The organism is Clostridium aciditolerans, assembly GCF_016316925.1.
GTDB lineage: Bacteria > Bacillota > Clostridia > Clostridiales > Clostridiaceae > Clostridium_AM > Clostridium_AM aciditolerans.
This window is the reverse complement of sequence record NZ_JAEEGB010000026.1, coordinates 57,672-115,342: the sequence shown is the minus strand read 5'-3', so window position 1 is coordinate 115,342 and position 57,671 is coordinate 57,672. Positions and strand designations below refer to the sequence as shown.

Annotated in this window: 62 protein-coding genes (2 of these 62 cut by a window edge); 50 read left to right on the top strand and 12 right to left on the bottom strand. The window is 32.2% G+C overall.

Annotated elements, in window-relative coordinates; genetic code table 11:
- Positions 1 to 473, bottom strand: partial view of an acyltransferase family protein gene (locus I6U51_RS17235; RefSeq protein ID WP_211143800.1) — the 5' portion only. It extends 565 nt beyond the left edge of the window; the window shows 473 of its 1,038 coding nt (coding positions 1-473); its start codon is at positions 471 to 473; the stop codon falls past the left edge of the window.
- A 202-nt stretch (positions 474 to 675) separates the two neighbouring features.
- Between I6U51_RS17235 and I6U51_RS17230 the strand changes: the two genes are divergently transcribed.
- The 5 genes from I6U51_RS17230 to I6U51_RS17210 all read left to right on the top strand — a co-directional run bounded on the left by I6U51_RS17230 (position 676) and on the right by I6U51_RS17210 (position 4,713).
- Positions 676 to 1,482: a GNAT family N-acetyltransferase gene (locus I6U51_RS17230; protein WP_211143799.1), complete on the top strand. Its 807-nt coding sequence runs from the start codon at positions 676 to 678 to the stop codon at positions 1,480 to 1,482.
- 255 nt (positions 1,483 to 1,737) lie between these two features.
- Positions 1,738 to 2,289 carry a helix-turn-helix domain-containing protein gene (locus I6U51_RS17225; RefSeq protein WP_211143798.1) on the top strand — a complete coding sequence of 184 codons (552 nt, stop codon included), beginning with the start codon at positions 1,738 to 1,740 and terminating at the stop codon, positions 2,287 to 2,289.
- An 18-nt stretch (positions 2,290 to 2,307) separates the two neighbouring features.
- Complete coding sequence (locus I6U51_RS17220; protein WP_211143797.1) at positions 2,308 to 3,201, top strand: DMT family transporter; 894 nt, start codon at positions 2,308 to 2,310, stop codon at positions 3,199 to 3,201.
- Positions 3,202 to 3,314: 113 nt separating this feature from the next.
- Positions 3,315 to 4,031, top strand: a complete 717-nt coding sequence (locus I6U51_RS17215; RefSeq protein WP_211143796.1) for an alanyl-tRNA editing protein — start codon at positions 3,315 to 3,317, stop codon at positions 4,029 to 4,031.
- Positions 4,032 to 4,173: 142 nt separating this feature from the next.
- A complete protein-coding gene (locus I6U51_RS17210) occupies positions 4,174 to 4,713 on the top strand; it encodes a GNAT family N-acetyltransferase (protein ID WP_211143974.1) in 540 nt (179 codons plus the stop codon).
- Between the two features lie 76 nt (positions 4,714 to 4,789).
- Here I6U51_RS17210 and I6U51_RS17205 read toward each other — a convergent pair whose 3' ends face one another.
- The gene (locus I6U51_RS17205; protein ID WP_246517414.1) at positions 4,790 to 5,602 is read right to left on the bottom strand and encodes a polysaccharide deacetylase family protein; all 813 of its coding nucleotides are present in this window, start codon (positions 5,600 to 5,602) and stop codon (positions 4,790 to 4,792) included.
- Positions 5,603 to 6,001: 399 nt separating this feature from the next.
- Between I6U51_RS17205 and I6U51_RS17200 the strand changes: the two genes are divergently transcribed.
- The 13 genes from I6U51_RS17200 to I6U51_RS17140 all read left to right on the top strand — a co-directional run bounded on the left by I6U51_RS17200 (position 6,002) and on the right by I6U51_RS17140 (position 16,754).
- A complete protein-coding gene (locus I6U51_RS17200; RefSeq protein ID WP_211143795.1) occupies positions 6,002 to 6,613 on the top strand; it encodes a TetR/AcrR family transcriptional regulator in 612 nt (203 codons plus the stop codon).
- Positions 6,614 to 6,673: 60 nt separating this feature from the next.
- Entirely contained in the window at positions 6,674 to 7,570 is an 897-nt protein-coding gene (locus I6U51_RS17195) for an FMN-binding protein (protein WP_211143794.1), read from the top strand.
- A gap of 180 nt (positions 7,571 to 7,750) precedes the next feature.
- Positions 7,751 to 8,620, top strand: coding sequence for a PhzF family phenazine biosynthesis protein (locus tag I6U51_RS17190; protein WP_211143793.1), 870 nt, complete (start codon positions 7,751 to 7,753; stop codon positions 8,618 to 8,620).
- A gap of 256 nt (positions 8,621 to 8,876) precedes the next feature.
- Complete coding sequence (locus tag I6U51_RS17185) at positions 8,877 to 9,515, top strand: alanyl-tRNA editing protein (protein ID WP_211143792.1); 639 nt, start codon at positions 8,877 to 8,879, stop codon at positions 9,513 to 9,515.
- 487 nt (positions 9,516 to 10,002) lie between these two features.
- Entirely contained in the window at positions 10,003 to 10,656 is a 654-nt protein-coding gene (locus I6U51_RS17180) for an aspartate/glutamate racemase family protein (RefSeq protein ID WP_211143791.1), read from the top strand.
- Between the two features lie 247 nt (positions 10,657 to 10,903).
- A complete protein-coding gene (locus I6U51_RS17175; protein ID WP_211143790.1) occupies positions 10,904 to 11,320 on the top strand; it encodes a YhfM domain-containing protein in 417 nt (138 codons plus the stop codon).
- A gap of 77 nt (positions 11,321 to 11,397) precedes the next feature.
- Positions 11,398 to 11,667, top strand: a complete 270-nt coding sequence (locus tag I6U51_RS17170) for an alpha/beta fold hydrolase (protein ID WP_211143789.1) — start codon at positions 11,398 to 11,400, stop codon at positions 11,665 to 11,667.
- 138 nt (positions 11,668 to 11,805) lie between these two features.
- Complete coding sequence (locus tag I6U51_RS17165; protein ID WP_211143788.1) at positions 11,806 to 12,750, top strand: SDR family oxidoreductase; 945 nt, start codon at positions 11,806 to 11,808, stop codon at positions 12,748 to 12,750.
- A gap of 124 nt (positions 12,751 to 12,874) precedes the next feature.
- Positions 12,875 to 13,441, top strand: a complete 567-nt coding sequence (locus I6U51_RS17160; protein WP_211143787.1) for an HD domain-containing protein — start codon at positions 12,875 to 12,877, stop codon at positions 13,439 to 13,441.
- Between the two features lie 18 nt (positions 13,442 to 13,459).
- Positions 13,460 to 14,386 carry an AEC family transporter gene (locus I6U51_RS17155; RefSeq protein WP_211143786.1) on the top strand — a complete coding sequence of 309 codons (927 nt, stop codon included), beginning with the start codon at positions 13,460 to 13,462 and terminating at the stop codon, positions 14,384 to 14,386.
- A gap of 288 nt (positions 14,387 to 14,674) precedes the next feature.
- The gene (hsp18, locus tag I6U51_RS17150) at positions 14,675 to 15,115 is read left to right on the top strand and encodes a heat shock protein Hsp18 (RefSeq protein WP_211143785.1); all 441 of its coding nucleotides are present in this window, start codon (positions 14,675 to 14,677) and stop codon (positions 15,113 to 15,115) included.
- Between the two features lie 418 nt (positions 15,116 to 15,533).
- Positions 15,534 to 15,818, top strand: a complete 285-nt coding sequence (locus I6U51_RS25345; RefSeq protein ID WP_343069702.1) for a Spo0E family sporulation regulatory protein-aspartic acid phosphatase — start codon at positions 15,534 to 15,536, stop codon at positions 15,816 to 15,818.
- 375 nt (positions 15,819 to 16,193) lie between these two features.
- Positions 16,194 to 16,754: a DUF1697 domain-containing protein gene (locus tag I6U51_RS17140; RefSeq protein ID WP_211143971.1), complete on the top strand. Its 561-nt coding sequence runs from the start codon at positions 16,194 to 16,196 to the stop codon at positions 16,752 to 16,754.
- A 204-nt stretch (positions 16,755 to 16,958) separates the two neighbouring features.
- Here I6U51_RS17140 and I6U51_RS17135 read toward each other — a convergent pair whose 3' ends face one another.
- Positions 16,959 to 17,753: an amidohydrolase family protein gene (locus I6U51_RS17135; RefSeq protein ID WP_211143784.1), complete on the bottom strand. Its 795-nt coding sequence runs from the start codon at positions 17,751 to 17,753 to the stop codon at positions 16,959 to 16,961.
- Between the two features lie 152 nt (positions 17,754 to 17,905).
- Here I6U51_RS17135 and I6U51_RS17130 point away from each other — a divergent pair, with 152 nt between their 5' ends.
- The 9 genes from I6U51_RS17130 (at position 17,906) to I6U51_RS17090 (ending at position 22,406) form a co-directional block, all read left to right on the top strand.
- Positions 17,906 to 18,247 carry a winged helix-turn-helix transcriptional regulator gene (locus I6U51_RS17130; RefSeq protein WP_211143783.1) on the top strand — a complete coding sequence of 114 codons (342 nt, stop codon included), beginning with the start codon at positions 17,906 to 17,908 and terminating at the stop codon, positions 18,245 to 18,247.
- 8 nt (positions 18,248 to 18,255) lie between these two features.
- A complete protein-coding gene (locus tag I6U51_RS17125; protein WP_211143782.1) occupies positions 18,256 to 18,396 on the top strand; it encodes a hypothetical protein in 141 nt (46 codons plus the stop codon).
- Between the two features lie 123 nt (positions 18,397 to 18,519).
- Positions 18,520 to 18,843, top strand: coding sequence for a carboxymuconolactone decarboxylase family protein (locus I6U51_RS17120; protein WP_246517410.1), 324 nt, complete (start codon positions 18,520 to 18,522; stop codon positions 18,841 to 18,843).
- A gap of 36 nt (positions 18,844 to 18,879) precedes the next feature.
- On the top strand, positions 18,880 to 19,614 hold the full coding sequence (locus I6U51_RS17115; protein ID WP_211143780.1) for an MBL fold metallo-hydrolase: 735 nt from the start codon (positions 18,880 to 18,882) through the stop codon (positions 19,612 to 19,614).
- A 24-nt stretch (positions 19,615 to 19,638) separates the two neighbouring features.
- On the top strand, positions 19,639 to 20,232 hold the full coding sequence (plsY, locus tag I6U51_RS17110; RefSeq protein ID WP_211143779.1) for a glycerol-3-phosphate 1-O-acyltransferase PlsY: 594 nt from the start codon (positions 19,639 to 19,641) through the stop codon (positions 20,230 to 20,232).
- 67 nt (positions 20,233 to 20,299) lie between these two features.
- Entirely contained in the window at positions 20,300 to 20,470 is a 171-nt protein-coding gene (locus I6U51_RS17105) for a hypothetical protein (protein WP_211143778.1), read from the top strand.
- Between the two features lie 29 nt (positions 20,471 to 20,499).
- A complete protein-coding gene (locus I6U51_RS17100) occupies positions 20,500 to 21,216 on the top strand; it encodes a polysaccharide deacetylase family protein (RefSeq protein WP_343069700.1) in 717 nt (238 codons plus the stop codon).
- Between the two features lie 56 nt (positions 21,217 to 21,272).
- Complete coding sequence (locus tag I6U51_RS17095; RefSeq protein ID WP_211143777.1) at positions 21,273 to 21,752, top strand: GyrI-like domain-containing protein; 480 nt, start codon at positions 21,273 to 21,275, stop codon at positions 21,750 to 21,752.
- 312 nt (positions 21,753 to 22,064) lie between these two features.
- The gene (locus I6U51_RS17090; protein WP_211143776.1) at positions 22,065 to 22,406 is read left to right on the top strand and encodes a zinc ribbon domain-containing protein YjdM; all 342 of its coding nucleotides are present in this window, start codon (positions 22,065 to 22,067) and stop codon (positions 22,404 to 22,406) included.
- Positions 22,407 to 22,556: 150 nt separating this feature from the next.
- Here I6U51_RS17090 and arsS read toward each other — a convergent pair whose 3' ends face one another.
- Together arsS and I6U51_RS17080 are read right to left on the bottom strand one after the other, a co-directional pair.
- The gene (gene arsS / locus I6U51_RS17085) at positions 22,557 to 23,537 is read right to left on the bottom strand and encodes an arsenosugar biosynthesis radical SAM (seleno)protein ArsS (protein ID WP_211143969.1); all 981 of its coding nucleotides are present in this window, start codon (positions 23,535 to 23,537) and stop codon (positions 22,557 to 22,559) included.
- Between the two features lie 12 nt (positions 23,538 to 23,549).
- The gene (locus I6U51_RS17080) at positions 23,550 to 23,882 is read right to left on the bottom strand and encodes an arsenosugar biosynthesis-associated peroxidase-like protein (protein WP_211143775.1); all 333 of its coding nucleotides are present in this window, start codon (positions 23,880 to 23,882) and stop codon (positions 23,550 to 23,552) included.
- 313 nt (positions 23,883 to 24,195) lie between these two features.
- Here I6U51_RS17080 and I6U51_RS17075 point away from each other — a divergent pair, with 313 nt between their 5' ends.
- Together I6U51_RS17075 and I6U51_RS17070 are read left to right on the top strand one after the other, a co-directional pair.
- Positions 24,196 to 24,624 carry a C-GCAxxG-C-C family protein gene (locus tag I6U51_RS17075; RefSeq protein WP_211143774.1) on the top strand — a complete coding sequence of 143 codons (429 nt, stop codon included), beginning with the start codon at positions 24,196 to 24,198 and terminating at the stop codon, positions 24,622 to 24,624.
- A gap of 54 nt (positions 24,625 to 24,678) precedes the next feature.
- A complete protein-coding gene (locus I6U51_RS17070; RefSeq protein ID WP_211143773.1) occupies positions 24,679 to 26,682 on the top strand; it encodes a molybdopterin-dependent oxidoreductase in 2,004 nt (667 codons plus the stop codon).
- A gap of 123 nt (positions 26,683 to 26,805) precedes the next feature.
- Here the strand turns inward: I6U51_RS17070 and I6U51_RS17065 are convergent, their stop codons facing one another.
- Together I6U51_RS17065 and I6U51_RS17060 are read right to left on the bottom strand one after the other, a co-directional pair.
- Entirely contained in the window at positions 26,806 to 27,567 is a 762-nt protein-coding gene (locus I6U51_RS17065) for a response regulator transcription factor (protein ID WP_211143772.1), read from the bottom strand.
- Between the two features lie 25 nt (positions 27,568 to 27,592).
- Positions 27,593 to 28,804, bottom strand: a complete 1,212-nt coding sequence (locus I6U51_RS17060; RefSeq protein ID WP_211143771.1) for a sensor histidine kinase — start codon at positions 28,802 to 28,804, stop codon at positions 27,593 to 27,595.
- Between the two features lie 271 nt (positions 28,805 to 29,075).
- Here I6U51_RS17060 and eutM point away from each other — a divergent pair, with 271 nt between their 5' ends.
- The 17 genes from eutM (at position 29,076) to I6U51_RS16975 (ending at position 45,409) form a co-directional block, all read left to right on the top strand.
- Positions 29,076 to 29,357 (top strand): ethanolamine utilization microcompartment protein EutM, encoded by a 282-nt coding sequence (gene eutM, locus I6U51_RS17055; protein WP_178909435.1) that lies wholly within the window; start codon positions 29,076 to 29,078, stop codon positions 29,355 to 29,357.
- A gap of 99 nt (positions 29,358 to 29,456) precedes the next feature.
- Entirely contained in the window at positions 29,457 to 30,260 is an 804-nt protein-coding gene (gene pduB, locus I6U51_RS17050; RefSeq protein ID WP_211143968.1) for a propanediol utilization microcompartment protein PduB, read from the top strand.
- A 17-nt stretch (positions 30,261 to 30,277) separates the two neighbouring features.
- Entirely contained in the window at positions 30,278 to 31,945 is a 1,668-nt protein-coding gene (locus I6U51_RS17045; protein ID WP_211143770.1) for a propanediol/glycerol family dehydratase large subunit, read from the top strand.
- Positions 31,946 to 31,960: 15 nt separating this feature from the next.
- A complete protein-coding gene (locus I6U51_RS17040) occupies positions 31,961 to 32,629 on the top strand; it encodes a propanediol/glycerol family dehydratase medium subunit (protein ID WP_211143769.1) in 669 nt (222 codons plus the stop codon).
- A gap of 28 nt (positions 32,630 to 32,657) precedes the next feature.
- Positions 32,658 to 33,173, top strand: coding sequence for a diol dehydratase small subunit (locus tag I6U51_RS17035; protein WP_211143967.1), 516 nt, complete (start codon positions 32,658 to 32,660; stop codon positions 33,171 to 33,173).
- Between the two features lie 13 nt (positions 33,174 to 33,186).
- Positions 33,187 to 35,007, top strand: coding sequence for a diol dehydratase reactivase subunit alpha (locus I6U51_RS17030; protein ID WP_211143768.1), 1,821 nt, complete (start codon positions 33,187 to 33,189; stop codon positions 35,005 to 35,007).
- Between the two features lie 2 nt (positions 35,008 to 35,009).
- Positions 35,010 to 35,438, top strand: a complete 429-nt coding sequence (locus tag I6U51_RS17025) for a glycerol dehydratase reactivase beta/small subunit family protein (protein ID WP_211143767.1) — start codon at positions 35,010 to 35,012, stop codon at positions 35,436 to 35,438.
- 46 nt (positions 35,439 to 35,484) lie between these two features.
- Complete coding sequence (locus I6U51_RS17020) at positions 35,485 to 36,087, top strand: BMC domain-containing protein (RefSeq protein ID WP_211143766.1); 603 nt, start codon at positions 35,485 to 35,487, stop codon at positions 36,085 to 36,087.
- A 5-nt stretch (positions 36,088 to 36,092) separates the two neighbouring features.
- Complete coding sequence (locus I6U51_RS17015; RefSeq protein WP_211143765.1) at positions 36,093 to 36,746, top strand: phosphate propanoyltransferase; 654 nt, start codon at positions 36,093 to 36,095, stop codon at positions 36,744 to 36,746.
- A 41-nt stretch (positions 36,747 to 36,787) separates the two neighbouring features.
- Complete coding sequence (locus tag I6U51_RS17010) at positions 36,788 to 37,579, top strand: flavoprotein (protein WP_211143764.1); 792 nt, start codon at positions 36,788 to 36,790, stop codon at positions 37,577 to 37,579.
- Positions 37,580 to 37,597: 18 nt separating this feature from the next.
- Complete coding sequence (locus I6U51_RS17005) at positions 37,598 to 37,876, top strand: EutN/CcmL family microcompartment protein (protein WP_178909444.1); 279 nt, start codon at positions 37,598 to 37,600, stop codon at positions 37,874 to 37,876.
- An 11-nt stretch (positions 37,877 to 37,887) separates the two neighbouring features.
- On the top strand, positions 37,888 to 38,904 hold the full coding sequence (locus I6U51_RS17000; protein ID WP_211143763.1) for a cob(I)yrinic acid a,c-diamide adenosyltransferase: 1,017 nt from the start codon (positions 37,888 to 37,890) through the stop codon (positions 38,902 to 38,904).
- Positions 38,888 to 40,297, top strand: a complete 1,410-nt coding sequence (locus I6U51_RS16995; protein ID WP_211143762.1) for an aldehyde dehydrogenase family protein — start codon at positions 38,888 to 38,890, stop codon at positions 40,295 to 40,297. Before I6U51_RS17000 ends, I6U51_RS16995 begins: the two co-directional genes overlap by 17 nt.
- Before the next feature lie 439 nt (positions 40,298 to 40,736).
- On the top strand, positions 40,737 to 42,065 hold the full coding sequence (locus tag I6U51_RS16990; RefSeq protein WP_211143761.1) for a 4Fe-4S dicluster domain-containing protein: 1,329 nt from the start codon (positions 40,737 to 40,739) through the stop codon (positions 42,063 to 42,065).
- Between the two features lie 18 nt (positions 42,066 to 42,083).
- Positions 42,084 to 42,632, top strand: coding sequence for a BMC domain-containing protein (locus I6U51_RS16985; protein WP_211143760.1), 549 nt, complete (start codon positions 42,084 to 42,086; stop codon positions 42,630 to 42,632).
- Between the two features lie 226 nt (positions 42,633 to 42,858).
- Positions 42,859 to 43,965: a glycerol dehydrogenase gene (locus I6U51_RS16980; protein WP_211143759.1), complete on the top strand. Its 1,107-nt coding sequence runs from the start codon at positions 42,859 to 42,861 to the stop codon at positions 43,963 to 43,965.
- A 259-nt stretch (positions 43,966 to 44,224) separates the two neighbouring features.
- Entirely contained in the window at positions 44,225 to 45,409 is a 1,185-nt protein-coding gene (locus I6U51_RS16975; RefSeq protein ID WP_211143758.1) for a cation diffusion facilitator family transporter, read from the top strand.
- Between the two features lie 196 nt (positions 45,410 to 45,605).
- On the opposite strand, the gene I6U51_RS16970 is transcribed toward I6U51_RS16975, so the two are convergent.
- Together I6U51_RS16970 and I6U51_RS16965 are read right to left on the bottom strand one after the other, a co-directional pair.
- On the bottom strand, positions 45,606 to 46,013 hold the full coding sequence (locus tag I6U51_RS16970; RefSeq protein WP_211143757.1) for a GyrI-like domain-containing protein: 408 nt from the start codon (positions 46,011 to 46,013) through the stop codon (positions 45,606 to 45,608).
- 90 nt (positions 46,014 to 46,103) lie between these two features.
- Positions 46,104 to 46,433, bottom strand: a complete 330-nt coding sequence (locus tag I6U51_RS16965; protein ID WP_211143756.1) for a MerR family transcriptional regulator — start codon at positions 46,431 to 46,433, stop codon at positions 46,104 to 46,106.
- 86 nt (positions 46,434 to 46,519) lie between these two features.
- Here I6U51_RS16965 and I6U51_RS16960 point away from each other — a divergent pair, with 86 nt between their 5' ends.
- From I6U51_RS16960 to I6U51_RS16950, 3 genes are read left to right on the top strand one after another with little or no spacing between them, the layout of a single operon-like run.
- Positions 46,520 to 48,238 (top strand): ABC transporter ATP-binding protein, encoded by a 1,719-nt coding sequence (locus I6U51_RS16960; protein ID WP_211143755.1) that lies wholly within the window; start codon positions 46,520 to 46,522, stop codon positions 48,236 to 48,238.
- Positions 48,239 to 48,264: 26 nt separating this feature from the next.
- Positions 48,265 to 50,121: an ABC transporter ATP-binding protein gene (locus tag I6U51_RS16955; protein WP_211143754.1), complete on the top strand. Its 1,857-nt coding sequence runs from the start codon at positions 48,265 to 48,267 to the stop codon at positions 50,119 to 50,121.
- 38 nt (positions 50,122 to 50,159) lie between these two features.
- A complete protein-coding gene (locus I6U51_RS16950) occupies positions 50,160 to 50,609 on the top strand; it encodes a GNAT family N-acetyltransferase (RefSeq protein ID WP_211143753.1) in 450 nt (149 codons plus the stop codon).
- A 539-nt stretch (positions 50,610 to 51,148) separates the two neighbouring features.
- Here the strand turns inward: I6U51_RS16950 and I6U51_RS16945 are convergent.
- The 3 genes from I6U51_RS16945 to I6U51_RS16935 form a co-directional block, all read right to left on the bottom strand.
- The gene (locus I6U51_RS16945; protein ID WP_211143752.1) at positions 51,149 to 53,416 is read right to left on the bottom strand and encodes a bifunctional dihydroorotate dehydrogenase B NAD binding subunit/NADPH-dependent glutamate synthase; all 2,268 of its coding nucleotides are present in this window, start codon (positions 53,414 to 53,416) and stop codon (positions 51,149 to 51,151) included.
- A gap of 162 nt (positions 53,417 to 53,578) precedes the next feature.
- On the bottom strand, positions 53,579 to 54,745 hold the full coding sequence (locus I6U51_RS16940; protein WP_211143751.1) for an iron-containing alcohol dehydrogenase: 1,167 nt from the start codon (positions 54,743 to 54,745) through the stop codon (positions 53,579 to 53,581).
- 178 nt (positions 54,746 to 54,923) lie between these two features.
- Complete coding sequence (locus I6U51_RS16935; RefSeq protein ID WP_343069696.1) at positions 54,924 to 56,888, bottom strand: sigma-54-dependent Fis family transcriptional regulator; 1,965 nt, start codon at positions 56,886 to 56,888, stop codon at positions 54,924 to 54,926.
- A gap of 453 nt (positions 56,889 to 57,341) precedes the next feature.
- Here I6U51_RS16935 and I6U51_RS16930 point away from each other — a divergent pair, with 453 nt between their 5' ends.
- Positions 57,342 to 57,671 carry the start of a methyl-accepting chemotaxis protein gene (locus I6U51_RS16930; protein ID WP_211143750.1) on the top strand. Its footprint extends 1,665 nt past the window's final position, so the window shows 330 of its 1,995 coding nt (coding positions 1-330); the start codon lies at positions 57,342 to 57,344; its stop codon lies beyond the right edge, outside the window.

Here is a 57,671-nt window from a genome sequence, read left to right as displayed (position 1 = left end):
ATGATTAGGATTACTGTTGGCAGTATATATAAGTTATCGGCATATTTTTTAAAAGCAGAGAAAAATATAAGTGATAATCCTGCTAATTGAAAAATATCTACTAAAAATAATAGAGATATAGGACCTTGTCCAGGATTATAAGAACCTCCAGCTAAAAGTAAAGGAAAGGTAAACCTTATTAAATTGAGGACATACCCAAAGGCAAATAATTTACAACCACGTATTATATTTTCTTTTATACTCTTTTTTGATTGCATAAAGAAAATACCCATAATAAGAATGAACACGGGTGCAGCAGGTGCTGTCCCTAAGCAAATAAAGATATTACCTAAAAGAGTATTACCCTCTCCAGCTGTTCGTTCATGCATGATCATAGCATGCTGCATAATCATAAAAAAGACAGCTAGTCCTCTAGCAAAATCTAGATAAAAAATACGTTTTGAATTTGAATAGTTAACAGAATTATTCTCCATAAAAACCTCCCGAAATTATATTAATTTCTAATGAAACTTATTATAAATACAATATACACCTTAGGTCAGACCTAAGGTCAACAGAGATTTTGATTATTTTCAAAAAGGTATAAATCCCAACAATTTACTTAAGTTTAGGTAGTACATCTCATTGAGGTTTACACACTTTTATTATTTATAACTTTTAAAGGAGGTATTAAAGTTGCAAGAATTAAAAAAATCCGAACTCTTAGCTGCGTTACCAATATTAAAAGAAAAAAGAAATGATCTCACTTTCTCTTATTCGGTTATTCATCAAATTATACCTGGTAGAGTTTTTGTTGATAACAATATATGTCCAAAAACCGCACTCATTTCTACAGATTCAGGTTTATATCGGATAGTCGGTAATGAGTATAATGACTATTTTAACAAGAAGTTAAGTCAATTTCTCTTTAAAAAGTTAGCTCAAAGTGAAAATAGATTTACTTTATTTTCTTCTTCTGATACATGGGAAAGAATCATTGATACATTATTAGGTGATAGATTGACTAAATTGAGAAGAATCTCTTTTGAGTTTAACATAGATAAAAGCATCTGTGGAATAAGGTGGAGAGAAAAGATTCCTGCAGGGTTTACTATTGAAGGTATTAATAAAGATTTAATTAGACGATGTGAAAAATTTGATGATGAATATTATAAAGAATATTGGAGCAGTGTTGATAAATTCATTAATAATGGATTTGGCTATTGTGTACTATACAATGGTAAAATAGTAAGCATTTGTACATCTATTTATGTAGGTGGAGGATATGCTGAAATTGATATATTTACACACCCTGATTTCAGAGGAAAAGGATTAGGCATTTTAGCTGCCGCTGCTTTTATAGAGCATTGTATTAAAAATGGTATAAAACCAAGTTGGGATTGTGCTATTGACAATTTGCAATCATGTAAACTAGCAAGTAGATTAGGGTTTATAAGTAATGAACAATATTCTATATATATTCGGAACAAGACTCATAATTAAAATGTTTTGACAAAAGAATAAATTAATGTCCATTGATTATGAAAGAAAATATATAGTTTTCAATTATGAATAAGTTATTTAAGGCTATCTATTTAACGTGTTTTATATATTAAACATGTTAAGTAAATAGCTACTTTATTTTATCATAATAATACTTGTAATTATAATTATGTTTGTGTATAATATGTTTAACAATCGTAAGATATAATTTACGAATGCATTTTAACATTTATCTACTAACAGGAGGTTTTACATATGAATCTGAATCCAGTGATTGCAGAAAATCTTAAGCGATTGAGATTAGAAAGAAATTTAAGCTTAGGACAATTGGCTGAACTGTCTGAGGTAAGTAAAGTAATGCTTTCTCAGATTGAAAAAGGCGATACAAATCCTACAATCAATACCATTTGGAAAATTGCGAAAGGCTTAAATGTTCCATATACCGTATTAATTGATAAGCATGAAAATGACACTTTTGTAATTAAAAAGTCAGAAGCTAAAGAACAAACTAGTGAAGATGGAACATATCGCGTTTATTGCTACTATGGAAATACACCACATAGAAATTTTGAATTGTTTTTACTTGAATTGGATTCAGGTGCAACTTATACTTCTGTTGGTCATTCCGAAAAGTCACAGGAGTACATCACTGTTCTTGAAGGGGAACTTGTATTAACAACAAACAACCAGGACTATTTATTGAAAAGAGAAGATTCTATTTGCTTTTTGTCAGCAACTTCTCATATCTATAAAAGTTGCGGAAAGACTACTCTTAAGGCAATGGTTGTAAACTTTTATCCAATTTAGCAGAAAAGGAGATATGTAATGAAAAATGCGAAAGTAAGACTTGTAGCTGGAATGCTTATATTTGGAAGCCTTGGACTATTTGTTAGAAATATAGATTTGCCTTCCAGTATGATTGCATTGGCAAGAGGAATAATAGGAAGCATATTTTTATTGGTAGCAAGTTATATAACAAGACAAAAGATATCTTGGAAAGCGATTAAAGCCAATTTGTTTCTGTTAATAGTGTCTGGGGCTGCCATGGGTATCAATTGGATTTTTTTATTTCAAGCATACAAATATACTACAATATCGAAAGCTACTTTATGTTATTACTTTGCTCCTGTACTTATCATGCTTTTATCTCCATTTATCTTAAAAGAAAAACTAAATGCAATAAAGATTATGTGCATCATAGGTGCTATGACAGGTATGTTCTTAATAGTGGGATTTGAAAGTGGTACAGCAGAAAAAAATCAATTGTTGGGCATTGGATATGGTCTTGCAGCGGCAGTTCTTTATACAAGTGTAATCATAACAAATAAATTTATAAGGAATTTATCGGGAATAGAAAGTGCCATGATACAACTTGCTATAGCTGCAGTGGTTTTATTACCTTATATACTTGCTACCGAAAAAATACGATTTACAGAATTAAATTTTAAATCTACTTTATTACTTTTGGTTGTAGGCATCATACATACGGGAATAAGTTATTTTCTATATTTTTCTGCGATACCCAAACTGAAAGGACAGACAATAGCAGTATTTAGTTATATTGATCCTATATCAGCAATAGTTATGTCTAGTATATTTTTAGGAGAAAAAATGACAGTGATACAGTTGATGGGCGGTATTCTGATACTAGGAACAACTTTTATTAATGAGTTATCTGTAAAAGAGCTTGATGTGGGTGAAGGAATAGTACATGAATAGTAAGGGTATAAAAATTTTATGGATAATGCAAGAAATGAATACTTTGCTTATATAGAAGAATTTAATAATTTTAAATAAATTTTTATTATTATAAATTTTAAGGAGGAAGAAAAATGAGTGAATTAATATTTCAAAAAGATAGTTATGTAAAAAGTTTTGAGTGTAAAGTTATCAAAGTAGATATGGAGGAAAATGCCGTTGTTTTGAATAGAACAGCATTTTATCCAGGGGGAGGAGGTCAGCCATGTGATAATGGAGTACTGGAAACCGCTACAGATAAATATATTGTTAAAAAAGTTAAGAAAAAAGGCTCTGATATATATCATTATATTGATGGTGATCTTCCTAAAGTTGATGAAATTTGTATTGGGAAATTAGACTGGGAACATAGATATAAGCTAATGAGAACTCACACTGCTATGCATATTTTATGCGGTGTTGTATGGAGAGACTACAAAGCTCAGGTAACTGGCGGAGATATGGATTGTCTCAAAGGTAGATTGGATTTCGAGTTCGAAAATTTTGACAAGGAATTAGTTGATGAAATAGAAATAAAAATCAATGAAGAAGTAAAATCTGCAAGAAATATTAGTGTAAATATTCTTGGAAGAGAAGAAGCTTTCAAAATTCCAGATTTAATAAGAACAAAAATAAATCTTCTTCCAGAAGGCATCAAAGAAATACGAACTGTTGAGATTGAGGGCTTAGATCTTCAAGCAGATGGAGGAACCCATGTAAAAAATACTGAAGAAGTTGGAAAAATAAAAATAGTAGAATATAAAAGCAAAGGAAAAATCAATAAAAGAATATATATTGAATTAGAAGAATAGTTTAAGAAGAGCTGATGCTGAGGCTAAAGTACAATAAAGAATAGAGATAACAGTTAAACTAATAATGCTATGTAGATTTTACTTATACAGCAGGAGGGGGATATCAGTGGATAGAGTTCAAGAATTTGATACAACAGTGGAAATGCCAGATAATAAGGATTATGTTATAGAAAAGGGAACAGTAAAGGATATAGATAAACTAGAAAAGTTATATAATGACTTAAATGACTACTTAGAATCAAGCATAAATTATCCAGGTTGGGCAAAAGGAATATATCCAATTAGAGAAACTGCTGTTACCGGAATTCAAGATAATAATCTATTTGTATTAAAAATGAATGGTGAGATAGCAGGTTCTATAATATTAAATCATGAACCAGAATCTGCATACTCTCAGGTAACTTGGGGGATTGAAGCTGACTATAAAGACATTATAGTAATACATACACTTGTTGTTCATCCAAAGTATATGAAGAGCGGTGTTGGCAAAAAATTAATGGACTTTGCAAAAAAATATAGCCTTAAACAAGAAATAAAAGCAATTCGGCTAGATGTTTCTATTCATAACACACCTGCAATATCATTGTACGAAAAATGTGGATACAAATACGTAGGAACTGTTGATTTAGGCTTAAATATTCCAGACTTAGTTTGGTTTAAATTGTATGAATTAGTTTTGTAAGCATAAAAATAAATTATGTAAAATATTTCAAAAACGTAGATTAAAGTAGAGAAGCCTGCTTCAATCTACGTTTTTCTTATTCAACACAATCCTTAGATGAAAATATAAAATCAAAAAAGCTAGATGTCTTTTTTGGTATTGGAAAATAAAGTTCTGGAGTATCTTCTGTAATTGGTTTAAATTCGTAGCCTTTATCTTTATAATAGCTGATTATTTTAGGTAATGCTTTACAGGTATTCTTATGCATATAATCACAATGCATAAGTAATATTATACTGGACATTTCTTCGCTATTCTTTGTTGCTTGCCTATATAATTTATCAGGAGGGGTTTTGGGCTTTACTCCATCTATAGTTTCCATATTCCAATCATATATTTTAAAGTTACAACTATGAAGTTTATTAAGATAGGATTCAGTAAGATGCTTTCGGCTGCCTCCAGGAAACCTGATTATATTAGGAGAAATTCCAACTACTTCATTTATTTTTTCACGACACTGTATCATTTCTTTTATAAATGCGTTTTTATTAGAATAGATACGTTTAAATTTATGTGTGTAAGTGTGTAACCCAATACTATGTCCTTCACTATGAATTCTTTTTACCGTATCTTCTAAACCATCTATTTGATTTCCAATGAGAAAAAAAGTAGCTTTGACGTCATTTTCATTTAAAATATCTAATATTTTATTTGTCACAATACTAGGCCCATCATCGAAGGTTAAATATATCACTTTTTTTCCTTGATTTAGATCCTTTTGATAGGTAGCTAAATCTACAATTGGTTTTGTAGCATTTTGCATTTCCATACTTTTTATATTTTCATTAAAGCATAAAATTATAAAGAATATGCTTATAAGAGACATAAAAAATTTCAATTTGTTTTTCAATTTCTTCTCCTCCAATGCAATTTATAAGGTTTGTTTAATAAAAAATATTTGTAATTATGGTGTTATTATAAGTTGCACTTAATTTAGTATTGCTATTTTATAAATATTTAATAGCTAGTAAATTTTACAAGGATATACACTTTTGGTTAATGGCAGCTTTTTTGTCTGTAAAATATTACACATATAATTTATACTTTTACCATAGTTAGATTGTGTTACTGTGTTAAACAGCTTGGAAGAGAAGAAAACTTCTATATCTAAGCTGTTTTTTATTCAAACTTAAATGCTATTAATAGTCTTAAATCTTTATTAGTGTATTTCACATAGACAATTGGAAAAATAAGGAGTATAATACGAATAAAAGAGAATAGTTAATTCGCTTTTGTTAAAGGAGTAAATATGGTTCAGTATAAAAAAGATAATATCAAAGAAAAAATTGATTCTGCTGCCTTAAAAATCTTTGGAGAAAAAGGATATGAAAACACAAAAATTTCTAATATTTCAGTAGCAGCTAAGGTTTCAGTTGGAAATATATATCGCTATTATAAGAGCAAAGAAGAAATCTTTTATTCAGTAGCTCCTGAGAGTGTATTGGAAAAATTGAAAAGTATTTTAATTAATAAAGTTATATTGGCGAAGGACAAGGAATTAAATAGAGGAAAATCAATCAGTAAGTTTCATTTTATTAATGAAGAGTTTATTGAGTATATGATCTTAAACAGAGAACAAGTCTTAGTAATGATTAATGGAAGCAAAGGTACAAGGTATGAAGGGGTAAAGGATGAAGTTATCAGTTATATGATAGAAAATGTTAAGGAACATTATTCAAAGGAAAGTAATGAGATTATTCATGATTCTATGAACTATGGCACTATTAAAATGATATATGAAAAACTGATTGAAATGATGATGCATATCTTAAAGGAGTCAAAGTCTTCTGAAGATATTAAGAAATCATTTGAAATTATAAATTCTTATCATTTGTTTGGAGTTATTAATTTATTTAAATAGTTTAAGAAAGATAAAAATATAAGCATAAGAACTTAATAAAAATGAAAGGGGAGCGGGAAAATGGATAGAAATTTGCTTTTAAATAGCAATCATCAAAAATTATTAAAAGCAGCACACCTTCTTTTGGTTGCAAGTGTATTTGGAGGGCTGATTTCAATCTTAAGTCTTCTTTTGTTAAAACAGACTGGGCGTTTTGAGGGAAATACTTTTCCAATAGATTTGGGAATACTTAAGGTATTTACCTGGGGGGTAAATTATGCATTTTTAATTTTAATGATAACTGCATTTATATACGGAATATTTACAAAATGGGGATTCATTAAGTATAAGTGGATAATATTGAAGTGGTTGCTTGTACTGGCTATGTTTATAATTACTTGGAGTGGATTTGGTCCTGCTGTTAGTGGAATGGCATCTATATCAGATGCAGGTTTGAACAATTCCCTTATGAAAAGTGAGTATTTAGAATTTCAAAACAAAGCATTGGTATTTGCAGCTATCGAAGCGATAATAATGGCAATAAGTATCTTCATTTCTATTTTCAAACCTTGGGGGCAAAGAGAAGTAAAAGGACAGTTAAGACAGAAAACTATTATAATGGTTGTACTGCCTTTAATTATAATTGGTGTTGGATTTACAGTTTCAAATACTATTAGTTTAAATAAAATTAGGAATATGCCTATAGGAAGTGTAAATCTCACAAAAATTAATGATGGAGTATATCAAGGTGAAGCAAAAGTTGGCAGTTACGTGTATAAAGTAAAAGTAGAGGTTAAAAACCATAGAATTATTGATATTAAAGGGGTAGAGAATCGGAAAAGCGTATATTTAACCTATGCAGAAGGAGTATTCCAGAAGATAATTAAAGAGCAAAGGGCAGATGTAGATGCTGTTACTGGAGCAACTACTACTAGCAAGGCATTCATGAAAGCAGTAGAAAGTGCTCTTAAACAATAGCATGAAAATTTTCTAACTAATTATTACATTATGCATAATTTAATTAAATGCTATTATATAATTTAAAGAATTATAAATGCTAAAATTTAGTTTAGAGTTGATATTTACGATAGAGATTCACAGTGTTAAGAAACCAATATTATAAAAATTATTTAATCTTATTTAAGAGGAGAAGCGTAAATGGAAATAAAAGTTTACACATTAAATGCTTTTGCAAAAACGGACAATGGCGGAAATCCAGCAGGGATAGTTTTAGATGCAGACTTTTTATCAGCACATGATATGCAAAAAATTGCAGCAAAAGTTGGTTTTTCGGAAACAGCATTTGTTAAAAAATCAAATAAAGCTGATTTTAAGGTTGCTTTTTTTACTCCTAAGGAAGAAGTAGATTTATGTGGGCATGCTACTATAGCAACTTTCTATCTATTAGCTAATAAAGGTATTATACAAGTAGGAGAGTATACGCAGGAAACAAGAGCTGGTATTTTAAATGTAGAATGTAGGAATGATAATGTAATTTATATGAACCAGCGTAATCCTGAATTTTATGAAATACTGGATAAAAAAGAGATAGCTAACACATTGAATATTAATGAAGATGATATTATGAATGAGCTTCCGATTCAAATCGTATCTACAGGATTAAGGGATATTTTAATCCCTATCAAATCATTGGAGACATTATATAAGATAAGACCTAACTTTGATAAGATTTCATATGTTAGTAAAAAACAGGATGTTATTGGATATCATCTTTTCACATTGGAAACGGAATATGATTCAACTGCCCATTGTAGAAACTTTGCACCTTTATATGGTATTCCCGAAGAGGCTGCAACTGGAACATCTAATGGGGCTTTAAGCTGTTATTTGTATAAATATGGATTTGTTTTGGGGGGAAATACAGAAAATTTGGTCTTTGAGCAGGGATATTCTATGAAAAAACCTTCAGAGGTTTTAAGTAGCTTAATAATCCATAATCAAGAAATTAATGAAGTAAAGGTTGGAGGAATTGCTTTAAATATTGAAGAAAAAAGGATAAATTTATGATAAAGACTAAAAGCACAATGAAAAATGGTCATTTATTTTAGTATTTTGCACCTCAAAACGGAAGCTGTTGAAAAAATCTGTACTCATTTTTAATATAAAATTAGGATTTGTATATTTTAGGCCAATGGCTAAATCGCATAGCTAATAGTTTTATTTTAAAGGATTTTAAGGAATATTAAAGGATGGACATAATTAGGATTTAATGTATTATATGTAAAGTTATGAACTAAAGTACATTTAGAAAAGAGGTTTTACAGTGAGTGTTAAGAAATTGTTTTGGGAAAATCCTTATTTAACTGAAATTGAAGCAAAGATAACTAGTGTTAATAACAATATTATTACTCTTGACCAGACAATAGTCTTTGCCTTCTCAGGGGGACAACAATCCGATTCAGGAACAATAGGTGGGTTTGATATCATTGAAGCAAAAAAGGAAGGAAAAGAAATTTTTTATACTATTGAAGCAAATCATAACTTGATACTTAATCAAAATGTTATGGTTACAATTGATTGGGAAAAAAGATATAGATTAATGAAATTACATTTTGCGGCAGAAATTATTTTAGAATTAGTTTATCAGAACTACAACCATCCTGAAAAAATTGGAGCAAACATAACTGTAGATAAGGCAAGGATAGACTTCTTCTGGAAGGGAAATATATCAGAAATTTTTCCGGAACTTATGAATAAAGCAAATAATATTATAAACTCAAACTTGAGTATAATAAGTGCTTTTGATGATGAAAAAAATGAAAAAAGATATTGGGATATAGAAGGATTTGCAAAAGTTCCCTGTGGAGGAACACATTTAAAGAGGACAGGAGAAATCGGTTCAATATCTTTAAAAAGAAACAATTTAGGTAGTGGAAAGGAAAGAATTGAGATATACCTATGATAGATTTTAATAGATTAAATGCATAAGGAAGGAAGAGGCTGGTACTTTAGAATTGATAATTATAATGATTTTTTAAGCAATTTGGTTGGAAGATTAAATTAACGCAGCCTGGCGAGGAGAATGCAAATTATGAACGTTGGAGATATAAGGTGTTTCCAGTGAGCTTGAATCACATTCCTAGGTATTTTTTTATTGAAGTAATAAAATCAATAAACTCTGACTTTAGCTAACATCCTGCTTCCAACATGCAAGTGGCTAAGCTAGAAGTTAGCTAAGGCTCTGATACACCGAAAGCACTTAAAAGTTATCCCCAGAGAGTAATAGCATAAAATTATATAATATATATTAGTAATAAGATGTTCAAAGTCTTGTTCCAGTAGTCTACAATTCGCTTATATGTTAAAAAATAATTATTAGTGAGAGTTTTAGATTAAACTTTATTAAAACATAGCTAATGGGATAAGAGAATTTATGAGGGGTGGTATATATGAATAATATTAAGGTTGGAGTTATTGCAGGAACTCCTGTAGATACTCAGATGGGGGTGAATTTTTTTATTTCAAAAGGAATTAATGCATTGGGATATCCGGTATCTTCATGTCCAGAAGAACAGTCCAAGTTTCAAATTCTATCACCAATTGAACTTGCAAATAAAATTAGAGAAATAATAAAAGAAATAAAACATAAAAGCGTTGATACAATAATTGTATACTGCAATTCTCTAAGTGCAGCAGTTGATATGGACAAATTGTCTAGAGAAGAAGAGGTGAGAATAATTACCCCACTTACTGTTTATAAAAAGATTGCTTGTAATTATAAAAATATTGGAGTACTAACAGCTAATAATCAAAGTTCAGCAGGTATTGAAAAAGTTGTGCAAAGTGTAAATTCAGAGTGTAATGTTATTGGAATAGGGGTACTTCCTTTAGTTATAGATATAGAGAAGGGTATGCCTGCTGAAAAAATAGTTGAAAAATTTGCATTAAAAAATTTGATAGAATTTTATAACTCTATAAAAGTAGATGTAGTTATTCTTGGATGTACTCACTTTCCTTATCTATATAATGAATTAAAAAAGTATGCTTCTATCTCTATTCTTGACCCTGCAGAATTAATGTATAAAATGATATGCGATAATTAATGTTTTATATTAAAATGTAGATTCTTTATATTAGATAAATATTAGCTTTGGCTTGATTATGGTCAAGTCTTCAGAGGATCTAAAACACATAAGTCAGAATCTTAGTTCTTATGAATTAAAATTCTGGCTTAATTTATTTTGTATAGAGAAATATTGTGTTAAAATTATAATTAATTACCATTATTTAGAGGAATAGTAATTGGAAGTAAATTCTAATTCGCTAAAACTGTTTTAGTTGGAGGGGAAGATGAATCAACATAGCAATGTAAAGTTAGCATTAAAAAAGACCTTACTACCAATAATAGTGATATTTATGGTTTCATGTTCTTTAATGATTGGATGTAGTAATAATAAAAGCAAAGAGAAGGAAATTGACTTTATTGAAATAACTCAGCACTCTAATAATAAAGTATGGACTCTTTCAGATAAAGATACTATAACTAAATTTATAAATGCTCTAAATAATAGAGAAGAAACTAATGAGAAGATTGATATAAGAACACCGGATTATTCTGCAAAGATTTATTTTACGGATAAATCAAACGAAGAGTATACTCTGTGGATAGATAAGGATATTAATGTACAAGGGGTTTTAATGTCAAAGAATAAAACATGGTTTATTAAAAAGGAGTCAAATAGTATATTCAAAGAAATTTTGAAATAGCATTAATGATATGATGGAATTTTCATTACTAAAGATAACTTATCCGAAGCTGCACAAGGTTAAAGGAGGACAACAAGATGCCATATGTTGAAATATCAAATGCTAATGTTTATTATGATGAGATTGGAGTAGGAGAACCAATTGTATTTTTACATAATGCTTTTTCAAGAGGTATTATAGCATTTTCAGCTCAATTTGCAGCATTACAATCAAAATATCGCTGCATTTTTCCAGATTTAAGGGGTCAAGATTGTGGACATGGGCCACATTTAATTGGTGAAAAGCCTGAATTATTAAATGAAATGATCTTGAACTTTTTAGATAAAAACAATATTGAAAACACATAAATTTTAGCTGAAATTGTTCGTATTTTGTTAGTTACTAAACAAAATGGAAGAATTAAGAATGGATGATTTAAGTAAAGCAATTAAAGATGCATTACTAAAAAGTGTAATCTTTTATTAAATAATAAAGGAGCGTAAAGTATGAAAATATTAGTCATGGGAGGAACTGAATTTGTAAGCAGTTCATTGGTAAAATATTTGATATCTAAGGGTTATATTGTAGATATATTTACAAGAGGAATTAAGCCTGTTAAATATGATGGAATTAGGAACCATTTAAAAGGAGACAGAAAATCAATTGAAGATCTAAAAGTTAATATTTCAAATGAAGTCTATGACTATATTTTTGACATCTCAGCATATGTAAAGGAGGATGTACAAAAATTAATTAAGATTTTAAACAAAGAAAGTTTAAAAAGATATATATTTTGCAGTTCAGGTGCAGTGTATAAACCTTCAGATAAGGTAATTACAGAAGAATTTACACGGGGTGAAAACGAAAATTGGGGAAATTATGGGTTAGATAAAAAGAAAGCTGAAGATTATTTACTTAATTTATGGGAAACTGAAAAATTTCCTGTAACTATATTTAGACCAACTTACATATATGGAGAAGGTAATAATTTATATAGAGAAACCTACTTGTTTGATAGAGTAACCAAAGGGTCAGACATTCCAATACCGGATGGAAACAACGAGACACAATTTGTATATATAGACGATTTGGTCAAAGTATTTGAGAGTGCTATACATACAGATCAAACAGCAGGACAAGCATATAATGTAACTAATTCCGAAATAATAACGTGGAAACTATTAGTTGAAATGACTATGAGAGTAGTGAACAAAAAAGTAAATATAAAAGAAGTGAATAGTGAAGAAGCAAATATAAATGTGAGAGAATATTTTCCTTTTAGAAATGTTACGTACCTACTAGACACAAAAAAAGCTGAAAAAGATGGATTATATATGCCACAAATTGATTTATTCGAAGGATTACAATTGTCATATAAATGGTATTGTGATGCTAATCCGGAAGTAAAGGATGAAAAAATGAATAAAATCGATTTAGTATTAGATCTATAAGGAAGGCTAAACCTAATAACGTTTTAGGCACAAAACACTATGCAAATTTATAATTTTAAAGCAGGACTTTGAGATATATTTTATATAAATAATACTACATAGTTTTAATGCAAGGAGATATATAATGGATATTATTAGAACAATTGAAAAAGAAGTTGAAGAAAAATGCAAGAGTAAAAATAATATTTTTGGATATGGCATATGGACACATCATATTTTAAGTGTTGTAAAGTATTCAAAGATGTTAGCAGAAAAAATAGGAGCAGATGTCGAAGTGGTGGAAATAGCAGCTTTATTACATGATTATGCAGGTATAAAGAATAAAGATTTACAAGAACAACATCACATATATGGTTCAACAGAAGCTGAAAGAATCCTAAGAGAATTAAGTTATTGTGAAGATAAAATAGAAAAAGTAAAAGAATGTATTATTTCCCATAGAGGAAGTGTGAAAATGGAAAAGACATCAAAAGAGTCAATTTGTGTTGCTGATGCAGATGCAATGGCACATATAGATCAAATACCATCATTACTTTACTTAGCCTACTGTAATCATAAAATGAGTATAGATGATGGCAAAGAATGGGTTAGAAAGAAGATAGAGAGAAGTTGGAATAAATTAAGCTATGAAGCAAAAGAAATAATTAAAGAAAAATATGAGAGTGCCCAGAGCGTTTTAAGAACAGGTTAATATAGGGGGAAAAACAATATGACAATCATGGAGATTATTAATTCTTTATGCATGATTTTTATTATGATAATTCCTGGAATCATTTTTCGAAAAAAAGAATTAATTGATACTAATCAATCAAAGGGTATTTCTACAGTAGTAGTAAATTTGACTTGGCCTTGCCTAGTTATTGATGCAATGCAGGTAAAGTTTTCTCAGGAAATATTTAAGAGAAGTCAGTACATATTTGTGGTTGTTTTGCTGGTTTTTGCAATTGCTTTTATAGTAGGTTTTCTTCTTGTAAAAATGCTGAAAATTAAGCGGGAACAAGGAGGTATCTTTGCATTTATGTTGGTATTTGCCAATACTGGGTTTATGGGAATTCCTGTAATTAATGCATTGTATGGAAAAGAGGCAGTGTTCTATGCTTCTATTATAGAGATGGTAAATGATATTATGTTGTTTACTGTAGGTATTATGCTTATTCAACTTTCAGCAGGGATTAAAACAAAAATAAGTTTTAAAGAATTTTTAACTCCAGGAATAATCGGCGTTATAATTGGATATGTAATGTTTCTATGCAATTTTCAATTACCCGGATTCTTGGGACATTCCGTAAATATTATTGGAGCTGCAACAACGCCTCTTACAATGTTTGTAATTGGAGTTCAGGTAGGAGAATTGAGATTTAAAGAACTTCTAGGGAATGGGGCTATATATGTCATGTCCTTTGTAAAGCTGTTGATAATACCAATCATAGCATTACTGATTATGCGATTTATTTTTAATGATAGCTCCCTTCTAGCAAAGGTATTAATTATAAGTTTTGCAATGCCAGTGGCCGCATGTACAACAATTTTTTCACAACAGTACAATGCTGATGTCGGTTTTGCTACAAAAGGAGTTTTGCTTTCAACTGTAGTATCCGTTGCTACAATTCCAATTTTTGCTATGATTTTAAGGTAGGTTTGTTTTTGAAATCAATGAAAAGTTTGCCATGATTTTACACTGTATAATGATGTGTCGATGTGAAAAATTATGTTATAACAGCTTTTCAATATTAAAATTAGCTAAAAGTTCCTCGTTTATTTCTAAAAATTCTTGTTAAAATAATTTATATAAATAGTATATTAATTTTTTCAATTTAACTTGATAATTCTCTTGATTTTATACTTTGACTTTCTTTGACTTTTGTCTTATTATATAAATATAAATTAGAAATGCAAACTAAATAAAATTAGGAGGGATTTAAAAATGTTTGATATGGTACCTTTTAGAAAAAATGATTTAGTTAGAAGAGATGATTTCTTTTCACCATTTTTGAAGAACTTCTTTAATGATGATTTCTTCTCAACAATTAATGATTTACGAGGAAACTTTAAGGTTGACTTAAAAGAAACAGATGAAAACTATCTTGTAGAAGCAGATTTACCTGGAATTGAAAAAGAAGCTATAGATATAGAGTTTAATAACAATTACCTAGTAATTAGTGCAAAAAGAAATGAATCTCTAGAAGACAAAAAGGAAAATTACGTTAGACGTGAAAGACATTATGGAGAATTTAAGAGAAGTTTCTATATAGACAACGTAGATGAAAGCAAGATAGATGCTTCATTTGAACATGGTGTTTTAAAGATTACTCTGCCTAAATTGAATAAAGGTAACGACAAAAAGAGAAAAATTGATATTCGCTAGATATATATGCTATTTTTGAGGCTTACATTAACCTTATTGATTTTCACAAATGTTAAAATTAAATGATTTCTAAAACACCGTATTATTCGTCTTAATAATACGGTGTTTTAATAATTATTTTATCTTATGAATAAAATTTGAGAAGTGATTAAGATGGATATGAAAAAGGAATTATTGTATATAAAGTGTGATGAAAATTACCCACTGACCAAGCACAAAGATAAGAACTGGTGCCTATTATTTTACAAGTTGTTAAAAAAGTATATGATTATTTAACAATAATGACATAAGGTTGTAACAACTTGTATTTATAATAATAATTGTTCTAAGTGATAAAAACTTAGAGGAAAAAATAATAATTTTAATATATAATGAGTCCCCCTTATTATATAGAAAATAAGCGCTTGGAGAAATCTAAGTGCTTATTTATTTTAAAATACTAAAAATTGAGTACTTTAATTACCTCTATTTTAATATTGATATATTTAAAAATTTAAATTATATTCCATTTAGGGAGGAGATTAAAATAAACAAGTTAAACCAATTAGAGGAACTAATAAGTGAAGTTAGAGAGCATTTATATGAAGTTATTAATGAAAAAGGAGACTTATTAAACCCAGAAGTAGTTGCAGCTAGTAAAATGCTAGATTCGGTACTAAATACATATAGTGAGGTAATAAAACAAGATAAAACAGAAGTTTAGAAATAAGCTTCTTTTTTTATATATAAAATTTAGGTTTAGGGGAGGATCAACTTAAAAGATTTAGCATATCTAAGCAATAAGATATATATTATAGATAACCTATCAACTTTCTTATATTCAACATCTTCCTTTCAATGTAATTGCCATTATTTTACCACCTTATTTCCTTAATATGTTACAATAGAATATAAAATGACTAGCAGATGCGTTAGTGAAGTATCATGAAATGATAAGAATTAAGATATAGAAGAGAGTCAAATTGGATAAGTATTATATTTTATATCCAAACTGTGAAGATGAGTTGTCCATAGCTTGACCTGAATACATAAAAGTATATTGTTGCTGCAGAACTTATATTAAAGGAGAGGTTAAATTATTACTATTTATATCGCGCTGTTACGAGGTATTAATGTAGGTGGAAAAAATATAATTAAGATGGTAGATTTGAAACAAATGTTTGAAGCGATGGGATTTTGTGAGGTGAAAACATATATTCAAAGCGGTAATGTTCTATTCAAATCAAATGAAGATGAGGAACTTCTGCGTAAGAAAATTGAGCATGAGATTGAGGTGACTTTTGGATTTTCAGTCATAGTTATTTTGAGAACTGCTGCAGAGCTAGAACAAATTATCGAAAATTGCCCCTTTTCAGAGGATGCAATATTAGAAGCGGAATTGTCGTCGGAAGGAGAGAGTCTATATATATCATTGCTAACCCATACCCCTTCACAAGAAAAGATAGAATACTTAGGATCATATAAAAGTGAAAAGGAGGAGTATCAAATCAAAGGACGGGAGGTCTTTCTTCTATTCCGTCATAGTATTCGAAAATCCAAGCTTGCCAACAATCTTCATAAATTGGACGTGCCGGCGACTATGCGAAACTGGAAAACAATAAACAAGCTCGCTATGTTAGCAAAAGCCATGGAGAGTTAATTTTAAAAGGGAGAAGTATGTATGGGAGAGCTTGTATTATTAATTTATGGCTTACGACATCAGGTAAACTTCGTATAATTTCTTTTATAATTTTTATAGTATTCATGGGGGCGTTAACTGAAGGTTAACAATATGCCAGAGTCTAAGACTCTGACATATTGGAAAAGTTTTAATTGGTAGGTAGGATAATGTAAAAATGAGAAGTTACAATTTTAGTAATTTTATTATGTTTCCGCCCAGTACTTGTTCTAATACCTTTTTATCCGGACTACTCATTTCAATCATTCTTTTAAATAGTAGAGGATTACCATAAGGGGCATCTGAACTAAATAATGTGCGTTCAGGTAATTCTTTAATTGCTATTTTAGGAGCTAAAACTGTATAAGTAGCTGATAAATCTAAATAAATATTATAATTCTCTTTGGCAAGTTTTATTACATCAAGCCAGTGTATACCTCCCATATGACCTAGTATTAATGGGACTTTAGGATATTTCTTAGATAATTGTACAAGTTCTTTTATGTCCTCAAAATTTAAAGGGTGAAAAGTATGAACCCATATAGGTAAATATCCTAACTCATTGGAAGCTCGAAAGATTACTTCTAAATATTTTACCTGACCAGGAGCTGGTGAGAATTCTCCTAAACCGTAAAAATTATTTTTAATTACATTATCATTTATCCAATCAGCAGTTTCATTATATGGTAAAGATAATGGTACTAACCCAAAGCCAATAAATTTTGATGGATTTCTATCTATAACTTTTTTTAATTCTTCTGTAGTACTTTTAATATTTCTAATTCTCTCATCTAATGAAGTATTACTTGCCAGTATATTGTTCAATATGGCCAGTTCTTTTTCTAGTGATTTTAAATCATGAGCTTTTTCAGGATGAGGCGTTGTAGAAAACAATATAGTTTTATCTACACTAGCTTCCTCCATCATTAGTAATTGTTTTTCTGTTGCTAATATTACATGAGCATGACTATCAATTATCATATAAAACATCCTTTCTTGAATTATTAATTCCTTTACTCTGATTAAAAGCATATCACCGATAATAGCGCATTTAAAGTACGCACAAATTTGAAATGGAGTGTAGTAAATGATACTATAAAGTTAGTACTTAAAAGTTTTGAGGAGAGTCAAGAATGGCAAAATCAGAAAATTTAATAACAGAATGTCCTATGGACGTAACTATAAATATATTAAGTGGTAAATGGAAAATATCAATCCTTTGGCATCTAACAAGAGGAGTAATTAGATTTAACGAATTACAAAGATTACTAAAAAATATTACTCAAAAGACTCTAACACTTCAATTAAGAGAATTAGAAAGAGATGGTATAATTTATAGAAAAGTTTATCCAGAGGTTCCGCCAAAAGTTGAATATGGACTTACTAAACTAGGTGAAAGTATGAAACCTATTTTAAATTCCATGTGTGAATGGGGAAAAAATTATCAAAAAATTTCTAAAACATCTTGTGATTAAGGTAAAATATGTATTGGTTTAAGTGGTTGGAAGTCTCTAATACAGAAAAAGATACTGTTAAGAGTAAAAATCTATTGGTACAATCTCAAACCTGTCATTCTGATACAAAATTAAAGGATTTTGGAGTTAGAGAAGCGATTTATGCATAGCCTATGTTAACTATTTGTAATTTTGCATTCATATGCTATATAATTAAATACATGGACAATTGTAATATTTGATGAAGTAAATATTATTTATGCAATAGGAGAAAAATGATGGATATTAAAAATATGAAAGAATATCGAAAAGAGTACAATCTGAAACTTAATCAGACTGATGACTTCTTTAAGGAATTTGGAGAATTGGATGATAAAACATATTCTGATGGTGCAATTGATAAAAAGCACAAAGAACTCATGGGATTAGCTATTTCAGTAGTTAGTCGTTGCAATGAGTGTATTTGTTATCATATAGAGGGTTGTATAAATGCTGGTGCAAGTGTAGCTCAGATTATGGAAGCAATAAAGATTGGCGTAATTGGTGGCGGTTCTATTACTTATCCAAATGCTAGATTTGCTATGAAAGTATTAGAAGAATTTACATCGAAAAAATAAAATATCTAAATCAGGTTATTGTGGGGGAGAAAAAATATGGAAAATATAAAAATAAGTAAAAATTGTGATGCATTTATTTATAATGACTTAGAAATTTATACTACTAATGTTTTCTTAATTGAAAAAAAGTCAAAGATATTTTTGATTGATACTTTTTGTGGTTCTGACAGTATGATGCCAATAAAAGAAATCATAAAACACAAAAATAATAATAAAGAAGTAATTGTTATAAATACGCATTTTCATTGGGATCACGTATGGGGAAACTCTAGCTTTAAGGAAAATACAATAATTGGTCATGAACAATGTGGAGAATTATTAGATAAATACTGGGAAGAGCAATTAAAGAAAAATGAAAAATATATATCAGGAAATGTTGAAAAATATTTACCTAACGTTACCTTTAAAGAAAATATTAATTTTATTAATGAAGGCATAGAAATATTTTATAGCCCGGGACATACTGTTGATAGTATTTCAATATTTGATCATGATGAAAAAATATTGTATGCTGGTGACAATTTAGAAAAACCGATTATACATGTTGAGAACAATGACATAGAAACATATATAAAAACATTTAAGAAATACTTAGATTATAAACCTAAAAAGATTACAGCTAGCCATACGTTAAATTTATCTGAAGAAGATATTTACCAAGCGATAGAATACTTAAATGATTTAAAAAATGGCAAAAAAATTGAATTTGAAACTGAGCATATGAGAAAAATTCATATGGAAAATTGTAATCTAATTCATGGAATACTATAATATAATAAATTTAGGGTGAAGTGAATGATTATTTTAATAACAATTATAATTTCTTTTTTATGTGGTTCAATCCCAACAGGATACTTAATTACTAAAAAGTTTTGTGGAATTGATATTAGAACTAAAGGTAGTGGGAATATAGGCTCAACAAATGTGAAAAGAATTGCAGGCGCTAAGATATCTATTATTACTCAGATAATAGATATCTTAAAGGGTATGATTCCAGTGGCTATAGGTATATATTTGGCGAGGACTATAAAATTACCAATATCAACGAATGCCTATATTTCTATTGTTGCAATAGCGGTGGTTTTAGGACATGACTATACTCCATTTCTTTCTTTTAAGGGGGGTAAGGGCGTAAATACAACGCTTGGTGCATTTTTTTTATTTGTACCAATTCCGATATTAGCTGGAGTTGCAGTTCATTTTATATTGCGTTTATTTACAAGCATAGTTTCTGTTAGATCGATTGCAACAGGACTAACAATACCTATAGTATGTATTATTATGAAATTACCCATTTCACTAGTAGTTTCTACTACGATAGCTTGTGTTTTAATGGTAATTAGGCATAAAGATAACTTAGTAAGGATTATTCATAACCAAGAAAAGTAGCATTAGAAAATATTTCAATATTTAAATTTAAAATGATAAGAAAAACAAGACTAGGAGAAGCATCATAATGAGTTTTGATAATTATACTAGGAATTGGGATACTGATGAAAGAATTAATAGAGCAAAAATAATTTCCAATGATATAATCAATTCAATTGATAATGGTGAAGAAATCAATTATTCTTTATTTTTAATGAAGGCAAGAAAATTCGAATATTGTAAAGAAAGAGTATCTTAACTTATGAGATATTTTAGAGAGGATAAGTAGTGAAGAAGCGAATTCTGTTATTATTATGTATATTTATAGTATTTCTTTTAACTAGCTTTGGCACTTATAAGATTATGAACTCAAGAAGCTTTCAGTTTTTTGGAGGAATAGTCAGTAGAGTTAATACTAAAGAAAAAGTAGTAGCGCTAACCTTTGATGATGGCCCATCAAAAAAAGTGGATAAAATTTTATCTATTCTTAATGAGGAAAATATAAAGGCTACCTTTTTCCTAATTGGAAGTGAAATAGATAAATATCCTGATGAAGCAAAAAAGTTAGTGGTATCAGGACAAGAAATAGGCAATCATACGTATTCTCATAATCGTATGGTTTTTAAGTCACCATCATATATTAAAAAAGAAATTGAGGATACTGACAGGTTAATTAGAAAGATAGGATATAAGGATACTATACAGTTTAGACCACCAAACGGTAAAAAGCTTATTTTACTTCCATATTATCTAGAACAAAATAATCGAAAGACTATTTTATGGGACTTAGAGCCTAATTCATATCCGGAGATTAATTCAGATTCTGATAAAATTGTAAAATATGTTCTTGATAATGCCAAGCCGGGCTCAATAATACTTTTACATCCTATGTATGATGAAAAGGATATAACTATTAATTCTATAAAAGGCATAATAGAAGGGCTAAAGAAGAAAGGATATACATTTAAGACTGTAAATCAGCTTCTTGAAATGGAAAAGAAATAATACATTAATAACTTTAGATAAATTATTAAAAATTATAAATTAAGGGGGATAAAGTTATGAACTGTAGGGTAGTTGATAAGAAAGGTTTTAAAATTATTGGAAAGTGTAAAAAAGTTACAACTGACTGTGGCAAGCAGTTCGAAACAATTCCAAAGTTTTGGGAGGAATCATACAATAATGGTCTATGCGAAAAATTATTTAAGATTGCGGGAAGCTTAGGGGTATTAGGCGTATGCACAGATTTTGAACATGAGAAGGGTGAGTTTACTTATGTTATCGCAGTTGAGAAATTAAAAGCTGAAGTACCAGATGATTTAATTGAAAAAGAGATACCCGCAGCTACCTGGGCAGTATTTGAAGCAGTTGGACCAATTCCAGGAGCTCTTCAAGAAGTGTGGAAGCGCATTTTTTCGGAATGGTTTCCTGCAACAGGATATGAACATGCAGATGCACCGGAATTAGAGATTTATCTACCAGGTAATCCAAATGACAGCAATTACAAATGCGAAATTTGGATACCTATTATTAAGAAATAAATTTTTACAAATAGAAAATATACTTTCTAATTAAGGAGCAGATAGGAAAATCTGCTCCTTTAACTATAAAGTTTATTTAAAGATAATTCTACAATAAGGAAATATTCTCCGTCATGTTTTTCAAGTAAAAATAAAAAATTGAATATCTCGTAAAGCAACAATGAATCAGAAGGAATCATAAGGTGTAAATTTTAGTGAAGAGACGATATAATAGTTTTATTACTTTGTTGAAAAGCATTTGAAAGAAAAGTTGTCAATAGGAGAAGACTATGATAGGATATATAAGTCTATAACAAATGAAGGAGTGAATTTATGACTAATTTGCCAAATTGCCCAAAATGTAATTCAGAATATACTTATGAAGATAGAGGTCTTTTTGTTTGCCCAGAATGTGCTTATGAGTGGACTTTAGAATCATTGACTGAAAATAATGAAGATGAAAAGATTGTTAAAGATGCTAATGGAAATATCTTAAAGGATGGTGACACTGTAGCAGTAATCAAGGATCTTAAGGTAAAAGGAAGTTCATCATCCATAAAAATAGGTACAAAAGTGAAAAATATACGTTTAGTTGATGGAGATCATAATATTGATTGCAAAATTGATGGTTTTGGAGCTATGCAATTAAAATCTGAATTTGTTAAAAAGATATAAATGGGGTTTTAATGTAACAGAACCGGAAGATATGTAAAGTTATACTTACTATGTACAAATAGGGGCTGTTGCACTAAGAATAAATACTACAATATATTGTATGTAAATTCCTTAATGCGACAGCCTCATTCTTATTTAAGTCAGCTATTACTATTCTGTTGCTCCACCGCAGCTTGATCCGTTGCCTGCAGTACAGGCATAACAATGGTTTCCTAAACATATTGTACGTTTTTTAATTGGAGTACCCCTTAGCATGCTAATATGATTTGTTCCCTTCACAGTCCAAGCCAATGTTTGATTAAAATCACAATCATAAAGTTTCCCATCCCAAGCAACAGAGAGCTGATTTCTACACATCATGTTTTCCACCGTTGAAGCATTAAAGCTATTAGAAAGTCTTTGCATATACCCTTCTAAGTTGTTACTTCTTTTGAGAAATAATCTAAAGCGGCCTACAGGGTTGTTTGTAATTGTAAATAAATGATTGAATACAATGCCATGCTGCTCCTGTAGTTTGCGTTTATATTCTACCTCCATTGCTTCTTGAGAGGGAGGTAAGAAGGCACCGCCAGGATTGTAGACAAGATTTAAAATAAGATGATGTTCTCTGCCATACCCTAAATCATTTAACTCCTGCAGCATAGAGATACTTTTTTCAAATACACCATCGCCCCGCTGTCTATTTGTATCTTTAGCACTGTAATAGGGAAGGGAACAGACAACCTCTACATTGTGTTTTACATAAAACTCTGGTAAATGCTTGTACTCCTTTTCCTGTAATACAACTAAGTTGGAACGCACAATTACTTTACATCCCATAGATGAGGCCTCTTCAATGAGCCACTCAAAATGGGGATTCATTTCAGGCGCTCCACCTGTAATATCCAAAACTGAGAAGTTATTTTCTTTAAATACTTGTAAACAAGCTTTCATCGTTTCCAAAGTCATACTTTCTGTACGATTCGGGCCTGCCTCAACGTGGCAGTGCTTACAGGCCAAGTTGCAAACCTTTCCAACGTTGATCTGCATTGTTGTCAATGATTCATTTGTTTTGCAAAATTCTTCATTTTCTATTCTAGTAACAAATTTAGGAATACATTTTAATTCTTCTAGATAATTTTCATTATTCATAACAGTCTCCACCTAAAGCTCCAACTTGTTTGCTACATTCTTCATTTGAACGCCGTGAACTAAAGTAGCGCCTCCACGGATTGCAGCTGCTACATGAATTGCTTCCATCATTTGTTCCTGGTTTACGCCTTTTTCCAAACAACCTTGTGTATAAGAATCAATGCAATAAGGACACTGTACTGCATGCGCCACTGCCAAAGCAACAATAGCTTTTTCACGAGCTGTCAATGCGCCTTCTTCAAATACTGCTCCATAATACTCCATAAATTTTTCCCATAAGTTAGGAGCATCTTCTCCTATTGTACCGAACTTTGATAAGTCTTCTGGATTGTAGTAAGTATTCATTTATATTCCTCCTCTTATGTATATAGGGCTCTACGGCCGAAAGATGAATTATACGCCGGGATATGTTTTTAAACTAGAAAGTCACTTTATACCTGATAATTATATAATATTAATTGTAAACTGGTAATCGAAGTTATTGTATATTGTCTTTTATATTGTGTCAAATAAAAAAAACTAATATATTTAAATTTATCTATTAAAATATTTTATATTTTATACTAATTAAATATACTTTAATTTTGTGCAGCAATCATTCATGTTATAATAAAGTGAAACTTAAAGGAAATCAAAGACAAATGAGGAGGAAAAAGAAATGGATGAACAAAAAATATTAAATGCTTTTTCAGAAGGATTTGACTGTTCTCAAGTGGTTTTAAGTAGTGTATCAGCTGAATTGGGTATAGATGATGTTACTGCGAAAAAGATTTCTGCTTGTTTTGGTGGTGGTATGTTTTGTGGAAGCACTTGTGGAGCTATAACTGGAGCGCTTATGGCAATTGGATTAAAATATGGACACAGTATGCCTAATACTCCAGATATAAAAAATGAAAATATTGCAAAATTAATGGAATTTAAGGGAAAATTTTTAGAAAAATATGATTCTGTTATCTGTAAGGAGATCTTAGGATATGACATCAGCGTTCCTGAAGATATGGAAAAGATTATGGAAAAACAATTACTTACTACATTCTGCCCAAAGCTAGTAGCAGATGTGATTTCAACTTTAAAAGAGGTTATATAGATATCTAAATGAAAAGTTAAAACATAAATATGATAGGAAAAGGAGAAATAGTTTATGGAAATTTTACGATCAGTTTGTCCTTATGATTGTCCTGACACTTGTGGTTTGCTTATTCATGTAGACGGTGGAAAAGCTGTGAAAGTACAGGGGGATCCAGAGCATCCTTTTACACGAGGAACTCTTTGTCCGAAAATGGCTCATTATGAAAAAACAGTTCATTCTTCGAAGCGAATCTTAACACCATTGCGAAGAACTGGTCCTAAGGGCAGCGGTAAATTTGCGCCTATTTCCTGGACTGAGGCTATTGAACATATAAAAACAAAGTGGAATGAAATTATTACAAAGCATGGTGCAGAAGCAATACTGCCATATTCTTATGCTGGAACAATGGGTCTTGTGCAGCGTAATTCTGGACATCCATTTTTTTATAGTTTAGGTGCATCAAGACTTGAACGTACTATTTGTTCACCAGCAAAAGAGTGCGGTTGGAACGCAGTAATGGGGAAAACAATGGGACCTCATCCTAAAGAAATTCAGAAAAGTGACTTAGTTATTTTATGGGGAATTCATGCAGTGGCAACTAGTATTCACCTTATACATGACATTAATGAGGCTAGAAAACAGGGGGCAAAGGTATGGCTAATCGATACCTATGAAAATTCCACGGCTAAGATTGCTGATGAGGTTTTTATAGTTAAACCAGGTACTGATGGGGCTTTAGCTCTTGGATTGATGCATGTAATAGTTAAGGAAAACTTAGCTGATGAAGAATTTATCAAGGAACATGTACAAGGATATGATGAGCTTAAATTAGAGATTCTACCAAATTATTCACCACAGATAGTAAGTGAGATAACTGGTATTGATGCTGATATAATTGAAAATATGGCAAGGCAGTATGCTAAGGCTCAAGGGCCATTTATTAGACTTGGAAGCGGACTATCCCGTTATGGAAATGGCGCAATGACTGTGCGTACAATTACTTGTCTACCTGCGCTAGTTGGAGCCTGGGGAAAAACAGGAGGTGGTCTGCTTACTGGTACATCTACTGGAGGTGCATATGATACAAGCCTAGTAACTCATGAAGACTTTCAAGAAAAAACAACAAGAATTATAAATATGAATAAATTAGGTAATGCACTTAATGAAGTTAAGGATCCACCTATAATGAGTTTATATGTGTATCATTCCAATCCGGCGGCAATAGCTCCTGATCAGAACAGGGTATTGCAGGGATTGGCTAGAGAAGATCTATTTACTATAGTTCATGAACGTTTTATGACTGATACAGCAAAATATGCTGATATAGTATTGCCGGCAACCACTTCACTTGAACATAGCGATTTGTATCGTGCTTATGGACATTATACGATACAGCGAGCTTATGCAGTGATTCCGCCAGTAGGACAGGCAAAATCCAACTGGGAAGTATTTTGCTTACTAGCAGAGGCAATGGGTATAAATAAGTCTTTCTTCAATCAATCTGCGGATGATTTAATTGATAGTATTTTAGCTAAACCATCTTCATGGCTGGCAAGTACTAAGATTGAAACACTGCTTGAAGGGCGACCATTAGAATTACCGATGCCTGATAATTATAAGACTCAGTTTAAAACCTCTTCAGGGAAAATTGAGATTTTAAATTCTAAGGAAGATGAGCCTTTACCAAAATACATTAAACCTCATGGGGATAATGCAGAGTTTTGGCTAATTAACTCTCCTGATGCTCGATTATTGAATTCATCCTTTAATGAGAGAGAGGATCTGACGAAAACAAATAGAATGCTATTACAGATGAATCCCGATGATGCTGATAAAATGGGCTTTACAGATGAACAGACGGTTATTGCTTACAATGATCGCGGAGAGGTAACTTTTAAACTTAAAATTACATCTAAAGTTCCAAGAGGCGTTGTTGTTACTGAAGGAGTATGGTGGCTTGAACATACACCAGGCAACCGTTCAGTAAATACTCTAACTTCACAACGACTTACTGATCAAGGTAAAGGAAGTACTTTTTATGATGTTAAAGTAAATGTTAGAGCAGTGGATAAGTAATGATTTAATCCTTGAAATTGCTAACGAGAATAATTTATCAGAAACTGCTTTTTTATAAAAGGGTATATGTTTAACTAATTTATAATTAAAATACTTTTTTAATTATTTATTATAAGAACTTTGTTAAGGCCTCTCTAGATCTAGAGAGTGCTTTTTTTGTATTAGTCTATATTTATGTGGAGAAATTCCTTCATATTTTATAAAAACTTTAGTAAAGTATGAAGAATCTATATAACCAACGTCTAAAGATATTCCACTTATGCTTTTATCTGTATTTACTAATAATCTTTTTGCTTCTTTTATGCGTATTTTGGACACATATTCTACAAAATTTAAACCTGTGCTATTTTTAAAGTACCGGCTAAAATACTGTGGATTTAGATGAACAATCTCTGATACTGATTCCAAACTTATATTCTTATTGAAATTTTTATTTATATATTTTAGGGCTTTATGGATGGAATCTTTATCAGAAGATAAATTTACTGAATCAAGAAAATCTATATTTTCGGTTTTTAATTGTGAAATAATTTTATTAATGGATTCATTTAGCTCATTAGGTTTTACTGGCTTTAAAATGTAGTCAGCTACACGAAGTTTAATGGCATTTTGCGCAAAGCTAAAATTATCGTAGGCGGTTAGAATAATAGTCTTTACATTTGGTAGAAATTGATATATAGCTTGCTGCGCTTCTAGGCCGTCTTTTTCAGGCATTTTAATATCCATAATGATTATATGTGGTTTATATTTTTGGGATAATACTATAGCTTCATCTCCAGTCTTTGCATCTGCAACTATCTCTATATTAGAAAAAAAATTTTTTAATATAAATCTTATAACTTTACGTTCAAAGGCTTCATCATCGGCAATTAGTAGTTTGTACATGATTTGGATACCTCCCAATAAATTTCTAATAAGTAAGTGGGATTTTAATGTACACCGTTGTTCCTACATAAGGAATACTATTGATTTTAATACTAAATTCAGATCCGAAATAATATAACAATCTATCTTGAACTAGTTTTATTCCAATGCTTTCTAATTTATTAGAAGAATTTATATTATTTATAATCATATTCAATTTGTCACTAGTCATACCAACGCCATTGTCCTCTATTTTAATTATTGCTAATTTATCAGAAGCTATATTTCCATGTATAGTTATTTTACCAGGACCGTTTTTCGGTTCCAATCCGTGAATAATAGCATTCTCAATAAGAGGCTGCAAAGTCATAGCTGGAATTTTGTAGTTTAATACTTCTTCTGAAATCTTTAAGTCATAACTGAATTTATCGCTATATCTAACACTTTGGATAAATAAATACTTCTCAATACTATCTATTTCTGTGCTTATTTTTACCATATCTTCTGAATTTTTAATGCTGTATCTTAATATATCAGAGAGGGCGTAGATTAAATCCGCTGTTATATCACAATTCTCCATAAGAGCCATACCTGAAATGGTGTTTAGTGTATTAAACAAAAAATGTGGATTAATCTGAGACTGAATAGATTTAATTTGAGCATCCTTTGCTAATTGTTGAAATTTCATTTTCTCTTTAGTTTCTTTAAGAAGCTCAGCATGGGATATATTCGCAATACCCATTTTTGCAATTAAATTTGAAAACAAGGAAAGAAAATCAGCAGCATCTATAAGTTTATTGTATTTAGAAGTTTTTATATGATTTAAAGCATATTCAAGTTCTTTTATAGGCAAGTCCAATTCCATAGAAAGCTTTTTTAAATCCACAGTAGATTTATCTTTATTCTCTTTAAGGAGTACTTGTCCGCAAAGCATGCAGCCAAGATAAATGTCATTTACAACAATCGGGGCACACAAATCAGTAAGACCGGCATGGCAGGTATAAATTATTGGCTTTTTTAAGAGCATGGATTTTAAACCACCCTCTGCATCACAATTGGTGCATCTTTCATAACCTACCTTAGAAGATCTAATTAATGTACAAAATTTTGAAAAATTACTTGGTGCAGTTACAGGATTGCCTAGTTTATCTACAGTTACTGTAGATAAATTGGTCATTTTAGAGAATCTATCTTGAATGTGCTGTAATGAATGTGCATCTATAATTTCATGTAATTTGTATTGATTCAAGTTATCCATAAGAACACCTCATAAATCAGCAATTAAATTATTTAAATAAATGCTTTATATAACAATTATACCTGTTGGTATGTGATAAAATCAATTATTTTATGAATATTCAGTAAAATTTAGGATATAAAAGGTAAAAAAAGTACATAAAAAAGTATTAAAATTACAAGTTTAACAAGTTAATATAAGTGATTAATGTGTCAAAATATTCTAAAAATAATTAAGGATAATGATATAAAATAAACTCAAGAAAATTAATTTTATTTTTGGAGGTGTCTTTATGGGACAAGAAGCATTAGGAATGATAGAAACTAAAGGATTGGTGGCTGCGATAGAAGCGGCTGATTCTATGGTAAAGGCTGCAAATGTTGCACTTATAGGATATGAAAAGATTGGATCAGGATTAGTAACAGTTATGGTTAGAGGAGATGTTGGTGCTGTTAAAGCCGCTACAGATGCTGGTGCTGCTTCTGCTAAGAGAGTTGGAGAGGTTATATCTATACATGTTATTCCAAGACCACATACAGACGTTGAAAAAATATTACCTAAATTCACTGAATAGTAAAGTTAAGGGGTAGTAAGTATGGATAATGGGTTGATTGAAAAGGTTTTATCAGAAATAAGCAGCAGAGTAAATCTGCAAAATGTAGATAAGGAACTGATGAGTAAGATTATAACATCAGCAGCGGAGAAAATATTAGAAAAACAGCCTGCTGAAGTTTTCGAAAAAGAAAAAGTTGTAGAAGAAAAAAGGGAGGTAAAAGTTATGAGCGTACCATCAGCAATAACAGAATACGTAGGAGCTGCAAGAGGAGACACCATAGGCTTAGTTATAGCAAATGTAGATTACTATTTACATGAAAAAATGGGTTTAGATAAAAAATATCGTTCAATAGGAATAATTAGCGCAAGAACAGGAGCAGGTCCACAAATTATGGCTGCAGATGAAGCTGTAAAAGCTACTAATACTGAAGTAGTAAGTATTGAGCTTGCTAGAGATACAAAGGGTGGAGCAGGTCACGGTTCATTAATTATATTAGCAGCAGAGGATGTATCGGATGCTAGAAGAGCTGTAGAAGTAGCTTTGAAAGAATTAGATCGAACTTTTGGAGATGTTTACGGATGTGACGTTGGACATCTTGAATTACAATATACTGCTAGAGCTAGCTTAGCTTTAGAAAAAGCTTTTGGCGCCCCACTTGGAAAAGCTTTCGGAATAATTGTTGGGGCACCTGCAGGTATTGGAGTAGTAATGGCAGATACAGCTATGAAAACTGCAAATGTTGAAATAGTTACCTATGCAAGTCCAGATGCGGGAACAGCTCATTCAAATGAGGTTATAATTACTATTACTGGAGATTCAGGTGCTGTTAGACAATCAGTTATAGCTGCTAGGGAAGTTGGTTTATCTTTATTAAGAGCAATGGGTCAAGAACCTAAGACAGATACTGAACCTTACATTTAACAGAGGGTGGTGTTACTGTGAAAAGATCTAAGAGATTTGAAGTATTAGAAAATAGACAAGTTCATAATGATGGATTCGTTAAAGAGTGGCCAGAAGTAGGACTTATAGCTATAGGAAGTCCTAGTGATCCGGTGCCAAGTGTTAAGGTGGAAAATGGCAAGATAGTTGAAATGGATGGAAAGAAAAGAGAAGATTTTGATTTTATAGATTCATTTTTAGCTGATCATGCTATAAACATAGAAAATACTGAAAAAGCCATGGCTATAGATTCGTTGAAAATAGCAAGAATGCTAGTAGACATTAGTGTTTCAAGAGACGAAATTGTAAAAATAACTACTGCGTTAACTCCTGCAAAGCTTGTGGAAGTTGTAGATAAATTAAACGTAGTTGAAATGATGATGGCTCTTCAAAAGATGAGAGCTAGAAGAACTCCATCAAATCAATGCCACGTTACTAATGTACGTGATAACCCAGTGCAGATTGCTGCAGATGCTGCAGAATCAGCTATTAGAGGCTTTGATGAAATGGAGACAACTGTAGGTATAGTAAGATATGCACCATTTAATGCTCTTTCACTTTTAGTAGGAGCTCAAACTGGTAGAGGTGGAGTATTGACTCAGTGCGCATTAGAAGAAGCAACAGAACTCAGACTAGGAATGCTTGGATATACATCCTATGCAGAAACTATTTCTGTTTACGGAACTGAACAGGTATTTGTAGATGGTGATGATACACCTTGGTCTAAATCTTTCTTAGCATCTGCTTATGCTTCTAGAGGATTAAAGATGAGATTTACTTCAGGTACCGGTTCAGAGGTTCAAATGGGATATGCAGAGGGAAAATCCATGCTTTATCTTGAAGCAAGATGTATTATGATAACCAAAGGTGCAGGAGTTCAAGGGCTTCAAAATGGTTCCATCAGTTGTATAGGCGTGCCAGGTGCAGTACCAGGAGGTATAAGAGCGGTATTAGGAGAAAACCTTATAACTACTATGTTGGATATGGAAGTTGCATCAGGAAACGACCAAACCTTTACTCACTCTGATATAAGAAGAACTGCAAGAACTATGATGCAATTCTTACCAGGAACTGACTTTATATTCTCTGGATATAGTTCAGTACCTAATTATGATAATATGTTCGCAGGTTCAAACTTTGATGCAGAAGACTATGATGATTACTTAGTTCTTCAAAGAGATTTAAAAGTAGATGGAGGATTAAGGCCAGTAAAAGAAGAGGATGTCATAGCTATCAGAAACAAAGCAGCAAGAGCTCTACAAGCTGTATTCAAAGAAATAGGCTTACCGGCTATTACAGATGAAGAAGTTGAAGCTGCAACTTATGCTCATGGAAGCAAAGATATGCCAAATAGAAATGTTGTAGAAGACTTAAAGGCAGCACAGGAATTGTTAACTCGCGGTGTTACAGGACTTGATATAGTTAAAGCTCTTAAAAAAGGCGGTTTTAGTGATGTGGCTGAAAGAGTTCTTTGTATGTTAAAGCAAAGAATAGTAGGGGATTATCTTCATACATCATCTATATTTGATAATGACTTTAACGTTATTACTGCAGTAAATGATGCCAATGATTACATGGGACCTGGAACAGGATATAGACTTGAAGGTGATAGATGGGAAGAAGTTAAAAATATAACTCATGCTCTAGATCCAGATAAAATGAAATAGGGGAGTGATTAATGTATGGTTAAATCAGTATCCAATGAGGAGTTAATAGAAATAATAACTCAGCAGGTTTTAAAACAATTAACGAACAATGTAAACACAAACATTATTAAATCTAGTTCCCCTGTTTCGAGGGTTGGCAAAATGAAACTAGAGGAAGTTGGGCAAGCTGAAAGTGGAAAAAGAAGTGATGAAGTTGTTATAGCTATAGCACCTGCTTTTGGGATTTACCAAACAGAAACTATAGTTGGAATTCCACATGATGATGTTTTAAGAGAAATTATGGCAGGGATAGAGGAAGAAGGAGTAACTGCAAGAGTTATAAGAGTTCTTCGTACATCAGATGTATCATTTATGAGTCATGATGCTGCAGTTTTAAGTGGTTCAGGAATTGGTATAGGAATACAATCAAAAGGAACTACAGTTATACATCAAAAGGATTTGGAACTCTTAAATAATCTTGAATTATTCCCTCAAGCTCCATTAATAGATAGAGAAACCTTTAGAGCTATAGGTAAAAATGCGGCTAAGTATGCTAAAGGTGAATCACCAGACCCAGTTCCAGTTAAGAATGATCAAATGGCTAGACCAAGATATCAAGCTAAGGCAGCAGTACTTCATATAAAAGAAACAGAGCATGTAGTGCCAAATGCTAAGCCTATAGAAATAAAAGTAGTTTTTGAATAGGGGTGAAGTTATGGATAACAACGCTTTAATGGATAACAATGCTTTAATAGAACAAATAATTAGTCAGGTTTTAAGCAGCATGTCAGCCATTCAAGAAAAATCTGCAGCAAAGTGTGAAGAGAATAAAGTTTGTGAAGCTTTGAGTAAAAATGATTATCCTTTAGCTCAAAAGAGAAGCGACTTAATAAAAACTAAGAGCGGCAAAGGATTAAAAGATATAAATATAGACAATGTTTTAAATGGAAGCATTAGCCCAGAGGATATAAAAATAACTCCCGAAGTTCTTTTGTATCAAGCTCAAATAGCTGAATCTGTAGGAAGATATCAATTTGCGAAAAATCTCAGAAGAGCGGCGGAGCTTGCAGTGGTTCCAGATAGCAGAGTTTTGGAAATTTATAATGCATTAAGACCTTATAGATCTACAAAGCAAGAACTATTAGACATAGCAGATGAATTAGAAAATAAATATGATGCAAAAATTTGCGCTGCTCTTGTTAGAGAAGCTTGTGGCGTATACGAAAAGAGAGGCAGATTAAAAGTTTAGGTAGGTGGTACAAGTGAAACTTGTGGCAGGAGTAGATATAGGAAACTCTACAACTGAAGTTGCCATTGCGGATTTTGATAACAATTTAGAGTTTCTTACCAGTAGTATGGTTAAAACTACTGGGCTTAAGGGAACTGTAGATAATGTAATGGGAGTACTTCTTGCTTTAAAAGAGGCTTGCCAAAATATAAATATACCAATAGTGAAGTTGGATGCTATATGTATAAATGAGGCAACTCCAGTTATTGGAGATGTAGCAATGGAAACTATAACAGAAACTATAATTACAGAATCTACTATGATAGGTCATAACCCGGATACTCCTGGTGGAATAGGAGTAGGTACAGGAAAAACAGTTTTTCTTGATGAATTAGAATATATTCATGGTAATGAGGAAGTAATTTGTGTCATTCCTAAGTCCATAGATTTTGAAAGCGCTGCTAAAAGATTAAATGAAGCTTTTAAGAAGGGTATAGAAATTACTGGTGCAGTAATACAAGGAGATGATGGAGTAATAATATCCAATAGACTGGGTAGAAAAATTCCTATCGTAGATGAAGTGGCTTATATTGACAAGGTTCCTATGGGAATGCTTGCAGCAGTAGAAGTGGCTGCACCAGGAAAAACTATAAAGGTACTTTCAAACCCCTATGGACTTGCCACAGTTTTTAAACTTTCTCCAGAGGAAACTAAACATGTAATCCCAATTTCAAGAGCTCTTATAGGCAACAGATCCGCTGTTGTTATAAGAACCCCTGAGGGGGATGTAAAGGAGAGAGTTATACCTGCTGGTAAGTTAATACTTATGGGAACTAAGGAAAACAAGATTGGGATAGAGGAAGGTTCCAGTGCCATAATGAATAGTTTAAGTAAAGTATGGCCATTAAAAGATGTAACTGGAGAGGCAGGTACCAATGTAGGTGGGATGATTGAGAGAGTAAGACAGATTATGGGTGAGCTTACGGAGCAAGAGATAGAAGAAATAAAAATACAGGATATTTTAGCTGTAGATACATTTATACCACAAAAAGTTCAAGGAGGACTAGCGGAAGAATTTGCGCTAGAAAATGCTGTAGCTCTTGCAGCTATGGTTAAAACCAGTAAATTGCCTATGGAGACTATTGCTAAAAAGTTGCAAATGGAAACCAATGTAAAAGTTTTAATTGGTGGTGTAGAAGCAAATATGGCAGTTCTTGGAGCTCTAACTACTCCAGGAACAGACAAACCCCTCGTTATATTAGATATTGGAGGCGGTTCAACGGATTCAGCTTATATTGATAAAAGGGGAGCTGTTAAATCCATTCATCATGCAGGTGCAGGAGAAATGGTTACCATGCTTATAAAGTCTGAATTAGGTCTTGAAGATTACAATTTAGCAGAGGATATAAAGAAACATCCATTAGCTAAGGTTGAAAGTTTATTCAATATAAGGTATGAGGATGGGAGTGTGTGCTTCTTTCAAAAACCTTTAGACTCATCATTATTTGCTAGAAATGTAATAGTAAAGAAGGATGAAATGATTCCTATTCCAACTAAGCATACACTAGAAAAGATAAAGATCATTAGAAGAGAAGCTAAATCGAAGGTATTTGTAACCAATACTATTAGGGCTCTAAGGGACATTGCACCTAATCATGATTTGAGAACTATTGATTTTGTAGTGTTAGTAGGAGGTTCGGCACTGGATTTTGAAATTCCAGAGATGATATCTGACGAGTTATCTCACTATGGAGTTGTATGTGGCAGCGGTAATATAAGAGGAGCTGAAGGACCTAGAAATGCAGTGGCAACTGGACTTGTAATATCTTACTATAAGAGTTTGAGAGGTAATTAATCATGATTGGTATGAGTATGGAAAGTCCAAGCATCTTTGTATATGTAAATAGCTCTGAGGAATCTCTTTTAAAAGAGATTCTTGCTGGAATAGAAGAAGAAGGAATACCTTATGATATAAAAAAAGCTGATTTAAAGGAAACTAATATGTTAAGAGATATACATTCTGCGTCAGAACAATCTAGGATGGGAATAGCTATAGGAGTAGTTAATAATAGAGTAATCCTTCATTACAATAAGCTAAGAGAAGAAAAACCTTTAGTGAATATAACTCTAAATCCATATGATAAAGAGAAAGCTAGAAAAATTGGATGTAATGCGGCAAGACTTTATAAAGTAATGCCTTTTAAGGATTTAAAAGATACAGAAAATGAGTTATACATTAGGATTAGAGACACAGTTGAGAAGGTATTAAAACAGATGAAATTTTAGAATTAGAAATTTTTAAGTAAGAGTTTATAGTTAAGGAGGGGTTTTAATGAACGGAGAAGCCCTCGGTGTAATAGAAACCGTTGGAATGGCTGCAGCAATAGAGGCAGCAGACAGCTGCGTTAAATCAGCGGATGTGGAACTAATTGGATATGAGCTGAGTAAAGGATCAGGATTAGTAACCATTAAGATAAAGGGAAATGTAGGGGCTGTAAAGGCTGCTATTGAGGCAGCAAAAATTAGTGCAGGCAGGATTAATAAAATTTATGCTACCCTTGTTATACCAAGACCAGCTAAAAGTTTAGATAGAATTATTGAATCTGAATCTACTGTGGGAATTCAGGTTAAAAAAAGGGAAGAGGAATGCCAAAAAGAAGTAGAAGTAATAGAAAAAGAAGAGATACAAGTACAAGATGAATTAGAGAATCAAGAAAAAGAAGTGAGTGAAGAGAAAGAGAAGCTAGTAGATCCTAAGGAAGAAAATGTAATAGAAGAAGATAAGAAATCCATAAAAAAAATTAAAGAAGAAAATATTCATATAGATGAACAAGAAAGTGATGAGGTATGCAATATATGTCATGATCCTAAATGCCCAAGAAAAAAGGGACAGCCAAGGAATTTGTGCATTAACTCTGAAGTAACTCGAGGGTGATATAAATGATGGAGATAAATGAAGATTTAATAAGGGATATAGTGGTAGACCTTTTAGCAAAGGCTGAGGTGAAAAATAGAGAGTATTCAATACCTATAGGTATATCTAATAGACACATACATGTTACTCAAGAGGACCTAGAATGTTTATTTGGTAAAGGATATGAGCTTACAATAAAAAATAATGTAAAGCAGCCGGGACAGTTTGCTGCCAATGAAACAGTAACTATTGCAGGACCTAAAGGTTCTTTCCAAAAGGTAAGAATTTTAGGTCCTGTAAGAAAATACAGCCAAATTGAAATATCCAGAACAGATGCTTTTACACTAGGAATAAAGCCTCCTGTTAGAAATTCTGGAGATTTAGATGGGTCAGAAAGTCTTTGTGTCATCGGACCTAAGGGTATGCTTACCTTTAATAATAAAGTTATATGCGCTAAGAGGCATATTCATATGCTTCCAGAGCAGGCAGAAGTTTATGGTGTAAGGGATGGGGAATTAGTAAATGTAGAAGCTGCTGGAGATAAGGCTTTGATATTTAAAAATGTGCTTATTAGAGTAAGTGATAAGTCTGCTTTAGAGTTTCACCTAGATACGGATGAGGCTAATGGATCAGAGTTAAAAAACAACCAGTTTATTAGAATAGTAAGTAAGTGCAGGTAAAGATAGAATAGCTATAAACAGTGTAAAATGAGGTGAAGTAAATGGATATTGAAGATTTACTAAGACCTATAATTGCTCAGATTATAAATATGATGAATAAAAGAGTTTTATTATTTGTATCTGGTGGAGCAGTAAATTTAAAAAAAATATTTGAAGCTCTAGCTTCTATAAAGATGCTTCAATATGACATAGTTATTACTGATGCAGCAAAGAAAATGATACCAGAAGAATATATTAAAAACCTAAATGCTAGAGTTATAGAGTGCAAAAATGAATTAACTAAGGCGGTAATAGAGGACGATTTGGTAGTAGTACCAATGATGTCAAGGAATACTTTAGCTAAATGTGCTACAGGAATTCAAGATAATTTGGTTACCACGGGAATTGCAGAAGCTCTTATGATGAAGAAGGAAGTAATTGCAGTAAGGGATAGTTTTAACCCAGTAGAGCCTAAAAATATATCCTTAGGGCTTAGTAAAAACCCAGCTTATAATAAATTTATTCTAGGCTACGAAGATACTTTAACTAGTTTTGGTGTTAGGTTTATTGATGGATGTGATATAAAGTCTGTTATAAATGAAAAATTTAGCACCATCAATAATTTTACTAAAAAAGTATATGAGGAACCTAAAATTAAAAATGAAATTGTTGTAAATGAAGAAAAAATGGATTGGACAAGTAAAAAGGTGCTATCTGGAATTTTGACAATAGAAGACATTATAAAGGCTCTTAATAATTCTAAGGAAGTTTTTATTAAAGAAGGTTCTTTAATAACTCCTCTAGCAAAGGATTATATAGACAGCAATAAAATTAATGTTAAGTATTGTCAGTAAAAGCAAAGGAGTATAATTATGTTTTTGGCAAAGGTTGTTGGAAAGGTTGTTTCTACACAAAAGGACCCTAAGTTTATAGGAAGTAAACTTTTAATAGTTAAAAGTATAGATGAAAACGAAAAAACAAAGGGGGAGCCATTAGTAGCTATTGATACTGTAGGTGCAGGTGTTAATGAAGTTGTGATAGTAGTTACAGGAAGTGGTGCAAGATATGTAGATACTTCTGATAAGGTTATACCTGCAGATGCTTCAATAATAGGAATTGTGGATTCTATAGAGTGGAATGAAGGTTATTAGGTGGTGATAAAATGAAGATATACACTAAAACCGGAGATAATGGAAGCACTAGCCTTGTAGGTGGAGATAGAGCGGAGAAATATGATTTAAGAGTATGGGCTTATGGAAGCATAGATGAGGCAAATTCCTCTATTGGAGTAGCAAGAGCTTATATAGAGGAAAGAGAGCTAGAAAAAAAGCTTCTAAGAATTCAAAGAACTCTTTTTGAGGTAGGTGCTGAACTTGCATCCTTAGGAACAGATTATTATAAAGTTAGAGTAGCGGATGAGGAAATAAGATTTCTTGAAGAAACTATAGACAAATTAGATGGATTAAAACCTTATCAAAATGGATTTATAATACCTGGCGGCACAAAGGAATCAGCTCATCTTGATGTGGCAAGAACAGATGTAAGGAGAGCGGAAAGGTATATATCAGAGCTTAAAAATTCCTATAATATTAGTGAAAATTTGATGAGGTATGTAAATAGACTATCCGATGCTATTTATGTTATAGCTAGGTATTTTGATTATAAGGATATAATTAAAAAGGCTGAGGAAAAGGTAAAAAGTTTAAAAGAGAATAGTCAGATAGATAAGAATTTTAGAGCACAAATAATAAATAAAATGATGATTAGCAGAGAAACTGCGGAATACATAACCAAAAGGTGTATAGAAAAGTCTTATGAAATAGGGACACCTATGGTTATTTGTATTACAGATTTTAATGGAAATATTATATCTCTTCAACGCATGGATGATTCTCTATTAATAAGTTTAGAAGTAGCTGTGAAAAAAGCCTATACTGCTGCAGCACTTAAAACTGCTACCCATGAGCTGCATGAAGCATCCTTACCGCAAGGGGATCTTTATGGAATTAATAATATGAAAAAGATAGTTACCTTCGGTGGAGGAGTTCCTTTAAAAATAGAAGAAAAAATAGTTGGAGCTATAGGAATCAGCGGTGGAACCCTTCAACAGGATATGGAAGTGGCTAAATATGGAGTAGAAATTTTCGAGGAGGTACTTTTAAATGGAATTAGGAACTAGTGAGCTATCACTTATAATAGAAAAAGTTTTAAAAGAAATGAGCAAAAGAGACATAAAATCAGAGGTTAGTGATGGAGTATTTGATACTATGGAGGAAGCTATAGAAGCTGCCTATGAGGCACAGAAAAAATACTCTCAGTATACTATTGAACAGCGTGAAAAATTAATAGCTGCTATGAGAAAAGCTATATTAGATAACGCTATGGCTATAGCAACTCTTTGTGTTAAAGAATCTGGGATGGGCAGGATAGATCATAAATATCTTAAGTTAAAATTAACAGCAGAAAAAACGCCAGGAACGGAAGTATTGCAAACTAAGGCTTACACAGGAGACAAAGGTCTTACACTTGTAGAGCATGGTGCTTTTGGTGTTATAGGATCTATTACACCATCTACTAATCCAGCAGCTACAGTGGCTTGTAATAGTATAGGCATGCTTGCAGCAGGAAACACTGTTGTATTTTCACCGCACCCAGGAGCATTTAATTCATCTTTAACCATGCTTAGAGAGTTAAATAAAGCAATAAGAGAAGCTGGTGGACCAGACAATCTAATAACTTCAGTTAATAAGCCTTCATTAGAAAGCACTAATGTAATGTTAAATCATGAAAAAATAGGAATGGTAGTTGCTACAGGAGGACCTGCTATAGTTAAAATGGTTCTTTCCTCAGGAAAGAAAGCTATAGGCGCTGGAGCAGGAAATCCACCAGTTGTAGTTGATGAAACTGCAGATATAAAGAAAGCTGCTAGAGATATAATTGCAGGTTGCACCTTTGACAATAATTTGCCTTGTATAGCAGAAAAAGAAGCTATAGTAGTGGAAGCAGTTTATGAAGAATTAATTAAAGAAATGAAAAATAATAGAGCGGTATATGAATTAACTGATGAAGAGGCAGAAAAAATAGTTCAATTAGTTTTAGCACACAACAAAGAAAAGAATACTTATTCTGTAAATAAAAGTTTTGTAGGAAAGGATGCTCAGTACTTGCTACAAAATATAGGGAAGAACAATATGAATGGCATAGAATGCCTAATATATAGAGCAGAAAATAGTCATCCCTTTGTTCAAGAAGAGCTTATGATGCCTATATTACCTATAGTTAAGGCTAAAGACTTTGATGAAGCATTAAAGTTTGCAGTAGAAGATGAATATGGAAACAGACATACAGCTATGATGCACTCCAAAAATATAGACAACTTAACTAAAATGGCGAGAACTATAGACACTACAATATTTGTAAAGAACGCACCATCCTATGCAGGTATTGGATTTGGTGGAGAAGGCCATACAACCTTTACTATAGCAGGCCCTACAGGAGAGGGATTAACTAACGCAGTTTCCTTTACCAGACAGAGAAGATGCGCTATGGTGGAATCTTTCAGGATCGTGTAATAAAAATAATACGAAGTATTATTTTTAGAGGACAGTTGACAATTGACAGAGGACAGTGAATGAGGATTTTTCTCCGTTACACTACGAAAAATCTTTAATTTAAAACAAACTACTGCTCTTTTGTTTCGCAGGAGTACACTCTGTGTAAGCGATTCACTCCAAATCAGCACGCTGTGTAAGCGACTATCACCAAAACAAAGATTTGGGATATCTGCTTAAGATTTGGGTTCTCTGCTTAAGCGACCATCTCAAAATCACAGATTTTGGATATATGCTTAAGTTAGCGATATTTTGCATTAGCAAAACAAGTCTAAAAAATATAATAGTTTTCTGACGTAAGGAAGAAAACTCACCTTCACTGTCAATTATCCACTGTCAACTGTCCTCTAATAAAAGTCATAGGCTGGTAAATAATTACTAAAAGAGGGGTGGTGTAGTAGTGGATTTACTTGAAAAAATAAAGGCCTCTGGAGTGATAGGTGCTGGTGGTGCAGGTTTTCCAACCCATGTTAAGTTAAATTGTAAGGTCGATTATTTTATAATAAACGGATTAGAATGTGAGCCTTTACTTCAGTCAGATAAGTATATGATGAGAAATAAGAGTGACGAAATAGTACAGGCTGCAGAAGAGATAGGGAAGTTAATTGGTGCAATGCACATTGTTATAGGTTTAAAAGAAGAGTATTTTGAAGAAATAAAGGCTTTAAAGAAGTCAATAGAAAAGTTTAACTCTAGGGCAGAGCTACATTTAAGTAAAGCCTTTTACCCCGCAGGGGATGAACAAATTTTGGTTTATGAAGTCATTGGCAAAACAATACCACCAGGAGGAATACCTTTAAATGTTGGGGCAGTAGTTTCAAACTCTGGCACTGTTTTTAATGTATTTGAGGCTATGGAAGATAAGCCTGTTATCTATAAATTTGTTACGGTTATAGGTGAGATAGATAAGCCTTCCATTATAAAAGTTCCTATAGGTACATCAGTTAGAGAAGTTTTAAAAAAGTGCGGTGGAGCAACAATTAAGGATTATGACCTAATAATGGGTGGTCCTATGATGGGAAAGAAAATTTCAAAGGGTGAAGCAGAAAGCAGGGTTATCACAAAGACTGACGGTGCCATAATAGTAATACCCAAAAATCACTATCTAGTTGAAAGAGAAAAGGTAACTATCGAACATATGAAGAATCAAGCTAAAGCAGCCTGTATACAATGCCATTTTTGTACGGAAATGTGTCCAAGAAATCTAATTGGACATCCTTTAAATCCACATAAAATCATGAGAAATATTGCTTTAGACGAAATGAATGATATGACAATTAAAGAGGCTTTAATTTGCTGTGAATGCGGGGTATGTGAGTTATACGCTTGTCCTATGGGACTGTCTCCGAAAAGAATAAATGTTTATCTTAAAGGTAAATTAAGAGAAAAAGGAATAAGATGGGAGAATAAGACTGACAAATTTACTGCAGAGGTATTAAGAGAATATAGGAAAATACCTACAGAAAGATTAGTTGTAAGATTGCAACTAAATAAATATAAAAGACAAAGGTTGTTAGAGAATGAGGAAATAAATCCTATAGAAGTAAGAATTCCTTTGAGGCAGGGCATAGGTGCAGATACAAATCCTATTGTTAATGTAGGGGATATAGTTGAAAAAGGACAGGTTATAGGAATTGTAGAGGAAGGAAAAATGGGAGCTAATGTTCATGCAAGTATTAGCGGTGTAGTTTCTGAAATAAACAGTGATATATCAATAAAGGCTACTTAAATGGAGGTGAGAAGGAAAATGATAAGAACTATAGGTATGATGGAATTAAATAGCATAGCTAGAGGAATTGAAGTTGCAGATGAAATGCTTAAAGCTGCAGAAGTAACTTTGCTTTTGGCTAAAACTATCTGTCCTGGTAAATATGTTGTTTTAGTCACAGGAAACGTAGGAGCTGTGGAAGCAGCAATTAAACATGGAGAGGCTGTAGGAGAACAATATGTAGTTAACAAATTACTTTTACCTAATGTTCATCCCCAGGTAATTCCTGCAATTAATGGATCTAGTGATGTTGAAAGATTGAGAGACTTAGGAGTTCTAGAATTTTTTAGTATTGCCTCTGCTGTTGTTGCTGCAGATGCGGCAGTTAAAGCTGCCAATGTGGAATTAATAGAAGTTAGATTAGGAGTTGGAATTGGTGGAAAAGCCTTTGTAACTCTTACTGGTGAAATAAGTTCGGTTAAAAATGCCGTAACCGTAGGAGCTAATACTGCAGCTGAAAGTGGAATGCTAGTAAATAAGGCTGTCATATCAGCTCCGAATAAAGAGTTATTACAGTACTTGTTATAAACAGGATTCTTGGCTTCAGGTGGAGTTTTAAACTCTATCTGAAGCTTAGAAGCCGTTATCCAGGGTCGTAGCGCCACTTATCCCCAACTTTAAGAAGTTTGGGTGTTAGTGGCGATAGACATCGGATAAATTAACTACTTATTAAATACAAAATAAATTTATATGCCTTAGATCTTATATAGCAATAAAATATATGTTTTTAAGAAGAAAAAGGGAGGAATAAATAATGTCAAAAATCATAATAGCACCTAGTAAATATGTACAAGGAAGAGGGGAATTAACAAGAATAAAAGAGCATACTAAAACTTTAGGAAAATCATTCTTTATTATTGCAAGTCCAAATGGAATAAAAAGAGTTAAATCTGTAATAGAGGAAAGTTTCAAAGGTGAAAATGTTAATTTAGTATTTGAAGCTTTTAATGGAGAATGTTCAAGAAATGAAATAGAGAGATTAGGTAATATAGTTAAATCAAAAGGCTGTGATGTAGTTGTAGGACTAGGTGGAGGAAAGATATTTGATACAGCTAAAGCTGTAGCTCATTATGAAAAACTGCCAGTAGCAATAGTACCAACTATAGCAGCTACAGATGCTCCATGTAGCGCACTTTCAGTAATTTATACAGATGAAGGGGTATTTAGCGAATATTTGGTTTTACCTAAAAATCCAGAATTAGTATTAGTTGATACAGAAATCATTGCTAAAGCACCAGCAAGATTATTAGTTTCGGGTGTAGGGGATGCTTTAGCTACATACTTTGAAGCTAGAGCTTGTGTAAGATCAAATGCAACAAATATGCCTGGTGGAAAAGCTACAAAGGCTGCTTTCGCACTTGCAAAGCTTTGTTATGAGACTTTAATATCAGACGGATTAAAGGCAAAATTAGCAGTAGAAAACAATGTATGTACTGAAGCAGTAGAAAATATTGTTGAAGCAAATACTTATTTAAGTGGTGTAGGATTTGAAAGTGCTGGGTTAGCTGCAGCCCACGCAATACACAATGGATTTACTGTTTTAGAACAGTGTCATCATTTATACCATGGTGAAAAGGTAGCCTTTGGTACAATCGTTCAGCTAGTACTAGAAAATAGCCCTGTAGAAGAAATAAAAGAGGTTATAGATTTATGCGTTAGTTTAGGTCTTCCAGTTACATTAGAAGAAATGGGAGTAGCTGAAATAAAGGAAGAAGAAATAAGAAAAGTAGCAGAAGCTTCTTGTGCAGAAGGTGAAACTATCCACAACATGCCTTTTGAGGTGACTAGTGATGATGTATATGCTGCTATATTTGCTGCAGATGCTTTAGGAAAAGTTTATAAGGCATCTGCAAGAAAATAACAAGTCAAAGATGCCTAAAGCTTAGATATAACATATTTTCAAAACAGAGAGTGGTTTGTTCCGAAAAACGGAATTAAAACTGCTCTTTTTTATAGCAAATATATTCTTCAAATGCCTATTTTTAAGGACGAGTTTTCCTTACAGCACAGTGTATGTTGCTATAGATTATACTTATATATTAGAGAAATTTGCATAGTATTGTTAATATTGTTTTGGGAAAAGTTAATAGTAACTAAATGATTTTAAACGAGGTGTACCAATGATTTCTAATTTCTTAATAAATAAGTTTGTAAGAGGTTACTCTGATACTAAAAGTAAAAAAGTGAGAGAGAGGTATGGATACCTTGGGGGAATAATGGGGGCATTGATAAACATGACTCTATTTGGCATTAAGTTTACCGTGGGAATTGCTGTAAACAGCATTGCAGTTACAGCAGAAGCCTTCAACAATCTCTCAGATGTAGCATCATCACTTGTAACTATTTTCGGCTTTAAGTTATCCGGAAAACCTGCAGATAGAGAACATCCCTTTGGACATGGTAGAATTGAGTACATTTCAGGATTGATAGTGGCATTTTTAGTTATGATGGTAGGGTATGAGTTTGTCAAAAGCTCCTTTAATAGAATTAAAAACCCTGCTCCTGTTAGTTTTTCTCTTATACCATTTATTTTGCTGCTAATATCTATAGTTCTTAAAGTATGGCTTGGCAGGTTTTATAAGGATATAGGAAATAAGATAAATTCTTCTGCACTTCGAGCCTCAGGTGTAGAGGCTATTAGTGACGTTTTTTCTACTTCAGCAGTAGCACTTGCTCTTTTGGCTTCTAGATTTACGTCTTTGCCTATAGATGGATATATAGGTATGGTTGTTTCTTTAGTTATTCTTTATGCTGGCTTTAATTTAATAAAAGATACTTTAGATCCTCTTCTTGGTGCTGCACCAGAAAAGGAGCTTGTGGAAAGCATACAAGAAATGCTTTTAGAATATGAATATATAAATGGAGTTCATGATTTACTGGTACATAATTATGGTCCAGGAAGAATTATTGCATCTATTCATGCTGAGATTCCTTCAAATATACCAATAGTTAAAATACATGAAATCATAGATAGAGCAGAAAAAGAAATATCTACCGACTTGGATATTTATTTGGCAATTCATATGGATCCTATCAATACTGACGACAAGGAAATACTAGAGGCCAGAGAAGAACTTACAGAGACACTGAAAACTGTTCCTATAGTAAAATCTTTTCATGATTTTAGAGTGGTAGGTGAAGGAGAAAATAAGAATTTAATCTTTGATATAGTAATTGGTGCTGATCACAGACTTACAAAACGTGAAGAACTTAGCTTACAAAAAGATATAAATTTTAAATTGAAAAAATTGTATCCAAATTACAATGCAATTATAACTATAGATAAGGATTATTTAGGTATATAAAAAGATAAAAAACCTTAGGACTATATATAAATTTGTATATAGTCCTATTCTCTTTATAGCTGTTCTTTGAAAGTAGCTTTCCAACGTTATCTTAAAGCAAAGCTACTATCGATACTTAAGATTGAGTCGCCATTATGTGGATTTTTAGCTAGCGGATATATTCATAACTCTGCTTATAATTTATGCAATTCTTAACTTACATTTTTTCAACAGCAACTGTAATTTGTGTAATATAATCATTTTCACTCTTAACAGCAACCTCGTCTAAAAGATATTCCTCATAGGCGAATTCACCCATACTTAAGTGGTTTTTTTCAAGAAAATTTAATAGTTTATCATAAGTTTTATATGTAGTTTCATAACTTCCCCGGTGATAAGCGACGGCATACAAACCTTTGGGTTTCAAAGCAATTGAGGGGAGGATATGTTTGTTATCTGTTTTTGCAAAAAAATAAGAATAATTGTTGTAATTGCTATTGGCAATATTCTCTTTGCTAAGCATTGTACCTACAAAAGAAGTATCTTTTGACTGAGTGCTATTTATAAAGCTAGTGAACTCCAACATCCATTTTATATAATCCTTATTACTTTCTTCTTTTAGCAAAGCGCTACGGACTATGTATTCTTCTTCCTGCTCCTCTAGTATGATTCTATTGTAATCTGCCTGTATTCCCTTATTTGTAAAGACAATAGTTTATTCCAATAAGTGTTTAATTGTAAGTAACTTCTCTATTTCCCTATCAACCTCTGTGATTTTTTGTTTTGATAAATTAATTAATCTTTCAGCTGTTCTTTCATCAAGATATGTTTTTACTTTTTTCAACGGAACATTCAATTCTTTTAGTATGGATATGATTAAAAAAACATCAAACTGGCGGTAGGAATAATAACGGTACCCATTTTCATCTATGATAGCAGGGCAAAACAATCCGATATCATGATAGTGAAAAAGGGTTCTTTTATTTACACCACAAAGCTTTGCAAATTCTCCTGTTGTAAAATAATTATGTAAACTTTTATTCATAATTCACATCTCCTCTTGACTATCTGGTTACGTTATACATTATTATAAAACTAGCAACAAGCAAATGCAACAAAAAGGAGATTCATATGTTAAGATTGTTTCGTTTTTTAGAGCCTTATAAAAAAGTAGTTATTGTTATATTATTGTTTACATTTTTACAGACACTAGGTACCTTATATATTCCAGCACTTACCGCTGAAATTGTAAACAACGGTGTGGCAAAAGGAGATATATCATATATTATCAAAACAGGAGTATTCATGCTGCTAACAGTAGAGCTAACGGCAGCGTCTGCTGTGGCAGGCTCTCGGCTGTCTGCGAATCTTTCTTCTGGATTTGCAAAGGATATCCGAGAAGCAATGTTCATAAAAGCACAGGAGTTTTCCATAAATGACTTTAATAAAATAGGCACGGCTTCCATGATCACAAGAACTACCAGCGATGTTACCTTAATTGGGCAAACTACAGTAATGTTTATTCAAATGTTACTACCTGCACCGATCATGGCCATAGGAGGCTTGTGCCTCGCTTTTGCAAAGGATAAGGTAATGGCGCTAATTATTGTGACAACTATGATTGCCTTTTTGTTAATTGCCTTTTTGTTAGGAAAAAAGGTTATTCCTCTTTTTAAGTTGATGCAAATTAAAATGGATAATATCAATCGTATTCTTAGAGAAACGATTATAGGCATTCGCGTTATTCGTGCATTTAATCGTGAGAAATATGAAAAAGGCAGAATTGATACAGCAGCTGCTGATTATGCAGGTAATGCTATTAAAGTAAATAAAATAATTGCTATTTTGATTCCAGCGATTATGATGATTATGAATTTGGGGATTGTCTGTATTCTATGGATTGGCGGAAAAAGAGTAGTGAAGGGTAATATGCAGATTGGCGATATAATGGCTATGGCAGAATACTGTTTTCTTATTTTGTATTTCCTTATTATGGGTGTCATGATGTTTATGTATATTCCCCGTGCACAGGCCTGCGCCGACAGAATTAATGAAGTACTTGCTATAGCTCCTGAAATCACAGACGGAAGCTCAAAACATTTGAAAAGAAGAGAATATGCTCATCTTGAGTTCCAGAGTGTTACCTTTCAATACTCTGATGCAGAGGAACCAGTGCTGAGTAATTTGAGCTTCGAATCAAAATCAGGAGAAGTCACAGCAATCATAGGAGGTACTGGATCGGGAAAATCAACGATAGCAAAACTGATTCCGAGATTTTTTGAAGTTCAAAGCGGCTGTATTATGGTAAACGGCACAGACATCAGTAATTTATCACAAAAAGAGCTACGGGATAAAATTGGACTTGTTCCTCAGAAAGCATTTCTTTTTAGCGAAACAATAAAAGAGAATATCAGATATGGTAAAAAGGATGCCACACAAGATCAGATAGAGCATGCTGCGAAGGCAGCTCAGGCTCATGATTTTATTACTAGTCTAGAAAATGGATATGGCTCACATGTTGCACAGGGCGGCAATAACCTGTCAGGCGGTCAAAAGCAGCGTTTGTCAATTGCACGAGCGTTGATTCGTAAGCCAGAAATATACATTTTTGATGACAGCTTTTCTGCTCTTGATTTTAAGACCGAGGCAAGGCTTAGAAGAGCACTAAAAAGTGAAATAGGCAGTTCCACCGCCATCATTGTGGCACAGCGCATTAGTACCATAATGGATGCAGATAGAATTATTGTACTAGATGAAGGAAAAATTGTAGGCATCGGAAGACATGAGGAATTAATGAAAAGCTGTGATGTCTATAAACAGATTGCGGCTTCCCAACTTAGCGAAGCCTAGCAGATTTAACAGTAATGGAGGTCACTATGAAGGAGAATATAAACCAGGAAATCAAAATGGAGGATAATGGTATTGGAGATACCTCAATTGAGAGAGCAAAAAATGCAAAGAGAACTACTCTGCGCTTGATAAAGCTTTTAGCAAAACAAAAATTCAGGTTTTTGGCAATTTTAATTTCAGTGATGATCAGTTCTTCACTTATCATTGCTGCGCCCTTGGTAATGGGAAAAGCTATAGACCAGCTGTATAACGGCATCAAAGCATCTATGAAAACCGGTGTGAAATTCAGTGTGAATATTAGCACAATGGGAGAGATTATTGGAATCTTACTAATAATCTACATTTTAACTTCACTATTTAAATATTTCGAGCAATATATGATGTCAGGTGTATCACAAAATCTTACCTTGGGTCTGCGTAAAGAATTAAGTGATAAGCTCAATCGTTTACCACTAAAATATTATGATACCCACAAAAAAGGTGACATATTAAGTCGTGCCACCAATGACCTGGAGAGAATTGCGGATAGCTTACAGGAAGGATTGATGCAGCTCATTACTTCCGTAGTAACTATCATAATTGCCATAATTATTATGATGACAATCAGCCCAGTTCTTACACTAATTGCTATCATAACGCTTGTTGTGTCCATGCTTGTAACAACGAGAATCTCACATAAACTAGAGGGATATTTTTCAGATAATCAGCGAATTCTCGGTGAATTAAACAGTACCATTGAAGAAACATTTACAGGGCAGCTTATCATTAAGGCCTTCAGTGGAGAAAAGGATTCATTGGAAGCTTTTAGAAAGATAAATCAGAGATTATATGATGCAAACAGAAAAGCACAGTTTTCAGCTTACTCAATTGCTCCATTTATCAGGTTTTTAGAAAAAATCGGGTATGTTATCATTGCTGTTATCAGTGGTATTTTCGCAGTACAGGGAAACATGACGCTGGGGAGCATTCAGGCATTTCTTCAATATGTGGACATGTGCTCTGAGCCAATGACAGAAATCTCATATATTATAAATATGCTTCAATCTGCTGTAGCATCAGCAGAGCGTGTTTTTGAAATAATGGACGAGATAGAAGAAACTCCAGATATGTTAAATAGTAAGCTTATTAAAAATCCTAAAGGAGAAGTTGTATTTGAACATGTGGAATTTGGTTATAGCAATGACAATATTCTGATGAAGGATATTAATATCAATTTAAATTCTGGAGATAAAATTGCCATTGTTGGCCCCACAGGAGCAGGAAAAACAACTCTTGTCAACCTACTCATGCGGTTTTATGAAACTCAGGGTGGAAGAATTACTATTGATGGCGTAGATATTAAAGAGCTGAGCCGTAGTTCGCTAAGAACTATGTTTGGAATGGTGCTGCAGGATACATGGCTTTTTCACGGCAGCATACAGGATAATATCGCCTACAGCCGATTGGATGCGGATTTGAACGACGTGATACTTGCAGCAAAGGCTGCTCGTGCTGACCATTTTATCCGAACCTTGCCCCAGGGTTATCAAACAATTTTAGATGAGGACGGCTCTAATGTATCTCAGGGGCAAAAACAGCTTCTCACTATTGCAAGAGCTATACTTGCCAATCCATCAATTCTGATTCTGGATGAAGCAACGTCCAGTGTTGACACAAGAACCGAAGTAGAAATCCAAAAAGCAATGAACCATTTGATGCAAGGAAGAACTAGCTTTGTGATTGCCCACAGATTGTCTACTATACGTGATGCAGATTTGATTTTAGTAATGGAAAAGGGAACAATCATTGAACAAGGAAAGCATCAGGAGCTTCTTGATAAAAAGGGATTTTATGAGAAACTTTATAATAGTCAGTTTGCGAATAAGGTAGCAGCAGAAGTATAATCCTTCTGCAATGCAGTCTAGTCTTAAGGAGGAAATATATGAATATCGAAATTAGAGCGGTTACAAAAGAGAACTTAAAAGAGGTTTTAGCTTTGGATGTAAGTACACCTCAAAAATCATATGTGGAATCTACAAAACAATGTTTGGAAGATGCCGTAGAATGTAACTACTACCAACCAGCAGGACTTTACCAAGATGGGATTTTGGTCGGATTTGCAATGTATGGATTTTTTCCAGGAGAGGGTCAGAAGGGAAGGGTGTGGCTGGATAGATATTTAATTGATGAGCGCTTTCAAGGACAAGGACTTGGAAGTATAATGTTAGAAGCATTAATTGCACACCTTGTCAAACTATATCATTGCGATGAAATTTATCTAAGCCTTTATGATGACAATCAGTGTGCATTACATCTATACCAGAAATTCGGATTTAAGTTTAATGGAGAACAGGATATTAATGGAGAAAAAGTAATGGTAAAGGTAGTATAGTATAACTTAATATCGTTTTATTTCTATTCCTTTTGCATCAAAAATAGGCTTGATGAATGGAAACTTAGGAAGCATAAAAATATAAGCATTTTCCTTTAAGATTAAACTGTTTACCACGTAAATTTTAACTCCGTTATATTCATATTCATCATGAATTTCTTCTTTTTTAAAGTTTTTTACAATCTCAACACTGAGACTCGTGACTTTCGTCGTAGTTCCTGATCAACAAGTTACGCTATTAGTACGATTTCTAACTAAAAAGCTGCCTTGAACTTTTTTGGCGTATTTAATTGCTTTCTCTTGGACAGTTAACAATTGTATCACTTCCTTTTAACTATTTAAATATGTAAGTTATGCTTTATATTATAATCCTTATTCTTTTTAATGTAAAAACAGGATTTTACATTGAAATAATTTTAATGAGTATCGGTGTTAACTTATAGAAAATAGTTTGAATTGCTTTGAAGGATAAAAAGTTCCCCAGAGGTTCAATAAGAACTTCTGGGGATTATTAATAAATCTTTTATTTTACAACTAATTTATTTGCTGAAATATTCATCTATAGCCTTAGCAGCTTTTTTACCTGCCCCCATAGCAAGTATTACTGTAGCAGCTCCTGTTACAGCGTCGCCACCTGCATATACTGCATCCTTTGAAGTTTTTCCTGTTTCATCTTCTGCTACTATACATTTATGCTTATTTATTTCTAAGCCCTTTGTAGTTGAAGATATCAATGGATTTGGTGATGTTCCAAGAGACATTATTACAGTGTCAACATCTAATATGAACTCTGAGCCTTCAACAACTACAGGTTTTCTTCTTCCCGATGCATCTGCTTCGCCAAGTTCCATTTTTACACACTTCATGCCTTTAACCCATCCATTTTCATTACCTATGATTTCTGTAGGGTTTGTAAGAACATCAAATATTACGCCTTCTTCCTTTGCATGATGTACTTCTTCTACTCTAGCTGGAAGTTCTGCTTCTGATCTTCTATATACTATATGAACTTCTGCTCCAAGTCTTAATGCTGTTCTAGCAGCATCCATAGCAACGTTTCCTCCACCTACAACAGCTACTTTCTTGCCTGCCTTTATAGGTGTATCATAATTTTCTTTGAAAGCTTTCATAAGATTATTTCTTGTTAGGAATTCATTAGCTGAGAATACTCCATTTAAGTTTTCTCCTGGTATTCCCATGAACTTTGGCAATCCTGCTCCGGAACCTATGAATACAGCATCAAAGTCTTCTTCCTCTAAAAGTTGATCTACGGTAACAGTTCTTCCTACTACTACGTTAGTTTCTATTTTAACACCTAGTTTTTTAACATTTTCTACTTCATGCTTAACTACAGTGTCCTTTGGAAGTCTGAATTCTGGAATTCCATAAACTAAAACTCCGCCAGCTTCGTGCAATGCTTCAAATATAGTTACATCATAACCTAATTTAGCCAAATCTCCTGCACAAGTAAGTCCTGCAGGACCGCTACCTATAACTGCAACTCTTTTACCATTATTAGGTTTTCTATCTGAAAGATCTATATTGTTTTCTCTTGACCAGTCTGCTACAAATCTTTCAAGCTTACCTATAGCTACAGCGTCACCTTTTATTCCAAGTACACATTTACCTTCGCATTGGCTCTCTTGAGGACAAACTCTTCCACATACTGCTGGAAGTGCACTGGACTCTGATATTATTTTAGCAGCTTCTTCAAAGTTTCCTTCCTTAACCTTAGATATAAAGTTTGGTATATTTATAGATACAGGACACTTTGAAACACATAAAGGCTTTTTACAGTTTAAACATCTATGAGCTTCTTCTACAGCTTCATCTTTACTGTAGCCTAAACAAACTTCATCAAAGTTTTTAGCTCTTACCTTTGGATCTTGTTCTCTTATTGGTGTTCTTTTCATTCTATCTGGTGTTTTTTTGTTTTCATCCATACAGCTGCAAGTATGTCCTTTTTTCTTTTCTTCAGCTATAAGTTTTCTTCCTTCTTCACTCTTGTAAAGAGATTGTCTTCTCATAGCTTCATCAAAGTCTACTAAGTGAGCATCAAATTCAGGACCATCAACACAAGTGAACTTAGTTGAGTCACCTACTGTAACTCTGCAGGCACCACACATACCTGTTCCGTCTACCATAAGTGTATTTAAACTTACTATTGTTTTTATATCATATTCCTTTGTAAGCTTAGCTACAAATTTCATCATAATCATTGGTCCGATAGCTATTACTTCGCTGTATTTATTTCCTTTATCTATAAGATCTTTTAAAAGATTAGTTACAAGGCCTTTAAAACCTGATGAACCATCATCTGTACAAGTATGTACAACAGCACCTAGGGATTTCATTTCATCTATAAGAAGAAGATATTCCTTAGTTTTTCCTCCAATTATAACTTCTACATCTATGTTATTTTCTCTCAACCATTTTACTTGAGGATATACTGGTGCAGCTCCTACACCACCTGCTACAAATATTATTTTTTTATTCTTTAAGGTTTCTATATCTTCATGTATAAATTCTGATGGTTGGCCCAAAGGACCTGCAAAGTCAGCAATATAGTCTCCTTCATTTAAGGACACCATTTTATTTGTAGAACATCCTATAGCTTGAATTACTATAGTAACAGTTCCTTTTTCTGCATCATAATCACAAATTGTAAGAGGTACTCTTTCTCCTTTTACATCTGTCTTTACTATTACAAACTGTCCTGGTTTTGCTGATTTAGCTACTCTTGGTGCTTCTATATCCAAAAGCATTATGTTTGGTGCTAACTCTCTTTTTTCAACTATTTTATACATTTGTTTCCTCCTTCGATTTTGCTTATTTTGACTTTATTTTTAATAAGCAAAAACTATGCCAATAATTTAACGTGCATTTTTCAACATATATACAAAACAAAATCTCAAAAATGACACAAATATAAGTGTCATTTTTGAGATTTTAGATTATAGAGTTTCAAACTAGAATTCTACTTTTTCTCCATAGTAAGTACACTCAAATAACTTTTTCATTTCTTCATCTGTTATTGGTCTTGGATTTGATCCAGTACAAGCATCTAGCACAGCATTATGAGCTATATAATCTAAATTTGTTTTGAAATCTTCCTCTGTTACTCCATATTCTTTTAATGTTAGAGGAATATCCATATTCTTATTCATATCTTGAATCATAGATATTAATGAAACTACTAATTCTTCTTCACTGTTTCCAGCTAATCCTAAAGTTTTAGCTATAGTAGCATACCTATCTGCACAAGCTTTCTTATTAAATTGAATTACATATGGTAGGAAAATTGCATTAGCACATCCGTGTGGTATATGGAATACTGCACCAGTTTTGTGTGCCATACTATGAGTTATTCCTAGTAATGCATTTGAGAATGCCATTCCTGCAAGACATTGAGCTATATGCATATCATCTCTAGCTTCTTTGTCGCCCTTATAGGATTTTAATAAGTTTTCTTTTACCATAACTATTGCTTGCATTGCAAGAGGATCTGAAAAATATGATCTTAAACCTGCTACATAAGCCTCAATTGCATGAGTTAAAGCATCCATACCAGTATGTGCAGTTAATGTTGCTGGCATTGTTTGAGCAAGAGCTGGGTCTATTATAGCTACATCTGGTGTTAAATTAAAGTCAGCTAAAGGATATTTTATTTTAGCTTTATAGTCAGTTATTACTGAAAAGGCAGTAACCTCTGTAGCTGTTCCACTTGTAGATGGTATAGCTACAAATCTAGCTTTTTGTCTTAATTCTGGTATACCGAATGGGACTACTGCTTGTTCAAAAGTAAAATCTGGGTATTCGTAGAATATCCACATAGCTTTAGCTGCATCTATTGGTGATCCTCCACCTATGGATACTATCCAGTCTGGCTGGAATTCTCTCATAGTTTCTGCACCCTTCATAACTGTTTCAACAGATGGATCTGGTTCTACACCTTCTAATAGCTTTACTTCCATTCCTGCTTCTTTTAAATACCCTTCGACTTTATCTAGAAAGCCAAATCTCTTCATTGAACCTCCGCCAACTACGATTATAGCTTTTTTACCTTTTAATGTTTTTAATGTCTCTAAAGAATTTTCTCCGAAATAAATATCTCTTGGTAATGTAAATCTTGCCATTTTATATTCCTCCCTAGAACACGTTTTTATTTTACATAGATAATATTAAGCAAAATCTATGCCAAATATAAAACAGCTACTTTTCATGTTATTTAACAAACAAATCTCAAGAGTGAGAATAATCTTGTCTCAATCTTGAGATTTGAGTTATATTTTTAACAATTTGAGAGGAATAAATTTACAACAAAACATCCGCTTGAATTTTATTTATATTTATTCCATATTTTTTTACTCTTCTATATATAGTAGCTCTACTTATATTTAATATGCGGGCAGCCTTTAGTAAATCTCCATTACATTTTTTTATAGTTATCTCAATATTTTGTTTTTCGAATTCATCTATAGTCAAAATCTCTTTTTTAATGGAGTGCTCATGAAGCTTTGTTGATGTTTTATATTTGACAATATAATCATATAAAAGCTCATCTGATATGTTATTGCTTTCACATAAGTAATAAGAACGCTCAACTACATTTCGCAATTCTCTTACATTTCCTGGCCAATGATAAGCTCTTATAGCTTTTAAGTATTTTTCATCTAAGTATTTAAAAACTCCTGAAGTTTTTAAGTTCAATCTTTGTACAAAGTGATTTGCTAAGATTTCAATATCCTCTGGTCTATCCTTTAAAGGTATTGTTTTTACATTCATTACATTTAATCTATAATATAAGTCTTCTCTAAAACTTTTATCATTTATCTCTTCAATTAAATTTCTATTAGTTGCAGCTATTATTCTTACATTTAAAACTTTTTCGTAGGTACCACCTAATCTTGTTATTTTATTGTTATCTAAAACTCTTAATAATTTTGATTGCATATCAAGGGGCATTTCACCTATTTCATCTAAAAATATAGTTCCGCCATTAGCTAATTCAAATTTTCCAGGATGGCCATCTTTAGTTGCTCCTGTGAAGGCACCTTTCTCATATCCAAAGAGTTCACTTTCTATAAGTTCTTTTGGAAGAGAAGCACAATTCACCGCTACAAAGGGGCCGCTTCCTCTATTACTGTAATTGTGAATAGATTGAGCAAAAAGTTCTTTTCCTGTACCACTTGGCCCTTCTATTAATATATTACAGCTAGTTAAGGATGCTTTTTTAGCAAGATCTATAGTTTTCTTCATAAGTTCGTTCTTAGTTACTATATCTTCAAATTTGTAAGAGGCGGTAAAGCCAGCCATGCTATTTACAATTTTATGAACAGATCCTTCATCTTTAAAAGTTATAACCATTCCATTTATAACCTCATTTATGATTACGGGAAAAGCATTCATACTACATTTTAGTCTTTTGTTCCTAATAAAGAAACTACAGTCCATATTATGATAATTTTTTTCTGTAATTAATTTATTTTTAATTACATCCATGTTTTTTAAAATAGAATCTATACTTAAGTTTAATATTTCCTCTATAGGTACTCCTAGTATTTTAGCTGCGGTATTGTTAGCTCTTACTATTTTAAAGTTTTTATCTAAAACCAACATACCATCAGACATGGAATCGAAGATTACGTTTAACAATTTATTAGACTTTATAAGAGCAAGTTGTCTTTCTATAGAGTAGGCGCCTGAAACAACTATACCTGTAGTATGAGAGTTTGCCTTTGAATAGTTTCCGGACATATTAATACATCCAATAAGTTCGCCATCTTCATTATGGATGGCAGCAGCTGAACAGGTTAAACAATGGTTATTTACATTGTAGTGTTCTGCACCTATTATTTGTATAGGTTTATTTAAACGGAGAGCTGTGCCTATGGCATTTGTTCCAATAGACTCTTCACTCCATAATGAACCTAATATAAGATGTAATTCTTTAGATTTTGGCCATTCTTTATCACCTATTATTTTAATTATGCATCCTTTTCTATCTGTAAGCACTATTACAAACCCAGATCCTTCGACTATATTATATAATCTTTCCATAATAGGCTCTGCTACATCTATTAATTCTTTATTTTGATTTAATTTTATAGATAGCTCTTGTTCTGAAACCTGTTTAATAGATGAATTAAAAGGATCTATATTCATATGTCTGCATCTTATCCAAGATTCACTAACATCTACATCTAAATTATCATTTATATTTTTATCTTTTATAAAATTCAACCAATACTGCTTTACATTCTGTGTATCCTTTTCCACAAAATCACCTCAAAATTCTAATGGGTAAATTTCTACATTGTCTTACAATTAGTTCTTATTTTTACATAAGTAAAAGTGGGAATTTCTATTTATTTTTATTATGTAGCATTTTTATATAAATTTCAACATTTCATAGGCCTAAGGGGTTATAACTTTAAAGGTTGATTTTTGGTCTTATTTACAATTTGGCAACAGTTTTCTTTCTTATAGGTATATATAATTATTGAGAAACTTTTAAACTGTTAATAAGGACGAAAAAAGTATTTTTTATAATTAATTTCGCACAAAATGGGAGTTTTTATATAAAACTTACAAAAAACAAAAAATATTATTACTTTTCTGTGAAAATGTGGTAACATAGTATTGTATGTAAAAAATACCATATTAAATTTAAAAATAATTTAAATTTAATAATAAGGTAAATTAAACATAAAAGAGCATGGGGGATGAAATATGGGAATAAAAAAGGTATCGATAAAAATTATTTTGCAAGTGTCACTTGTAATATTACTAACTTGTGGTTTATTGAGTGCTACATCTTACTATTTATCGCAAAAGGCTATGAATAAATCTATAGAAAGTTCAATGACTAATAGAGTTGATGATTTGAGTCATATAATATCTAATTATATGTTAAACAATATACAAATCGTTCAAAACATAGCACTTTCACCTCAAATTCAATCAATGGATTGGAATGTTCAAAAGCCAATTCTAATAGAAGAATGTAAGAAATGGGAGTTCAAGAAATGTAATATTATCTATACAGATGGAACAGTACAT

Bases quoted from the DNA above. Each gene is read 5' to 3' on its own strand.
- I6U51_RS16985 (WP_211143760.1), top strand. From the start codon at position 42,084: ATGATAAGAACTATAGGTATGATGGAATTAAATAGCATAGCTAGAGGA.
- I6U51_RS17080 (WP_211143775.1), bottom strand. From the start codon at position 23,882: ATGAATACTTACTACAATCCAGAAGACTTATCAAAGTTCGGTACAATA.
- I6U51_RS17200 (WP_211143795.1), top strand. From the start codon at position 6,002: ATGGTTCAGTATAAAAAAGATAATATCAAAGAAAAAATTGATTCTGCT.
- I6U51_RS17000 (WP_211143763.1), top strand. From the start codon at position 37,888: ATGAAGATATACACTAAAACCGGAGATAATGGAAGCACTAGCCTTGTA.
- I6U51_RS17095 (WP_211143777.1), top strand. From the start codon at position 21,273: ATGAACTGTAGGGTAGTTGATAAGAAAGGTTTTAAAATTATTGGAAAG.
- I6U51_RS17005 (WP_178909444.1), top strand. From the start codon at position 37,598: ATGTTTTTGGCAAAGGTTGTTGGAAAGGTTGTTTCTACACAAAAGGAC.
- I6U51_RS16940 (WP_211143751.1), bottom strand. From the start codon at position 54,745: ATGGCAAGATTTACATTACCAAGAGATATTTATTTCGGAGAAAATTCT.
- I6U51_RS17120 (WP_246517410.1), top strand. From the start codon at position 18,520: ATGAAAGAATATCGAAAAGAGTACAATCTGAAACTTAATCAGACTGAT.
- I6U51_RS17090 (WP_211143776.1), top strand. From the start codon at position 22,065: ATGACTAATTTGCCAAATTGCCCAAAATGTAATTCAGAATATACTTAT.
- I6U51_RS17180 (WP_211143791.1), top strand. From the start codon at position 10,003: ATGAATAATATTAAGGTTGGAGTTATTGCAGGAACTCCTGTAGATACT.
- I6U51_RS16960 (WP_211143755.1), top strand. From the start codon at position 46,520: ATGTTAAGATTGTTTCGTTTTTTAGAGCCTTATAAAAAAGTAGTTATT.
- I6U51_RS16955 (WP_211143754.1), top strand. From the start codon at position 48,265: ATGAAGGAGAATATAAACCAGGAAATCAAAATGGAGGATAATGGTATT.
- I6U51_RS17190 (WP_211143793.1), top strand. From the start codon at position 7,751: ATGGAAATAAAAGTTTACACATTAAATGCTTTTGCAAAAACGGACAAT.
- I6U51_RS17010 (WP_211143764.1), top strand. From the start codon at position 36,788: ATGGATATTGAAGATTTACTAAGACCTATAATTGCTCAGATTATAAAT.
- I6U51_RS17170 (WP_211143789.1), top strand. From the start codon at position 11,398: ATGCCATATGTTGAAATATCAAATGCTAATGTTTATTATGATGAGATT.
- eutM (WP_178909435.1), top strand. From the start codon at position 29,076: ATGGGACAAGAAGCATTAGGAATGATAGAAACTAAAGGATTGGTGGCT.
- I6U51_RS17115 (WP_211143780.1), top strand. From the start codon at position 18,880: ATGGAAAATATAAAAATAAGTAAAAATTGTGATGCATTTATTTATAAT.
- I6U51_RS17160 (WP_211143787.1), top strand. From the start codon at position 12,875: ATGGATATTATTAGAACAATTGAAAAAGAAGTTGAAGAAAAATGCAAG.
- arsS (WP_211143969.1), bottom strand. From the start codon at position 23,537: ATGAATAATGAAAATTATCTAGAAGAATTAAAATGTATTCCTAAATTT.
- I6U51_RS17020 (WP_211143766.1), top strand. From the start codon at position 35,485: ATGAACGGAGAAGCCCTCGGTGTAATAGAAACCGTTGGAATGGCTGCA.
- I6U51_RS16980 (WP_211143759.1), top strand. From the start codon at position 42,859: ATGTCAAAAATCATAATAGCACCTAGTAAATATGTACAAGGAAGAGGG.
- I6U51_RS17125 (WP_211143782.1), top strand. From the start codon at position 18,256: ATGTATTGGTTTAAGTGGTTGGAAGTCTCTAATACAGAAAAAGATACT.
- I6U51_RS17015 (WP_211143765.1), top strand. From the start codon at position 36,093: ATGATGGAGATAAATGAAGATTTAATAAGGGATATAGTGGTAGACCTT.
- I6U51_RS17075 (WP_211143774.1), top strand. From the start codon at position 24,196: ATGGATGAACAAAAAATATTAAATGCTTTTTCAGAAGGATTTGACTGT.
- I6U51_RS16965 (WP_211143756.1), bottom strand. From the start codon at position 46,433: ATGAATAAAAGTTTACATAATTATTTTACAACAGGAGAATTTGCAAAG.
- I6U51_RS17105 (WP_211143778.1), top strand. From the start codon at position 20,300: ATGAGTTTTGATAATTATACTAGGAATTGGGATACTGATGAAAGAATT.
- I6U51_RS16995 (WP_211143762.1), top strand. From the start codon at position 38,888: ATGGAATTAGGAACTAGTGAGCTATCACTTATAATAGAAAAAGTTTTA.
- I6U51_RS16945 (WP_211143752.1), bottom strand. From the start codon at position 53,416: ATGTATAAAATAGTTGAAAAAAGAGAGTTAGCACCAAACATAATGCTT.
- hsp18 (WP_211143785.1), top strand. From the start codon at position 14,675: ATGTTTGATATGGTACCTTTTAGAAAAAATGATTTAGTTAGAAGAGAT.
- I6U51_RS17175 (WP_211143790.1), top strand. From the start codon at position 10,904: ATGAATCAACATAGCAATGTAAAGTTAGCATTAAAAAAGACCTTACTA.
- I6U51_RS17225 (WP_211143798.1), top strand. From the start codon at position 1,738: ATGAATCTGAATCCAGTGATTGCAGAAAATCTTAAGCGATTGAGATTA.
- I6U51_RS17040 (WP_211143769.1), top strand. From the start codon at position 31,961: ATGGTTAAATCAGTATCCAATGAGGAGTTAATAGAAATAATAACTCAG.
- I6U51_RS17060 (WP_211143771.1), bottom strand. From the start codon at position 28,804: ATGGATAACTTGAATCAATACAAATTACATGAAATTATAGATGCACAT.
- I6U51_RS17065 (WP_211143772.1), bottom strand. From the start codon at position 27,567: ATGTACAAACTACTAATTGCCGATGATGAAGCCTTTGAACGTAAAGTT.
- I6U51_RS17165 (WP_211143788.1), top strand. From the start codon at position 11,806: ATGAAAATATTAGTCATGGGAGGAACTGAATTTGTAAGCAGTTCATTG.
- I6U51_RS17135 (WP_211143784.1), bottom strand. From the start codon at position 17,753: ATGATAATTGATAGTCATGCTCATGTAATATTAGCAACAGAAAAACAA.
- I6U51_RS17155 (WP_211143786.1), top strand. From the start codon at position 13,460: ATGACAATCATGGAGATTATTAATTCTTTATGCATGATTTTTATTATG.
- I6U51_RS17210 (WP_211143974.1), top strand. From the start codon at position 4,174: ATGCCAGATAATAAGGATTATGTTATAGAAAAGGGAACAGTAAAGGAT.
- I6U51_RS17025 (WP_211143767.1), top strand. From the start codon at position 35,010: ATGATTGGTATGAGTATGGAAAGTCCAAGCATCTTTGTATATGTAAAT.
- plsY (WP_211143779.1), top strand. From the start codon at position 19,639: ATGATTATTTTAATAACAATTATAATTTCTTTTTTATGTGGTTCAATC.
- pduB (WP_211143968.1), top strand. From the start codon at position 29,457: ATGAGTAAGATTATAACATCAGCAGCGGAGAAAATATTAGAAAAACAG.
- I6U51_RS17035 (WP_211143967.1), top strand. From the start codon at position 32,658: ATGGATAACAATGCTTTAATAGAACAAATAATTAGTCAGGTTTTAAGC.
- I6U51_RS17220 (WP_211143797.1), top strand. From the start codon at position 2,308: ATGAAAAATGCGAAAGTAAGACTTGTAGCTGGAATGCTTATATTTGGA.
- I6U51_RS17130 (WP_211143783.1), top strand. From the start codon at position 17,906: ATGGCAAAATCAGAAAATTTAATAACAGAATGTCCTATGGACGTAACT.
- I6U51_RS17215 (WP_211143796.1), top strand. From the start codon at position 3,315: ATGAGTGAATTAATATTTCAAAAAGATAGTTATGTAAAAAGTTTTGAG.
- I6U51_RS16975 (WP_211143758.1), top strand. From the start codon at position 44,225: ATGATTTCTAATTTCTTAATAAATAAGTTTGTAAGAGGTTACTCTGAT.
- I6U51_RS16950 (WP_211143753.1), top strand. From the start codon at position 50,160: ATGAATATCGAAATTAGAGCGGTTACAAAAGAGAACTTAAAAGAGGTT.
- I6U51_RS17070 (WP_211143773.1), top strand. From the start codon at position 24,679: ATGGAAATTTTACGATCAGTTTGTCCTTATGATTGTCCTGACACTTGT.
- I6U51_RS17195 (WP_211143794.1), top strand. From the start codon at position 6,674: ATGGATAGAAATTTGCTTTTAAATAGCAATCATCAAAAATTATTAAAA.